This window comes from Desulfoprunum benzoelyticum (assembly GCF_014201505.1).
GTDB classification, from domain to species: domain Bacteria; phylum Desulfobacterota; class Desulfobulbia; order Desulfobulbales; family Desulfocapsaceae; genus Desulfoprunum; species Desulfoprunum benzoelyticum.
Genome location: NZ_JACHEO010000015.1, coordinates 1 through 57,287 on the forward strand (window position 1 = coordinate 1; position 57,287 = coordinate 57,287).

The following is a 57,287-nucleotide window of genomic DNA, read 5'->3' on the forward strand; positions in this document are numbered from 1 at the left end:
GTTGTTCTGAGAGAGTACCTTACCATGGTTGGTAGGACAGATAGAGTCCCATCACGGATAAATCTGTCGAGGCTGAGTTTCAGTGGTAATCAGAATTTTTAATTCCGCTACGCAAACCCTGCTCCACTCCCGTTGCATTTCCTGCTGACCTTCTGCAACAAAGTGAGGAGAGTATTTTTCCACCAGACACTGGAGAGCATATCTTCTTTCATTGTCTTCGAGGAGAATTCTGATTTTCCCGAAGACAATGACGCTGCGAAAATGGGTCGTAAAGGTCTTCTCGATGACTTCATCCTGTGCGATAACGCAAAAACTGGCCTTGTCATTCCTGGCGATGGCATCAATCTTATGCCCCGCCCGGGCAAAATGAAAAAACAGCCGGCCATCCATATAGGCATAACTTAACGGGACCGCATACGGATACTCGTCGTCACCTGTCAGTGCCAGGACTCCCGATGTGCAGGTGTTCAATATTGCGATCGTTGCCGCTTCAGATAACAACTGCCTTTTCCTTCTCAAATCTCTGAACATTCGTATACCTGCTCGTGTGTGCAATTATGTTGACTTGATATTGTGTAATCTTCTTTTTGACACGTATGGCCTTAACGACTTCCACAGGCCTACTAAGCTGATCAACAACCAGAAAAATTCAATCAAAAATGCCGATAAATTGAATTCAAAATACAACGAAACAAGAATCAACAATGCGCCAATCAGGTTGAAAAGACTGAACTGTATCGTATTGCTGTGCAATATACCTGTCTGCAACAGAAGATAGGTGATTAAAATGCAAAAAACCCCTATGTTGCCAACAAGATCATACCAGTGATATTCCATTGTTCTCACTTCCATTCTTCAGGCCAGGAGTTGAACTGCGTCACCAACCGGAGAGGGTCGGCTCGAGCGAGGAGTCAGCCATCACCGCCCGAGCATGCCTCGAACCAGCATGTACATCCCAACGACAAGCATCGCGCTGAAAAACCACAGCCTGAACCTGGTGGGCGAAATGCGATCCCGAGTGCGCTGACCGACGTACATTCCCAGAAGCGCCGGCACAACGGCACCGACGGATGTCAACAACGCAGACGGATGGAAGCTGCCTGCCGTGGCCAGGGCGACACCCAGGGCGACGGTCGATACCGTGAATGACAACCCCAGCGCCTGCACCAGTTCGTCCTTCGAAAATCCGAGCGCACTCAAGTACGGCACTGCCGGCACAACGAAAACCCCGGTGGCTCCGGTGACAACGCCGGTGATTACGCCCATCACGGGCGACAGGCGACGTTCAAACCGCGCCGGAACCGCTAACCGGGGAAGAAAGAGCGCCAGCAGTGCATACGCAGCCAGGACACCGCCGAGTGCCATCGACGGCCACCGCGACGATCCCGAGGTCAACAGGCCAATCCCGAAGGCAGTGCCGATGCAGACGCAGATCATCATGGTCAGCAGGCGGCGGATAATCACCCCCCTGGCCGGACCGGCCAGGAACTGCCAGATGTTTGTCAATAGCGAGGGGATGAGGAGCAGGGCGGCAGCCTGTACCGGAGCCATGACCAAACCCAGAGCCCCCATCGCAACGGTCGGAAGTCCCATGCCGGTTACGCCCTTTACCCAGCCGGCAACGGTAAAGACGACCGCGACGAACGCCAATGATTCAATGGAAAGCAATGGTGGCCCCTGTCATGCCTGACGCGCTGCGCACCGGCCCCGTGCTGTTTGCCGGATCCGAGTGCAGCCAGCGGTTACGCTGCTTGTATTTTTATTGTTTCGATTACGGCATGCAGATCGGACAATACCTTCCCTGCACCATGCATTTCAAGATCTGGATTGCTCTGCGCAGCATCATTTCCAGTGCTTGCCAGCCCATCTTTCTGTTCAGTTACATACGGCGACACAGTACGTCTGTTCAAGAGACTTGGCGACGGACAGATACGATTCCCCTCATTTACGGTCGAAACGGACCAGCACCGCCGAGCGCTTCAATTGTTGATTCAAGGTAAATTCGGCCAGCGTGATCTCGCGGGCCTCGGTGTCCCGGCGATCGTCGACGATGACGTTCTTCCAGTCCAGCCGCAGCGATTGCGGCCGGACGACAAGGGTGTCGGCGGGGAAATCCATGATCCGTTTGAGGTGCAAGAGCGTATCGTCCGGCGTTTCCACCGCTTTCCTCGCCTCGTTGATATCCTCGTCGGTGGCGCCCAGCAGCTCCTTGACCTCGCGCACCTTCTCCGCCTGTGCCAGTTCGGACTGACAGAACAATTCGAACACCCTGGGCTTGCCGCAGAGGATCCGGTACATCGAGCCGAGCTGTTGCCGCCGTTCACGCAGCTCGGTCAGGTTGGCCTTGAGGGCGGCGATCCGCTCCAGCGCCACGCCGGCCAGGACCTCCAGGATGCGCTGTTTGAGCAGGATCATGGTCGCCTGCAGGTTTGTGGCCCGAGCGACGATCCGGTGGTTGGTGAAGGTCACGGCCTGCATCGAGACATTGTTCATCACGACATCCCCCTGCCGGGACGACCCGAAAACGGTCTTCTCGGTCCGATCCATCAGCAGCAGGCCGAATATCTCCTCCTCCGCCCCCGGCGGTTCGTGGTTGCTGGCATTGCGCAGCACGATCTCCATCTCATCGGCCGAGCGAAAGACCGCCTTGACCAGCGGATCGTCAAAATAGCTGTTCGGGTGCAGCCGGACCGGCCCCGGTATCACTCGGACCAGCTCGTCGCAGTAGGCGATCGCCGTTGCCACCGCCGGACCCAGTGTGCGGCGGTAGCGATGGGCGAGCCGGATGAGCGGGTCGGCAATCTCTACCACATCCTCGATCGCCTGGCGCAGATCCCGCCGACGCTGCCGCTTCCGGTGCAGATCGTTGACCGCCCCGCGCAGCCAGGTGATGCCGGCATCAAACATGGTATCGCCCTCCGAAATAGATAGTTCTTCGTCCGCCGTGCCGCTCGAGAGGTCGCCCGGAAACAACGGCGGGAGGCCAGCCCCCATCACCGATGCGGATTGGCCTCCCAGTAAACGCCTGAAAACAAGATGCCTGCTGCCCTCTCAATGGACCGCATCATCCCTCAGGCTGCGGTATCTGGTATAGAGATCGTGAATTCCGGTGCGGAGACGACGGATCTCTTCCGAGTCCTTCTTCGCAACCCAACGCGGTTCGCTGATCGAATACACCATGTTCGCCAGTTCATCGATCGAATTCTCGATCGCCTTGCACCACGCGCCGGTACAGATCGTATCGACTTCCCTTGACTCATCGATATCATGGTGAAGGATGTCCAGCGAGTCCTCGAGATTTCTGATGAAATCCCTATGACCCAGATGGAATGCATCGATCATTTCTTTCTGCATTCTCATATTCAACCTCCTGTCATTGTACATTCCGACGAGATGTTGCCATCGCTTGCACCGGCATGATCGCGGCCCCGTCGACCGGGGCGGCGTTGCTCCGACAATATCGGCATCACCCTCTCCAGCCACCGGTTATCACCGCGGCCATGGTGATGGGAACAAGCGACTCTCAGGAAAAACAATAATCACTCATTGTCGGCCGACAATCGCCGACGCCGGGGGAGATGCATCCCAAGTCCGGGTACACGCGCCGATGCCCGCCGATCGTTGATTTTCGGCGGAGCCTGACATATACTCTGCCACAGCATCCCTCCACAATCGAACCTGCCGGCCGCCTTCCGGCCGGAGAGCAACCCACATCCTCCGAGACCATCATGCACAGCGCCGCCAAACCCTACAGCCCCGAGATGCAGCACCTGAAGAACACCCGGACCCTCGTCCTTGACAGCGGCGACCCGGAGGCCAAGCGCGACGAGATCCGCCGCTATTTCCACGCCACCTGGGAACTCGACGAACGGCTGTTCGACACCCTGGCAAGCGACGCGGCCTTCACGCTGCGGGCCGACCCGCTGCGCCACCCGCTGATCTTCTACTACGGCCACACCGCCGCCTTCTACATCAACAAGCTGATCATCGCCGGCATCATCAGCGAGCGGATCAACCCCCGCTTCGAATCGATGTTCGCGGTCGGGGTCGACGAGATGTCGTGGGACGACCTCGACGAGACCCATTACGACTGGCCGAGCGTCGCCGAGGCCCAGGACTTCCGGCGCCAGGTCCGCAACCTGATCGACGCAGTCATCACCGCCCTCCCCCTGGCGCTGCCGATCACCTGGAGCAGCCCGGCCTGGGCCATCCTGATGGGTATCGAGCACGCCCGCATCCACCTCGAGACCTCGTCGGTGCTGATCCGACAGCTGCCGCTGGAACACCTGCAGACACATCCGCTGTGGCCGATCTGCCGGGAGTGGGGCGAGGCCCCGGCCAACGAGCTGCTCCCGGTGCCGGAAGGACCGGTGCGGCTGGGCAAGGACCGCAACCACCCGCTGTACGGCTGGGACAACGAATTCGGGCGGTTCGAGGAGGAGGTGACCGGGTTTGCCGCCTCGCGCAACCTCGTCTCGAACGGCGAATATCTCGCCTTCGTCGATGATCACGGTTATCAGGAACGGCGGTGGTGGACCGAGGAGGGCTGGAACTGGCGGCAGTACCGCCGAGCCGAGCACCCGATCTTCTGGATCAGGGAGGGCGAGCGCTGGTGGTTGCGGACGATGGTGGAAGAAATCGCCATGCCCTGGAACTGGCCGGTCGAGGTCAACTATCTCGAGGCCAAGGCCTTCTGCAACTGGCTGGGCGAGACGACCGGGAGGCAGCTGCGGCTGCCGACCGAGGCCGAATACGCCCGCCTCCGCCAGCTGGCCGGCCTGCCCGACCAGCCGTACTGGGACAAGGCGCCGGGCAACATCAACCTGGAGTGGTATGCCTCGTCATGCCCGGTCGACCGCTTTCAGAGCGCCGGGTTCGGCGACGTGATCGGCAACGTCTGGCAGTGGACCGAGATGCCGATCGCCGGCTTCCCCGGGTTCGAGGTCCACCCCTATTACGACGATTTTTCGACCCCGACCTTTGACGGCCGCCACAACCTGATCAAGGGCGGGTCGTGGATCTCGACCGGCAACCTGGCGACCCGCGACGCGCGCTACGCCTTCCGCCGCCACTTCTTCCAGCATGCCGGCTTCCGCTATGTCGAATCGGCGGCGGCGGTGGCGATCCCCAGCATAACCTACGAGACCGACGACCAGGTGTCGCAGTACTGCGAATTCCATTACGGCGACGACCACTTCGGGGTGCCGCAGTTCGGCAGGGCCATCGTCGACCGGGTCATGGCTCTGTACGGCGACCGCCCCCGCCGTCGCGCCCTCGACCTCGGCTGCGCCACCGGCCGGGCCACCTTCGAGCTGGCGAAATATTTCGATCAGGTGGTCGGCCTCGACTTTTCGGCCCGCTTCATCCGCATCGGCACCCGCCTCAAGGAAGAGGGCCTGGTCCAGTACACCCGGATCGAGGAGGGGGAGATCGTCAGCTACCACGAGAAGCACCTGGAGCAGTTCGGGCTCGAGGCGACACGGGACAAGGTCGAGTTCTTCCAGGCCGACGCCTGCAACCTGCCGGCCCGTTACACCGGCTATGACCTGGTGCTGGCCGCCAATCTCATCGACCGCCTCTACGATCCGGCCAAGTTCCTGGGCGAGATCCCCGCCCGGATCAATCCGGGTGGTCTGCTGGTGCTGCTCTCACCGTACACCTGGCTGTTGGAGTTCACTGACCGGGAGCGCTGGCTCGGCGGCTTCCGCCGCGACGGCGAACCGTTCTCCACCCTCGACGGCCTGAAGGAACTGCTGGCGCCGCAGTTCACGCTGCTCGCGTCCCCTGCCGACATCCCCTTCGTCATCCGCGAGACCCGGCGCAAGTACCAGCACAGTTTCGCCGAGATGACGATCTGGGAGCGCAGGCGGGCATGAAAAAACCCGGCCGGGTCGCGCTGCGGCCCGCCGGGTCCCGGCTTCTCCAGATTGTTACCTGCCGCCTACATCCGGGTGTACAGCTCCATCGTCCGCTCGCGGGTCATGATATCGGCCCAGTCCGGCCCGAGGCAGTTCTGCCACAGCGGCACCAGCCCGAGGGCGGTGGTCACCATCTTCTCCATCGCCGCCTGGTCGAGGCCCTTGGTCAGATTGCGGGGTAGGGAGATATCGTGCCTGGCCATCATCTGCCGGAATTCGGCCACGCCTTCAGGATAGATCTCGTCGAGATAGTCGAAGGCGATGCAGCAGCCGATGCCATGATGGATGCCGAGGACATAGGACAGGCCGTACGACAGGGCATGACAGGCCCCGACCTGGGAGTAGGCGATACTCATGCCGCCGAAGTAGGAGGCCATCATCAGCTTGTCGTCACGGTCGGGATGGTCCTGAAGGAAGACCTGGCGGCACAGGTCGAGCGACTTCTCGCCGTAGGCGCGGCTGAACTCGTTGATGAAGGTGCCCTGCAGCGATTCGACGTCATGGATGTAACAGTCCATGCCGGTATAGAACCACTGCTCCTTCGGCACCCCGGCGATCAGGTCCGGATCGAGGAGGATCTGGTCGTAGAGGGTGAAGTCGGAGTTGATGCCGAGCTTCTTCTCCGGCCCGGTGAGGATCGCGGTGCGCGAGATCTCGGCGCCGGTACCGGCCAGGGTCGGGACCGCGACGTGGTAGACGGCCGGGAACTTGATCAGGTCCCAGCCCTGGTAGTCGGCCGAGGAGCCGGGATTGTTGAGCATCAGCGAGACCGCCTTGGCGATGTCCATCGTGCTGCCGCCGCCGATCCCGACAACGCCGACCGGTTTTTCGAAGTGATAGGTCCGGATCTGTTTGACCAGGGCGTCGATATAGGTGGTCTTCGGTTCGTCATCGACATTGACCCGCAACAGCAGGTCACGGCCCTTGAGCGGGATCCGGCTCTCCAGCGGCTGACCGGTGAAGGCGTCATCGACCACGAAGACGAAATAGGATTCGCTGCTCGTCCGCTTGTGTTTGATGACATCGTCGAGCTGGTTGAAGGCGCCGCGGCCGAAAATTATATTCGGTACTATCCTGAAATTTCTATACATTTTGACTCCAGAGTATATGAATTGTCAATCCCGGGGGAGGATCGACCAGCCGCTCCCGCCACCCGTCATCAGTCCCCACTCTCCGTACCAGATATCAGGCCAAAACTCAAGGGGAGTTTGTTCCCGCGGAAAGCGATACTGACTGATAACACTCCGGATATGCGTTGTTTTTGAACGGTCGTTGACAACTGAAGCGGCTGTCGGCATCATCGTGTCGCCCCAGCTTCCCCTTGACAAGCTCAATGGAACAGCTAGTGTGTCAAAAGTCCGCTATTTCCGATCCCTCCGCAGCCACCAACCAGGAAGCCTGCATGAGCATTCTCGATCAGGACAGCGTGTTCACGTCGCTGCAGCAAAACGGCCCCCTCGCCACCACCGACTCGGTGCAGCTCGATTCCCCGTTCTCGAAAAAGACCAGGGAATGGCTGCTGCAGCTGCGGCACAACCGCCTCAACGTCACCAAATACCGGGCTCTGCGCAGCCAGATCTTCGAGTTTCTCAACGTCAGGGGATTCGAGCAGATCCCCGCCCTGATCAGCACCCCGCGCCTGCGCCGGGAACGCAGCCATCGGGCCTGCACCCTGCTCGGCAACATGTTCGGGGTCGAAGGGACACCACGCGAGATCGAGGCCAGGATTTACGAGTACGCGAGGACCGCCGATGCCGTCATCAACCTGCTGAAGACCAAGATCATGGCCCCCTACGCCTCGCACATCGCCACGACCAACGAGATCGAGGTCACCAACGACCCGGTCAACCTGCTGCTGATCATGTTCGATGACCGCTACCACAAGAAGGCCCGCTTCGAGGCCCGGCGCAAACTGGTGCTGATGAACCTGGCCGGCAGCATCGACCAGCGCGAACGCGAGACCAAGATCGAGGAGAAATTTTCGCTGTTTCTCGAATTCCTCAACGACTACGTGTGGAGCCACCGGCTGAAAATCGGCGAGCTGGAAATCGTCTATCTCCTCTCCCGCCACGCCCCCGACGACTTCAGCTGCACCGATGTAAAGGTCATCGACAGGGAGCAGGCGAAAAAAATCCTGCCCGAACCGCATGTCAAGCTGACGCTGCTCAAACGCCGCCGCTTCATCGCCGGCGACCGGGATATTCCGATCTACGTCTCGATCCGCAAGAAGTCGCCGGAGGCCAAGGTCCTCAAGCTGCTGCGCAAGAACGAGAAGAACCCGGCGGTGGCGGTCGATGACGAGCTCGGCCTGATGGCGGTGCTCGAAACGATCGCCGATATCAAGATGTTCCAGAACCGGCTGGTCCGCAGCGCCTCGAAGGCCGATTCCTTCCTGGTGCTGGAGGATATCTCCGACACCCTGACGAAGGATTCGGCCTACAAGATCACCTGTACCGGCTCGAGCAGCAAGACGCCGATGTTCAAGTTCTTCGCCCGGCTCGGCGGCATGCGGGTCGAGTTCATCATCCACACCAACCGGTCCTGGTTGAACTACATGTACCAGCAGGACGTCTCCCACGACGAATACGAGGTCCGACGGATCTTCGATTCGGGGGTGGCCGAACTGCTCTTCCCGAGCGATATCTTCCATCTCGATCACAGAGCGATCCGTGACGACATGATCAGGCTGTTCCGGCGGCAGATCGAACGTTAAGGCAGGCGGCGACCCGGGGTAAGGCCGCGATCGGCTCAGGCCGGGGAAAGGTACCAGCGGTAGGCGTCGGCCAGGCCTGCCTGCAGCGACAGCCGCGGCTGCCAGCCGAGGGCGGTGATGCGATCGGTGGACAGGAGCTTGCGCGGCGTGCCGTCCGGCTGTTCGGGGTTGAAGACCGTGTCGCCGCCAAAGCCGACCAGGGCGGCGATCAGATCGGCGGTCTCGCGGATGGTGATGTCGTGGCCGGTGCCGACGTTGAGGAACGACGGCGCCGGGGGGGCGAAGACATCCTGGCCGAGCCCCATGACATGAACGCAGGCGGCGGCCATGTCGTCGACATGGAGGAACTCGCGGCGCGGTGTGCCGCTGCCCCACAGCACGACCTGCGGTCGGTCATGGACCAGGCGGGACGAGTCCGGGGCCAGGCCGATGGCGGCGCGGATATCGGCCGGGATCGCCCCGTAGCGCGCCTCGTCGCGACGGATGGCCTCGACCTCGCCCGCGGCCGCCAGTCTCGCCAGATGGTACTTGCGGAGCATCGCCGGGATGACATGGCTGTTGTCGAGATGATAGTTGTCGCCCGGGCCGTAGAGGTTGGTCGGCATGACGGAGCGGAAGCAGGTGCCGTACTGGCGGTTGTAGGCCTCGCACATCTTGATCCCGGCGATCTTGGCGATGGCGTAGGGCTCGTTGGTCGGCTCGAGGATGCCGGTGAGCAGGTCCTCCTCGCGCATCGGCTGGGGCGCGAACTTGGGGTAGATGCAGGAAGAGCCGAGAAAGAGCAGGCGCCTGACCCCGGCCCGCCAGGCCTCATGGATGACATTGGCCTCGATCATCAGGTTGGTGTGGATGAACTCGGCGGGATAGGTGTTGTTGGCGTGGATTCCCCCGACCCGGGCGGCGGCCAGAACCACGTAGTCGATAGCCTCGGTGCGGAAGAATTCCCGCACATCCGCCTGACAGATGAGATCGAGCTCGGCATGGGTCCGGGTAACGATGTGGGCAAACCCCGATCGCTCCAGCCGGCGGATGATCGCCGCCCCGACCATGCCGCGATGGCCGGCGACATAGATCCGCATGGTCGGCGCCAGCATCGCCGTTTCTTTCACCGATTCTTCAGCCATCCAGACTCCTCCCCTGCCGCTGCCGGCACCTGCAGCGCTGTCGTTCACTCGTTATGGTTGAGGACGGTGAAGCCCTCGCGCCGACAGAGGGCATCGCGGTTGGCGTCGTCGAGATCGGCGCGCATCATCTCGGCCACCAGATCGGCAAAACCGGTTGTCGGCACCCAGCCCAGTTTCTCCCTGGCCTTGCTTGGGTCACCGAGCAGGGTCTCGACCTCGGTCGGCCGGAAATAGCGGGGATCGACCCGGACCACGACGCTGCCCGGACGGAGGTCGGCAGCGGCACAGGTCGGCGGCAGGCTGTCGACCACCCCGATCTCCTCGACTCCCTCGCCCTGCCAGCTGAGGGTCAGGCCGAGCTCGGCGGCGGCGGCGTCCACGAACTCACGGACCGAGTGCTGCTCGCCGGTGGCGATGACATAGTCCTCCGGCTCCTGCTGCTGCAGCATCAGCCACTGCATCTCGACGTAATCGCGGGCATGGCCCCAATCCCGCCGGGCGTCGAGATTGCCGAGATAGAGACAGTCCTGAAAACCAAGGAAAATCCGGGCCAGGGCCCGGGTGATCTTGCGGGTGACGAAGGTCTCGCCGCGCAGCGGTGACTCGTGGTTGAAGAGGATGCCGTTGCAGGCATAGATGCCGTAGGCCTCACGGTAGTTGACGACGATCCAGTAGGCGTACATCTTGGCCACCGCGTAGGGGGAGCGGGGATAGAACGGGGTCGTCTCGTTCTGCGGGACCTCCTGCACCTTGCCGAACAGTTCCGAGGTCGAGGCCTGGTAGAAGCGGGTGGTCTGGGTCAGACCGAGGATGCGTATGGCCTCGAGCAGGCGCAGGGTGCCGAGGGCGTCGGAATTCGCCGTGTACTCCGGTTCTTCAAAGGACACGGCGACATGGGACTGGGCGGCGAGATTGTAGATCTCGTCCGGTTTGATCTTCTCGATGATGTGGATCAGGCTCGACGAGTCGGTCAGGTCGCCATGGTGGAGGATGAAGCGGCGCTCCCCCTCGTGCGGGTCCTGGTAGAGATGGTCGATGCGGGCGGTGTTGAACAGCGACGACCGACGCTTGATGCCGTGAACCTGATAGCCTTTGCCGAGCAGGAATTCGGCGAGGTAGGCCCCGTCCTGGCCGGTGATACCGGTGATCAATGCTTTTTTCATTGTATGGCCCTGCCCGCTATGCCGCCCATGAAACTGCGCTGATGCCTCATACGAGGGTCCGGATAAAGGCCTGCAGGCTGTCCCGCATCTCCGGCCGCTCGAGGGAGAAGGCGAGATTGGCCATCTGGAAGCCGGCCTTGTCGCCGCAATCGAAACGGACCCCCTGAAACTTGTAAGCGAAGATCGGCTGGGTATGCAGCAGCTTCGACATCGCGTCGGTGAGCTGGATCTCGCCGCCGGCCCCTTTGTGATGGCCGCCGAGGATGCTGAAGATCTGCGGCGTCAGGATGTAGCGGCCGATAACGGCGATATTTGACGGGGCCTGATCGGCCGGCGGTTTCTCCACCATCCGCCGCACCCGGATGGTGCCGCTGACCGGTTCCTCGGTTTCGAGGATGCCGTATTTCGAGGTCTCCTCTTTCGGCACCTCGATGACCGCCACCATCGAGGCCCGCAAGCGATCGAATTCCTGGACCATCTGATGCAGGACCGGGACATCGCTCTGGATCAGGTCGTCAGCCAGCAGGACGGCGAAGGGCTCATCGCCGACGATATCCCGGGCGCACCAGATGGCATGGCCGAGACCGAGCGGCTCGCTCTGCCGGGTATAGATGATGGTGCCGGAATTCGGCACGATCGACTCGATAACCTGCAGCAACTCCTTCTTATTGCGCTGTTTCAGCGTCTCCTCGAGTTGGAAGGACCGGTCAAAATGATCCTCGAGGGCGCTCTTGCCGCTGCCGGTAACGAAGATGATCTGCTCGATGCCGGAGGCCAGGGCCTCTTCGACCGCATATTGGATCAGCGGTTTGTCGACAACCGGCAGCATCTCTTTGGGCATGGCCTTGGTTGCCGGCAGAAAGCGGGTGCCGAGACCCGCCACCGGGAAGACGGCTTTACGTATTTTCATAGTGTTCACTGGTATTGGTTATGTTCGGGAGTGATCAATCGATCCGCTTGACGATACGACTCCATTATATTGGAAATCCAGGAAAATGTAAACCGCCTATGCCTTAATGCGCCGTTTATCCCGGCCTGTCCGAGCGGGTTGCGGCTGGGTTCCGCACTCCATGCGGCTATGGTCACATGATGGTTGACAACAGCGGCCGGACCCTTTATCGTAATTTAACGATAGAACAGAGCCGAATACCGACGCCCCATCTCTTCAACCCGGCACTTGCCCATGGACACCGATCTGACCACAGTTGACGCCGCCCGGATGTGCAAGGCCCTGGGCCATCCCGCCCGCATCGGAATTCTCAGGCAGCTGCTGCTCGAGGAACGCTGCATCTGCGGCCGGATCGTCGAGATCCTGCCGCTCGCTCAGTCGACGGTCAGCCAGCACCTGAAGGTACTGAAAGAGGCGGGACTGATCATCGGCGAGGTCGAAGGCCCCAGGACCTGCTACTGTGCCGACCGGCAACGGCTGGCCACCCTTGCGACAGCGCTGTCGGCGCTGCTTTCCCCCTGCCTGGAAGAACAACCATGAACCCCGGACCCCAACACCACATGAACCTGCAGCCCTTTCCCACCCTGCCGATGGCCTCCCCCCTGGCGCCGCCGGCCGATCACGGTGATGCCGCCCCCTGCTGAGGCCCGAAACCCGATCCCCGGTCAGGGGTCCACGAGCGTCCCGGTTACCGGATCGTTCCCTATGTCGCCGACTTCATCGCCACGGCGGTCGGTCCGGTGCCGCTGGTCAGCACCACTCTCACCTGGCGTGACCATCTCGGCACCATCGGCGCCAGGAGCGGCTACTACCGCAGCAATTACAAAGTCATTCCCGGCCTGTACGGTATCGGCAGGCCCGGATTGGATTCACCGGTTCTCGTAACCGCCAATTACAAATTGAGCTTCGACGCCCTGCGGCAAGTACTGCCCGGCATCGATGCCTGGATCCTCGTCGTCGACACCCGCGGCATCAACGTCTGGTGCGCCGCCGGCAAGAAGACCTTCTCGACAGACGAGGTAGCCTACCAGGTGAAATCCACCCGCCTGGCCGAGATCGTCCGCCACCGCGAACTGATCCTGCCGCAGTTGGCCGCCGTCGGGGTGGCCGCCGGCAGGCTGCGCAAGGCCTGCGGTTTCAACGGCATCTTCGGCCCGATCCAGGCGAAGGACATCCCCACCTACCTTCACCGGAACCGTCAGGCCGACGAGGCCATGCGCACCGTGACCTTCAACACCGGCGAACGGGCGGTATTGATCCCGGTTGAAATCTGCCTGCTGTGGAAGCCTTTCCTGGCAGCAACGGCAGTCCTTTTTCTGCTCTCCGGCATCGGCCCGGAGGTCTACTCCCTGAGCGCCGCCGGGACCAGAGGCATCCAGGCGCTTATCGCCTCCCTGCTGGCGGTGCTGGCCGGGGCGGTTCTCACCCCGCTCCTGCTGCCGTGGATACCCAGCCGCCAGTTCTGGCTCAAGGGGGCGCTGGTCGGCGGGTTGACCGCTATGACCGCTATGGCCGCCCTGCTGCCGACCACCTGGACAGCCGACCTGCCCGCCGCAATCGCCCTCGTGCTGTGGGCCGCCAGCGTCGCCTCCTACCTGGCGATGAACTTCACCGGTTCCACCCCGTACACCTCACTGTCAGGGGTCGGCCTGGAAATGCGCCGCGGCCTCGCCTTCCAACTGGGCGGTACGACGCTCGCCCTGGGGTTGTGGATCTGGAGCGCCTTTGCCTGATAAGGAGACGACAATGAAGGATTTTCGCTATATCGATGGCGCCGCCATCCTCCGCCTCGACCGGGAAGCATGCATCGGCTGCGGCAACTGCGTCACCGTCTGCCCGCACCGGATTTTCCGGCTCGAAGACAACAAGGCGGCCGTCATCGACCCCGACGGCTGCATGGAATGCGGCGCCTGCGCCACCAATTGCCCGGTCGCGGCCATCTACGTCAACCCCGATGACGGCTGCGGCTGCGCCGCCCTGATCATCAACCGTTGGTTGTCGAGGATCACCGGCAAAACGGTTTCCGGCTGCAACTGCTGAGTTCTGTCGTCACCTTTTTCCGGACACCTTTATTGTCTTCCTGCCCCAGGTCACCATCAATGAATATCCTGATCGCCATCCTCCTCCTGTTCTGCCTGATCGCCGTCTGGTTCACCCTGTACTACCTTGGCAATCAGCAGGTCGAAAACCCCGACGGCAGCGCCCGGATCACCGGCAACTGCGGCGATACGATGGAAATCGCCCTGCGAATCAAAGACGGCAGGGTCCTGGCCGCCAGTTTCTGGACCGACGGCTGCTCGGTCAGCAAATCCTGTGTCGAAACCGCCGCCCTGCTGGCCCAAGGCAAGGCACTCGAGGAGGTGCGGACAATCAACATGATGACCATCATGGATGAGATCGGCCAGCTCCCCGACACCCATCTCCACTGCGCCCAGCTGGCGGAGACGACGCTGCAGCGAGCGGTCCAGGATTACCTCGCCAGACTCGGCCCGACCAGCTGCGCCCGCTGCTGACGGGCTCGCCGTCATCGCCCGCCGGCGACAAAATGACAGCGGCACCGGTATGTGCTTACCTTTTTGCGCCGGAACCACTACAATGGCTCTATAAGGGGCTGCCTCGACGCCGGCAGTACCCTGTTCCCCATTCGCGGTACTGCAGATTCCCAGCCCAGCGCTGATCGGTTGCCGACGATGAATGCATCCGGTACGACAGAGCAGACCGTCCTTCTGGCAGGACTCCTGCCGCCGGAGACGGCTCTCATCAGAAGACTGATCGCCTCCTTCGAGCTCGAGGCCCTGTCCATCGACATCGCCGATCTTCATCGGGCCGAATCGCCGATTGCGGAGAAGGATATCTGCCTCGCCCTCTTTCATGTCGATGCCGCGGCCAGGCGGCCGGAACGCGACATCCGTCTCCTCGCCGAACTGCTCCCCCGACCGGTCCCTCTGATCGTCCTGGTACCGCCGGTTCTGGCGAAAAGGGTCCAGACCTATATCGCCGCCGGCGCCGATGATTACAGCATCCTGCCCTTGGACGAGGACAGTTTTTCAATCCGTTTCTATATCCTGCTCGAATGGGGCCAGGCCCTGCTGCAGTCGCCACAGCCGACCTATCCCTGGGACGAGCATGGCCAGCAGAGCACCAAGAACCTGTGGCGCCGGCTGGTCGCCCGCCTCCAGGAAGGCCTGTCGTTTTTTTCCCCCGCCTCGCTCGTCATCGACGAGGAAGAAGACCGGATCTTTCACAAGTGGCGCAAGATCCGCCTGCTGGGAAGCGGCGCCTACGGCGACGTCTGGCTGGTGCAGGAAGACGGCCGCAAGGAACTCGCCGCCGCCAAGATCCCGCACACGGCCATGATGAACGTCCGCACCCTGCGTTCCGCCGCCATCCTCAAGCGGTTGATCCACCACCCCAACATCGCCGGCCTGATCGAAGTGGTGAAAGAGGAGGGAATGTACATCCTGATCCAGGAATACGTCGCCGGGGAATCCCTCGACCGGCGGCTCGAAAAGGGCCTGACCGCCACCGCCAGGGAGTCGCTCTTCCTCCAGCTGCTGTCGGTGACAGCCTATTCGCACCAGCACCGGATCATGCACCGCGACATCAAACCGGAGAATATCCTCGTCACCGGTGACGGCCGGCTGAAGCTCCTCGATTTCGGCATCGCCCGGGATCTTTCCTGGGAAAAGGCCGATGCCGCCTCGGGGGGAACCCTCAATTTCATGGCCCCGGAACAGTTCGAGGGCAAAAGCTGCCTGGCCAGCGACGTCTGGGCCATCGGCGTCATCCTCTATGTCCTGGCGACCGGCTGTTATCCCCTGTTCCACCAGGAGAACCCGTTCCCGGCGGCGATCGACATACCCTGCAGGGTCCCCGAACCCCACGAAATAGACGATCGCGTTCCGGCGGCCCTCGAAAGGATCATCATGCGCTGCCTGGACCCGGCGCTGGAGCGCCGTTATGCCGACGCCGTCGCCCTGCGTGAAGACATCCTCAAATCCTTGCCGGGGTTCGGCAAAGGTCTGTACCTGCCGGAACAGACCAGGGTTGAGGAACTGCAGACCTGAACCGGGCGATCAGCTCCCGGTCGCAAGACGTTCGGCAAAAATCTCCGGCAGCCCGGCCTCCCGGATCTTGCGGGAGGCGGCGGCATGATCGTAGGCAACCCGGATGAATTCCACACTCTTCTTGTCGCTGTCGTAGATCAGGTACGAGGCGCGCGGATCGCCGTCCCGTGGCTGGCCGATGCTGCCGCAGTTGAAGATCTGCCGGTTGAGCTCGGCCGCCGGTACGATCGTCCCGTTGCGAGGGTGACGCAGGTAGACGCAGAAAAAATTGCGCCGCGTGATCGCCATGGCCACATGGGTGTGGCCGACAAACAGTATCTTCGCCCTGCTCCGGGCAAAGGACCGGGAGATGTGCGATTTGTCGGCCACATAGTACCATTCCAGCGGCCTGTAGGGGTTGGCGTGGCAGAACAGGGCATCGCCCCAGTTGCGAAAGACATCGAGGGATTGCAGGAAGTACAGACTCTCGGCACTCAACTGCCTTTTCGTCCACTCAATGACCCGGCGGGCGTCCCGACGCATGCTGCAGGGGGCGCCGACGACCGCATGGTCATGGTTGCCGAGGATGAACTCGATATTCGGCAGGGAGCGGAGACGGACGACACAGGCCTCCGGATCGGCACCGTAGCCGACGATGTCGCCGAGGCACATGTAGCGGTCGATCCTCTGGCTCTCGACATCGGCGCAGAATGCCTCCAGCGCCTCCAGGTTGCCATGGATATCTGAAAAAACGGCTAAGCGCATCCCTCTTTTTCCCGGAGACTGGTCCGGCGCCGCAGCAGCGTCCGACCCGAGCTCTCTTCGCCTCCTTATGAGATTATGGTATCCCGAGGAGTACGAAACAGCAAACAGATATCCTGCATCGTTCGTAATGCCGAAAAAGGTCCCGTCGGCTCCGGCTATCGGAGCCACTCTTCCTTTCACTTCAGCCGGCAAATGTGGTATTCTGCGATCTGTCGATTCAACCGTTCAGATCAGGCAGACGCCGCTGAAAAAAACCGCCAACCCCTCCGGCCGTCCAACCGTTGCCGGGGCCATGAGGAAGATTATGCCGACTCCGCAATACTGGGCAGACAGATACGTCGAAAAACTGGCAACCGCCACCGATGCCATCAATATGATACGATCGGGACAGAGGGTCTTTATCGGCTCGGGGTGCGGCGAGCCGCAGGCGCTGGTCAAAACCCTCAGCGACAGCTCCAACCACCTCAGCGGTCTGGAAATCGTCCGTCTGCTCGGCCGGGAAACGACGTCGCTGACCGCCATCGCCAACCGTACCAAAGATACCAGTCTCAACATCCGCTCGATCTATCTCGGCTCGACGCGGGAACCTTCCATCGCCCTCCACAAGCGATTTATCACCCCGATGAACATGTCCGACGTCCCGGCCCTGTTCACCACCAGGAAACTGCCGCTGAACGTCGCCCTGGTCCAGGTCTCGCCGCCGGATGACTTCGGCTGGATGAGTCTCGGCATCTCGGTCGATGTAACCCTCGCCGCCGCCCGTTCCGCCGATTTCGTCATCGCCCAGGTCAATCCGCGCATGCCGAGGGTCATGGGCCAGAGCTTTCTCCATGTCAACGATGTCGATGTGATCGTCGAGTGCGAGGAGGAGCTGGTTTCAATCCCGTCCAATCGCCAGACTTATTCCGACGCCGCCCAGGCCATCGGCAGTCACATCGCCCGTCTGATCGAGGACGGGTCGACGCTGCAGATCGGCCTCGACGCCGCCTCCCAGGCGACCGTGCAGGGACTTGCCAGCAAGAACGACCTCGGCATCCACTCGCAGTTTTTGACCGACGACATCATGCATCTGTATGCCGTCGGCAATATCAACAACCGCAAGAAGGGGATCAACGAGGGCAAGATGGTCGCCTCCATGGCGATCGGCAGCCGCAATCTCTACGAATTCCTCAACGACAATCCGGCGGTGGACTTCCATCCCTCCGACTATGTCAACGACCCGTTCATCATCGCCCAGCATCACCGGATGGTGTCGATGAATGTCGCCCGGACCATGGACCTGACCGGACAGGTGGCGGCGGAGGCCTCGGCCGTCACCCGTTTCGCCGGCGTCTCCGGCATCCCGGATTTTGTCAGGGGCGCCCGCCGCTCGCCGGGCGGCAAATCGATCCTGATGATCTTCTCCACCGAGGAAACGCCGGATGGGATCCGCTCCAACATCCTCCCCACCTTCGATCGCGTCGTGGTGGTGCCGCGCGGCGATGTCCATTATGTTGTCTCGGAATACGGGGCAGTCAACCTTTTCGGTAAGAGTCTGCAGGAGCGGGCGATCGCAATGATCAGCATCGCCCACCCCGATTTCCGTGAAGAACTGTTTGCCGCCGCCAAGGAACAGGGGCTGATCGGCAGCGAGAGGACCCTCGGCGAGGCGGTCAAGGCGGTCTACCCCGTCCGATTGGAGGAAACGATCGAGATCGACGGCCAACAGGTCATCATCCGCCCGGCGAAACCGGTGGACGAACGGCGGATTCAGGAACATTTCTACAGTCTGCCGAAAGAGGACGTTTTCTCCCGCTTCTTCCACCAGAAAACGATCTTCGGCCGGTCCGACGTTCAATCGCGATCAAATGTCGATTATGTCCATGACCTGACCCTGGTCGCGGTGGTGGGCGAATTCGGTTTCGGCAAAATCGTCGGCGTCGCCGAATGCATGATGCTCAAGGACTCGAACATGACCGAAGTGGCCTTTTCGATCAGCCCCGAGTTCCAGGGCAGGGGAATGGGCAAGATCTTCCTCAAGAAGCTGGCTGCTGCGAGCCGGGAGAATGGCATGCGGGGCCTGATCGCCTATACCATCCCCAGCAACACCGGCATGATCCGCCTGTTCAAAACCCTTCCCTACAAGGTCAAGACCCATTATGAGGAAGGCGATCTCGTCCTCAGTTGCCTGTTCGACGTTCTCGCCTGAACCTCCTTCCCGACGCGGCTGAAGACTTGCCTGCCGGTCTTCAGCGCCGCATCAGATGGGCGACGGCCTGATCGAGGCCGTCGAGGGACAGTTCGAACATCGGCAGGATCGCCCGGATCAGTTCGATGGTCCGGGTGAACTGCCAGTCGCGCTTCGGGATCGGATTGAGCCATGCCGCATGGGGGAAGGTGGCCGCCAACAGCCGCAATCGTTCGATGCTGGGCCGGCCGCTGCGTTCAAAGGCATGGATCGAACCATCGGTGGCCATCAATTCGTAGGGGGCCATCGAGGCATCACCGATGATGATCAGGCGGCTCTCCGGATCACGGCGGATCAGGTCGTCGACCGCCACCGGACGCCGCATCCGCGACGCGTCCTCCCACAGCTGGTCATAGATGGTGTTGTGGAAATAGAGGGTCTTCAGTTCCTTGAACTGGGTCCGGGCCGAGTTGAACAGCGCCTGCACGACATCGACGTAGGGTTCCATCGACCAGCCGCCGTTGTCGATGGCGAGGATGATTTTGAGACGGTCGACGGTCGCCCGGTCGAACACCAGTTCGATCTCGCCGCCATTCCTGATGGTCTGATAGATGCTGCTGTCGACGTTGATCCGGTCCCGCACCCCCTGCGGCACCAGATGCCTGAGCCGCTTCAAGCCCTCGGTCAGCGACCGCCGCGTCAGCGGCCCGTCGGTCGAATAATCGCGGTAACGCCGCTCCCCTGCCACCTTCACCGCCGAGCGGTTCATCGATTCGCCGCCGACCCGCATGCCGCCGGGATGATACCCCGAATGACCGACAGGCGAGGTCCCGCCGGTGCCGATCCATTTCGATCCGCCTGCATGCCGCTCCTTCTGGTCCTGCAACCGCTTCTTGAAATAGGCCAGCACCTCTTCCGGCGACATCGACGCCAGCTTCTTCTCATCCAGGCCCAGGGCATGGGCCAGCCGCTTCGGGTTCTTCAGCCACTCGTCGAGCAGACCGGCGGCCACGAGGTCGAATTCGGCCTCGCCGGCCTGGGCCAGATCGGCCCCCTCGAAGGTGTGGGCGAAGACCTGGTCGTAGAGGTCGAAGTATTTTTCGCTCTTGACGAGGATGGCCCGGGCGGCGGTGTAGAAATCGTCGAGCGAGTTGACCAGCCCCTCACCCATCGCCCGCTGCAGCAGCAGGAACGAGGTTGGGCTGACCGGAATCCCTACATCACGGAGGGTATAGAAGAATTGGATGAACACCGGCCTCAGCTTCCGCTCAGCGGAAGAAGCCCCGCTTCATGATGAGGTTGGCCGACTTCAGGTAATCGCCGCTTTTCTTGAACAGGACGCCGAGGTACGGAATCTCCCGATCGAGCGCCTCGCCACGGCGGAAATCCGGATCGGCCTGCAAGGCCCTGATCCAGTTGAGCAGCTCCCTGGTCGCCGGTTTCTTCTCGAGCCCATCGATATTGCGAAGCTCGTAGAAGGTGCGGATCGCACTCTCCGCCAACTTCTCCGGAATATCCGGAAAATGGGTATCGATGATGCGGCGCATCATCTTCGGCTCGGGGAAGGCGATGTGGTGGAAATTGCAGCGGCCGAGGAACGGGTCGGACAGATCCTTCTTGGCATTCGAGGTGATGATGATCACCGGCCGATGCCGGGCTTTGATCATTTCATCGGTCTCGATGATATCGAACTGCATCTGGTCGAGGACATCGAGCATGTCGTCCTGAAACTCGGTTTCGGCCTTGTCGATTTCATCGATGAGGAGGACGGTCCGCTTTTCGGCGGTGAATGCCTGGCCGATCCGGCCCATCCGGATGTACTCGCGGATGTCGCTCACATCCCGGCGTGAGTCGCCGAAACGGCTGTCGTTCAGCCTGGTCAGGGTGTCGTACTGGTACAGGGCCTCAACCAGTTTCATGTTTGATTTGACGTTGAGAATGATCAACGGCATGCCGAGGGTCTCGGCGATCGCGTGAGCCAGCATGGTCTTACCGGTGCCGGGCTCCCCTTTCAGCAGCAGAGGCATCTCCAGGGCCATGGAGATATTGACGATCTTGGCCAGTTCCTCGTCGAGCACATACCGGCTCGACCCTGTGAATCGATTGAGTTCCATTCCGTTCCTTATCAAGATGTATGAAGATTTTTACCGTTCGCATGACACACTACAAAACAACCCCCTCCCGTGTCAACAGGAGAGGGTTGTTTGTTCCCGCAGAGAGCCGGCAATGGGATCAGTTGACAGCGGCGAGAAAATTGTCGTTGACCTTTTCCCAGTTGATGACGTTGAAGAAGGCGGCGATATAGTCAGGCCGGCGGTTCTGGTACAGCAGGTAGTAGGCATGCTCCCAGACATCGAGGCCAAGCACCGGGATCTTGCCGAGCATGATCGGACTGTCCTGGTTCGGGGTGGCGACGATCTCCAGTTTACGGTTGTCGACGGTCAGCCAGGCCCAGCCGCTGCCGAACACCCTGGTGGCCGCCGCAGTGAATTTTTCCCTGAAGTTTTCGAAACTACCGAAATCGGCCGTGATGGCGTCGGCGATCGGCCCGGCGAGGGCGACATCCTTTTTCAGGAGCGGCCAGAAGAAACTGTGGTTGGCATGACCGCCGCCGTGGTTGCGGACGATGGTGCGGATCTCCTCCGGGATCTCATCAAGGTTACGGATCAGCTGGTCGACGCTCATCTGTTGGAGCTCGACCTTGTCCTTGATCGCGGCATTGAGGTTGGTGATGTAGGCCTGATGATGCCTGGTATGGTGGATCTCCATCGTCCGGGCATCGATGTACGGTTCGAGGGCATCGTAAGCATAGGGAAGTTCGGGTAATATATGACTCATGGGATACCTCCTTGATCTGTACTGACGGCAATCCTGAAAAATTCCCAGGCTTCAGCCGGTTATGGTTGGATACAACGAAATGAGCTCCCGGAACAACCGCGGAAGATCATTCAGAACGGTGCCTGCCGTGGGACCGGACTTCACGGTTTCTGAACATCCTCGCGTTCCGGTCTCATGTCTTTTAGGGTAAACTAACTACCGAACTGAATAGAGTCAATCTGCGAAGGCCGAAAAATCCAAGGCTCCCGGGATCGGGACCGACACATCAGAGGGCAGCCAGGCCGAGGTGGAGAGAGAAGTGGGGAGAAGAGAGGGGGGCGCCCGGTCTGGACACCGGCCCCGGTCGAGATGGTGGCTATCCGGGCCAGCAGATACCGGCCGATCGTCGATTGGCCAGGCTACAGGGACACAGCGGTCACCGGGGTTATTCCTGTTCCTTCCAGACACGGGCGCCAAGACCGGTGAGTTTTTCCACCAGGTTCTCGTAGCCTCGTTCGAGGTGATAGATCCGGGAAATCTCGGTCCGTCCCGAGGCTGCAAGCCCGGCAATCACCAGCGAGGAACTGGCCCGGAGGTCGGTCGCCATGACCTGGGCCCCGCTCAGTCCCTGCAGGCCATGGCCATTGATGACGCAGCTGTGGCCGTCGATCCGGATATCGGCCCCCATCCGCTGCAATTCCGCCACGTGCATGAAACGGTTCTCGAAAATGGTCTCGGTGATGACGCAGACATCGGTACTGAGCGCCATCAGGGCCATGAACTGGGCCTGCAGGTCGGTCGGATACCCCGGATAGGGCATGGTCTTGATGTCCACGCTCTTGAGCGATCGCGGTTTCGTCTTCGGCCAGCGTATTGAAACGGTCGAGTCGCCTTCGTCGACGATAAGGCCGGTCAGCCGCAGCTTTTCAAGCAGCGACGGCAGATGGGCGGGATTGCAATGGGTGATGGTCCCTTCGCCACCGGTTGCGGCGATGGCAATGAGGTAGGTGCCGGCCTCAATGCGATCGGGAATGATATCGCAATCGGCCGGCCGCAGCTCGTCAACGCCATGGATCGTCAAGCGGTCGGTGTTCCGTCCTTCGATACGCGCCCCCATGCCGGTCAGCATGTCGATGAGGTTGGCAATCTCCGGTTCCCGGGCGGCATTCTTCAAAATGGTGGTACCCTCAGCCAGGACGGCGGCCATCAGAAGATTTTCGGTGCCGGTGACGGTCGGGATGTCGAAATAGACGGTGTCGCCCTGCAGCCTGCCGTCGATCTCGGCATCGACATAGCCACGTTCGAGGCGACAGGTCGCCCCCAGTTTTTCGAGACCGGTGATATGAAAATTGATCGGCCTGGCACCGATGGCACAGCCACCCGGCATCGATACCTTGGCCTTGCCCATCCGGGTCAGCAGCGGCCCGAGAACGAGCACCGAGGCCCGCATCGTCTTGACCAGATCGTAGGGCGCCTCGGCACTGCGCAGATCGGTGCTGTCGATGGTGAGCACATCCCCCAGCCGTTCATGCCGGACCCCGAGGTTTTCCATGAGTTTCAGAAAGGTCCGGGTGTCCCGCAGATTCGGGACATTGCCGAGCCTGTGCCGACCCGGCGCCAGCAGTGTCGCCGCGATGAGCGGCAGGGCCGCATTCTTTGCCCCGCTTATCCGTACCGTACCCTGCAGGGCAACACCGCCCTCGACTATCAGTTTTTCCATGTTCTCTCTACCTTCCGTACCCGCTCAATAGAAGATGCAGGACACGGTCGCGTCCCGCATAATCTTTCAGTATCTCAACCGTTTTGACCAGTTCGGCAGCCCCGGCCGAGGGCGCAAACATCCGCAACAACGCCGGACCCTGCTCTGCCCCGATCTCGATGAAGACCTCGCCGCCGGGGCGCATGATCACAGGCAGCATTTCCTTGATCCTGGCAATGATGTCAAGCCCATCTTCGCCGCCGTCGAGGGCCAGCAAGGGTTCATAGCCGGCAACCTCAGGGTCCAGCCCCTGGCGGAGCTGGCGGCGGCTGACATAGGGCGGATTCGACACCAGCAGGGAAAATCGCCGCTCGGCGGCAAAGGCCGTTAACAGATCCGCCTTCACCAGGGCGACCCGATCGTCGACCTTGTGCCGGCGGCAATTCTGTTGCGCCACCGCCAGGGCATCGCAGGAAATATCGACGGCGACGATATCCCGTTGCAGTTCGAGGGCGAGAACGACGGCAATCGCCCCGCTGCCGCAGCAGAGATCGAGTATCCATCCGTCATGCAATCCCCTTCTTGGGCGGCAGGCCGCCAGGACCTGCTCGACCAGGAACTCTGTCTCCGGCCGCGGGATCAGGACCGAGGGATTGACGATGAAGGGCAGCGACCAGAATTCCCGTTCGCCAAGGATATAGGCGATCGGTTCCCGTCGCTTCCGCCGCTCGAGATAGCGAAGGAAGACGCGCCGCGCTTCTTCCGGCACCTCCATGTCCGCCGCCAGAAACAGCTCGGTCCGACTCTTGTTCAGACAGGCCCCGAGCAGCAGCTGGCCGTCGAGATCACCGCCGTCGACGCCGGCCTCGGCCAGCTCCCGGGTGGCGGTGTGGAGGAGATCGATCACTTGCATGGTGTCATGACATCATGGCCTGCCCGATCAGCGGGAACAGGCGGAACTGCTACTGGATGGCCTTCAGCCGCTCAGCCTGGTCATGGGCGATCAGGGGAAAGATGACATCCTCGAGTTTGCCGTTGAGGATGGCGTCGAGCTTGTACAGCGTCAGATTGATCCGGTGGTCGGTCATCCTCCCCTGCGGAAAGTTGTAAGTGCGAATCCGCTCGCTGCGATCACCGGAGCCGACCTGGCTTTTCCGGTCCTGGGAAATCCTGTCGTGGTGTTCCTGCTGCATCCGGTCGAGCAGCCGCGCCCGGAGGACGACCAGGGCCTTAGCCTTGTTCTTGTGCTGCGACTTCTCGTCCTGGCAGGTCACGACCAGACCGGTCGGCAGATGGGTGACCCGGACGGCCGAATCGGTGGTATTGACGCTCTGGCCACCCGGTCCCGAGGAACGGTAGACATCGAACTTGAGTTCGTTCGGATCGATGTTGAGTTCGACCTCGTCGGCCTCGGGCAGGATGGCCACGGTCACCGCCGAGGTGTGAATCCGCCCCTGGGTCTCGGTCTCCGGCACCCGCTGCACCCGGTGGACCCCGCTTTCGTACTTGAGCTTGGAGTAGACCTGATCGCCGCTGATCATCGCGATGATCTCCTTGAACCCGCCAATCCCCAGCGGGCTCGAACTCATGATCTCGACCCGCCAGCCCATCGATTCGGCAAAGCGCGAATACATCCGGAAGAGATCGGCCACAAACAGAGCCGCCTCATCGCCACCGGTGCCGGCACGGATCTCGAGGAAAATATTGCGATCATCGTTGGGATCTTTGGGCAGCAGCACCAGTTTGATTTCACGATCGATGGCCCTCTCTTTGTCTTCCAGTTCCTCGATATCGGCCCGGGCAAGGTCCTTCAATTCCTGATCTTCGTCATCGTCCTGAAGAATTACCCGGTTGTTGGCGATATCCCGCTGAACCTGTTGCAGATCGGTGTGCAGGGAATGCAGTCTCACCAGATGGGCATGCTCCCGCACAACCTTCTGGAATTCCTGCTGATTGCCCACCAGGTCCGGATCAGAGAGCCGACCTTCCAGGTGTTGCAGCTTTTCTTCTATGTTATCAAATACATCGATCATAAATACAGGATATTGCTGATATGAGGTGCAAAAAGAAAAGCCCACAGTCATGGCAACGCATCACTGTGGGCTTTATCGGCTGTAATCCGCAGGTGTAGTAAAGTCGTGAGCAGCAGCCTCCGGCGAACAGGATTTTATTTGCCTTTCTTTTCGAAATGTTTGGCGTAACGCTGTTTGAATTTCTCGATGCGGCCGGCGGTGTCGACGAGTTTCTGCTTACCGGTAAAAAAAGGATGGCAGGCGGAGCATATCTCCACTCTGATCTCGTGCAGGGTCGACCCCAGCTCGACTTCGTTCCCACAGGCACACACGGCTTTTATTGTATTAAATTCAGGATGTATACCATCTTTCATGACGTTTTCTTCCTCCGATTCACTTCTCTATGATCACGTTGTACGTCGATTATTCTTCAGGAAAAGCGCAAGCTTTCTTTGACACAAACAAAATATTATACCTTGTCTTCACAAGAGTTCAAGACAAAACACTAATTGAAAAGGCATCAACCATTCATTGAATCGAGAAAATCCTTGTTGGTTTTCTGCGTTCTCAATTTATCCAGCAGGAAATCCATACAGTCGGAAGGGTTCATCGAGTTGAGCAGCTTGCGCAGGATCCAGATGCGGTTGAGCACATCCGGCTTGAGAAGCAGGTCCTCCTTTCTCGTCCCGGACCGCTTGATATCGATGGCCGGGAAGATCCGCTTGTCGGCCATTTTGCGATCGAGGATCAGTTCCATGTTGCCGGTTCCCTTAAACTCCTCGAAGATGACCTCGTCCATGCGGCTGCCGGTCTCGATCAGTGCCGTGGCGAGGATGGTCAGGCTGCCCCCTTCCTCGATATTCCGCGCGGCGCCGAAAAACCGTTTCGGCCGGTGCAGAGCGTTGGCTTCGACACCACCGGAGAGGATCTTGCCGCTGGCCGGGGTGACCGTGTTGTAGGCGCGGGCAAGACGGGTGATGCTGTCGAGGAGGATAACCACATCCTTCTTGTGCTCGACCAGTCTCTTGGCCTTCTCGATGACCATCTCGGCCACCTGGATGTGTCGCTGCGGCGGCTCATCGAAGGTCGAACTGACGACCTCGGCGGTCTTGACCGACCTGGTCATCTCGGTCACCTCCTCCGGCCGTTCGTCGATCAGCAGGACGATAAGATACACTTCCTTGTGATTGCGGACGATCGAGTTGGCGATCTTCTGCATCAGCACCGTCTTGCCGGTTCGCGGCGGGGCGACGATAAGCCCCCTCTGCCCCTTGCCGATCGGGGCGAACATATCGAGCACCCGCATCGAAAAGTTATCGGGCTGCCACTCCAGATTGAGTTTCTCGTTTGGATGAAGGGGGGTGAGATTGCCGAACAACGTCTTCTGTTTCGAGGCCTCGGGCGGATCGAAATTGATCGTTTCGACCTTCAGCAGCGCCAGGTACCGTTCCCCCTCCTTGGGCGAGCGGACCAGGCCGTCGATGACATCACCGGTTCTCAGATTGAGGCGGCGGATCTGCGAGGGAGAGACATAGATATCATCAGGACCGGGGAGGTAGTTGTAGTCCGGGGCGCGGAGAAAACCAAAGCCGTCGGGGAGTATTTCAAGAACCCCGCTGCCCCGCAGCTTGCCATCCTTGTCAGCCTGATCCTGGAGCAGGGCGAAGATCAGCTCCTGCTTGCGCATGGAACTGTAGCCCTCGACCTTCGCATTCCGGGCGAGTTTGACCAACTCGCCGATTTTCATCATCTTCAATTCCGCCAAATTCATTAAAAACCTTCTCCTATAAGACGCGTGGCAGGATGGATGAACGGCAAACGAAGAACAGCGGGTCCGGAGAAAATATGAGTCAGGATCGCCATACGTCGCAAATGCCGCATGTTATAAATGATAGTATTTCCCAGCAAGGATCCGTACCGTGATCATTCACCACCGCGTAGGGGCATCAAGGCATTGGAATTCAGAGACTTCGTGTTTCAGATAGAGGTCTATAAGATCAAAAGTGAATGGAATGAAGGCGTATCACGGAAACAGTGATTTCACAGCGACAACGGGATTCAACCCAAACCTACCCCAGACAGGGATATGACCAGCAAGAGTGTAGTACTGAAGTTATACGGATCCACCAGAGAAAAGGCAGGAAGTGCACTTCGTTTCGCTCTCTCCCTTATACGTATTCAGTTCTGCGGTGTCAAGCCTTGTCTTGCCGTATCGACAGGTTTTGCCTTAACCATAAATTTTTTCTCCAGCAACCGCGCAAGGCTGGAAACCTGCTGAACGGTCTGGACCCACAGGCCGGCATTGTTGACGACGTGCGTGGCCATTTTGGCCTTTTCCTCCGGGGACATCTGGGCGTCGAGTATTCTCCGTGCCGCCTCTTCGTCGATGCCGTCCCTGGCAACAATCCGTTTGATGCAGACCGTCTCCGGAGCGTAGACGACAACTGTCGCATCAAACTCGTCCTGCCATCCGACCTCGAACAGCAGGGGAATTTCGACGACACATCTGCCCCCCGCCCCTTCGACCGCCTCCATCTTTTGCCTCAATTCGCGGCGGATGAGCGGATGAAGGATCGCCTCGAGACGCCTGCGCATCGCCTCATCCCGGAAAACGGCGTCACGCATGAGGCCCCTGTCGATGGTCCGGTCGGACTTGAGAAAACGCTCCCCCCATGCCGCAAAGATTCCCAGCCAGCCCGCGGCATCCGGCTGCATCAGGTCGTGGCAGACCAGGTCGGCACTGAACAGATCCGCCTGTACGGCGTCGGCCAGCAGCGCCGCAACGCTGCTCTTGCCGGATCCTATCCCTCCGGTTACCGCGATCTTCATACCAGCCCCTGTATTTTCATCGGAATTTCTCCAAAAAGCTGCTCCACCGCGGCGACGAAATCAGGCCATAACGGTGCAACGATATCGAGCGGGTTCTTCGTTATGGGATGAACGAAACGCAGACGAGCGGCGTGCAGCATCTGGCGGGGAAATCTGGGATCGCGGGGCCTGCCGCCATAGACCGCATCGCCTGCCACGGGATGACCGATATGACTGGCATGGACCCGAATCTGGTGGGTGCGCCCGGTCTCGATCGTCAGGGAGAGAAGACTGAATCGCTCCTCAGCCTCCGCTACAACCCGCCAGTTCGTCGCCGCATGGCGACCCGCACCTTCGAGGACCGCCATTTTCTGACGATTGACCGGATGACGGCCGATCGCCGCTACGATCCGGCCGCTTTTTTCCGGCAGAATCCCATGCACGAGAGCCAGGTACTCCTTGTCGACCCGCCGTTCCTTGAAATCGGCGGCGAGCAACCGCAACACCCGCTCGTCCTTGGCAACCAGCATTACCCCCGAGGTATCCTTGTCGAGACGATGGACAATCCCGGGTCTGGCGTTGTCGCCGACCGAGGCAATGGCATTGCAGTAGTGTACCAGGCCATTGACCAGGGTGCCGCTACGATTGCCGCTGCCGGGATGAACCACCAGTCCAGGAGGTTTCGATAGAGCCAACAGGCTTTGATCCTCAAACAGGATCTGCAGCGGAATTTTTTCGGGCTCGACATGGAGGCCCGCATCCTCCGTCCTGATCAGCCCATGGACCCGATCTCCCTCTTTGAGCCTGTAGCTGCTCTTCCGCTCATGGCCGTTGACCTTGAGCGCACCGCAACGGATAGAGGAAACCAGGATTGAACGGGAAAAATCGGGGATGGTTTGAACGAGAAAATGATCGAATCTGATGCCGACCATTCGACCGTCAACAGTCATCGATATGGGCTCAGTCTCCTCTTGGCTGCGAGGCGACTGAACAGCGCTGGGACTCATTCTTTTTCAGGAAACAAGGTGGTTTCCATTCAGGTGAACAGGAACATGGGAGGCAGGCGGCCTGCCGGTTTATCAGGAAAAGATGGTTTCGATCTTTTGACTGATCTTGGCCTCGTCGACATCCTGGGCCAGTGACAGTTCCTTGACCAACAGGTTCTTGGCGGTATCAAGCATTTTTCTTTCACCGTATGACAGATCCTTGTCGATGCTGAGCAGAAAGAGGTCGCGCAGAACCGTTGCGACTTCGTGGACAGAACCGGTCTTGATTTTATCCATATAATCACGATAGCGCCGGTTCCAGGTCTGGGTCCCGATCTCGCTGGTTCTATCCTCGAGGATGGCGATAACCTCCTGCACCTGGCTTTTGTTGACGATCGCTCTTAATCCCACGCTCTTGCTGCTCGCGGTAGGAATCATGATTTTCATGTGATTTTCCAGAATCTCCAAAACATAGAACGTATGGTCTACTCCACCGACGGTCTGCGTCTGAATCGATCTGATCACGCCAACGCCATGAGCTGGATATACAGCCATATCTCCTTCAGTAAACACTCTTATCTCTCCCCTTGAAGAACATCATGCTACTCGAGACTGTATGCGGACACTACCAAGCGGTACTACCCAACATTGTGATAGAAGACTCCGGGACATCTCCAGCAGATGTAGAGACGACAGGTACTTCGCAACGATCCAGGAGTTCTGCAATCATTGTGAATGCGCGGGATTAATTCTCCGATGTGGAATACTAACCTACCATATTTTGTTGAAAATTGCCTTGTTTTTCCACAGGCGGAGTCCCGAACGATCCAGAGGCAAGATTATTTATGATGTTATTTCGATTATTTGACGCTATTAACCAGATTCATCGCCGAGGCAGAACCCTTATCGAAATAGAGACGCATACCCTCTTCGATGACATCCATCCTTTCCTCGAGGAGACGCCGTTCGTCATCGGTCATCAGAGACAACACGAATCGCTCGACGGCGATATCGGCATGGATCCCCCCCTTTCCAGGACGACCGATACCGATCTTCAGGCGCGGGAAATCACTGGATGAAAGAAACTGGATCAACGATCGAACACCGTTATGGCCGCCCGCACCGCCCCCGTTGACCAGTTTGAGTCGGCCCGGGGCCATATCGAGATCATCGTGGATGACCAGGATATTCGCGACGGGGATTTTGTAGTAATCCGCGTAACGGACGACAACCTTGCCGCTGAGGTTCATATACGTCGTCGGCTTCAGGAGGTGAACACGCCTGCCATCGAGAGAGGTGCGCAGGAAAAACGCCTGCCATTTCCCAGTAGAAAAATCGCCCCCCCACCTGCGGGCCAGTTCGTCAACGACGATAAACCCGACATTGTGGCGGGTATTCAGATAGTCCGCCCCCGGATTTCCCAGGCCAACGATGAGATGATCGCTCTCAACCATGCGTTCCAATGAAAGAAAAAACAGATCCGGAAAGACATGATCTTTCCGGATCTGTTTTTGATTCGATGCCGTGGTGCCATGCGGCACCGCCAGCTATTTAGACATTGATCTTCTTGTCCACCTTGACGCAGACCGTATCCGCCCTGGAAATGAGTTTCAGGCTCGGCGGCAGGGAGATATCGCCGAAAGTCATGTGGTCGCCGATCTTCAAATCGGTAACCGCAAGGGAAAACTGATCGGGGATTTCGAGCGGCAAGCCTTCGAGGGTGACGCTGTCGTGCTCGACGAACATCTCTCCACCCAGGTCGACACCCTTGGCAATTCCGGTATAGACGATCGGCACGTCAAAACGCCGCACCTTCTGCAGGTCGATCTCACAGAAGTCGGCATGGATCAGTGTGTCACGGACCGGATCGGTCTGTACTTCCCCGACGAGGACGTAGCGATCCTTGTCTCCATCGATCTTGAGCGTCACCACTGCATTCTGGCGATAGATCTCGAGCAACTGCTGCATCAGCGTCTTCGTATCCATCTCCAGGGACAGCGCCGCAGCGCCGCCACCATAGACAACTGCCGGAGTCTTACCTTTCATCCGCAGCTGCCGCATTGCACCTTTGCCTGCTGAAGTCCTCATCGAAGCCGACAATTCCACCTGAAGCATACTTCCTCCTTCACCCAATGGCCGGCGCAGGAAAGAGTTCCAGTACAGCCGGGCGGTTTTTGTAATAATACGTTATTTTATATCGCAATGTTCACAGATCAATCACACAAACAGCGAACTGACCGAGTCTTCATTATGTATACGACGAATGGCCTCGGCCAGAAGCGAGGACACCGAAAGAACCTTGATCTTGCCGCACCGTTCCGCCTCTTCCCGCAAGGGGATGGAGTTGGTCACAACCAGTGTTTTAATCTCGGAGTTGGTGATGCGTTCGACCGCCGGACCGGAGAGCACCGGGTGCGAACAACAGGCATGCACCTCTTTCGCTCCATTTTTCAGCAGCGTGGCGGCCGCGCTGCACAAGGTACCGGCCGTATCAACCATATCGTCAAGCAAAATCGCCGTCTTGCCCTTGACATCACCGATCACGTGCAAGGCCTCGCACTCGTTGGGGCGATCACGCCGTTTGTCGATGATCGCCAGCCCGGTGTTCAGCCGCTTGGCAAAGGCCCGGGTCCGCTCGACCCCACCCGCATCGGGGGAGACCATGATCGGGTTTTCGTACAGGCTATCGATATGTTTCAACAACACCGGCGCGGCATAGAGATGATCGACCGGAATATTGAAGAACCCCTGGATCTGTCCGGCGTGGAGGTCCATGCAGAGTACCCGCCGCACCCCCACCACCATCAGCATCTCGGCGACGACCTTGGCCGTTATCGGTACCCGGGGGGCATTTTTGCGATCCTGCCGGGCATAGCCGTAATAGGGAATCACGGCGGTGATTCTCCTGGCCGAGGCCCGGCGCAGCGCGTCCACCATGATCACCAGTTCCATCAGGTGATCGTTGACTGGCGTACAGGTGGGCTGGACGACGAAGACATCCGTTCCCCGGACATTCTCCCCGATCTCGACAAAGATTTCGCCGTCGCTGAATTTCTTCACCTCCGCCTTGGACAAGGGCAGATCGAGGTGAGTGGCGATATCAAGGGCTAAATCTTTGTGGGCATTTCCAGAGAAAATTTTGATTATATTGGCCATCGTCCTGTACTTCTCATAGAATGATCAAACGCATGATTGGCTGGGGCGGAAGGATTCGAACCTACGAATGCCGGGATCAAAACCCGGTGCCTTTACCGCTTGGCGACGCCCCACTCTTCGCCCGTGCAACAAATACCATCTTCCCGAATTTGCGCTTCATCCTGACCGCGATTGTCTGCATCTCCGCGGTGCTGATCGATACATCGGGAAACAGGCCGTACACCGTTGGTCCGCTCCCCGACATCAGCGCAACTTCAGCTCCCGCTTCCAGAAGATTTTCTTTGATACTTGCCAGTTCCGGATATTGAGCAAGGGTGACGCGTTCCAGGTCATTCGAGAGAGTACCCAGTGACGGTGTATCGGGCGCATCTTTTCGAAAACTCGCTAATTTAGATTCTTTCAATGTACTTGTCAATCCTAAATTCTCATACACCCAACGGGTGGAAACAGAAAATCCAGGATTTACAAGGAGAACGCTGTAGCCTTTCAGGCTTGGTACCGGGTACATCACCTCCCCGACCCCTTCGGCCAGAACAGCGTCATCCTCGACGACAAAAAACGGGACATCGGCCCCGAGGCGCAGGGCCATGGCGCACAGTTCCGAGCGGGAAAATTCGCTGTCGAACAGACTGTTCAATCCCCGCAGAACCGTTCCGGCATCGCTGCTGCCGCCGCCAAGCCCGGCTGCCACGGGAATCCTCTTCCCTATCCGGATATCGACTCCACACCCCTTCCCCCGTCGGCTGGCGAAGAAAAACGCATCGGCCGCCTTCCAGGCAAGATTCGACCGGTCCGCTGGCAACGATGGATCGCTGCAATCGAGACGTACAAGACCATCCTTGCGGAGGCACAGTTCGATCGTGTCGCCGAAATCGAGCTTTTGCATCCAGGTCTCAAGATCGTGATACCCATCCGCCCGCTTGCGGCGAACATGCAGAAAGAGGTTGATCTTGGCCGGGGCGAGGAGCACCACGGCCCGATGGTGATTGAAATCCGTCATAGGAAGTCGGAGGCATCTCTCGATACCCCCACACATCCGCCGTCGATCGACGGGCTATCTTTTCACGGCCGTGACAAACCGCAGCTTCACATCATAGATGATGTTCTTCAGCAGTTCCTCTTCATCCTTGTCAAGATTGCCTCTGGTCTTCTGTTCCAGCAGGACCAGGGTGTCGATAGCGTGCCGCGCCAGATCGAAGTCCGGTTCTCTCCTGCCGGTGGCGGGATCGCCGATCTCCCCGAGATGGTAGAGGACGGAGGTGTTCAAAGACATGATAAAGGCCGGGAAAGTAACTTCCGGCATGACACATTTTCCATGCCGATCCGGGACCTTTCCTTCTTCACAATGGCAATCTTCCGTCTGCCCGTTCTTTGCCGTCGTCTGTTCCACCATACTTTCGTCCTCCCCTTCCACAGTGCCAGAATTGTCTTTAGAAGCGGTTCAACTCAAGAACCACCGCATCGTCGATATGTTCCAACTCCCGCACCTTGGCGAGCAGTTCCCGGGAAATCAATTCGTCGGTACTGAGGAAAATGATATTCTGGTTGCTTTCCTCTTCCCGCCCGACGGTCATCCGGGAGATATTGACCCCGGCCGTGCCGAGGGTGGTACCGAGGGCGCCGATCACGCCCGGGACATCTTTATTGTAAACCAGCAGCATCGGGCCTGACGGCAACGCCTCCAGGCGGAACGAATTGAGACGGACCAGTCGTGGCTCGTTTTTGCCGAAAACGGTGCCGACAAGGATATTCTCCCCCTCGGTGGTGACAACTTTTGCCGACAGAACATTATTGAAATCATGGGCTTTTTCCGATTTCGACTCGACGACCCTGATGCCACGGTCCTTGGCGATAACCGGGGCATTGACATAGTTCACCGCATCCTGGAGGATCGGGGTGAACAGGCCTTTGAGAAAGGCCACCGTCACCGGGGCGGTGTTGAGATCCGCCAGCTGGCCGCTGTATTCGATATTGATGGTCTGCACCCCTCCCTTCGCCATCTGCATGTGCAGGGAGCCCAGCATCTCGCCGAGGGTGATGTAGGGTCCGACCTGGGCCAGGACGTCGGCGCTGACCGAGGGGACGTTGACCGCGTTGGTAACCGAGCCGCGGAGAAGATAGTCGGCCACCTGCTCGGCGATGATCAGGGCGACGTTTTCCTGGGCCTCACTGGTCGAGGCGCCAAGGTGCGGCGTACAGATGAAATTCTTCAGGCCGAGCAACGGACAGCCTTCAAGCGTGGTCGGTTCGCTGGAAAAGACATCGAGCGCCGCCCCGGCGATCTCGCCGTCGACCAGCGCCTCGTACAGCGCCTGCTCGTCGCAGACCCCGCCCCGGGCACAGTCGATAAACATCGCATCCTTCTTCATCGCCTTGAAGAAATCGGTGGACAGCAGATTCCTGGTCTCCTTGGTCAGCGGGACATGAACGGTGATGTAATCGGCCCGGTTCGCCAGCTCCAGCAGATCGACCAGCTCGACCCCGATCTTTTCCGCCATTTCCTTCGGCATATGGGGGTCGTAGGCGATGGTCTTCATCTTCAGCCCCTGCGCCCGGCTGGCGGCGATACCGCCGATCCTGCCGATACCGACGACGCCAAGGGTCTTGCCTGTCAGTTCCCTGCCCATGAAACTCTTCTTTTCCCACTTGCCCGCCTTCATCGAAGCCGTCGCCTGCGGGATGTTGCGGGACAGAGACATCATCATCGCGATCGCATGCTCTGCCGCGGTGGTAGCGTTGCCGCTCGGGGCATTCATCACCACGATGCCCTTCTGGCTGGCAGCCGGGATATCGACGTTGTCCAAGCCGATACCGGCACGGCCGACGACCTTGAGCCTGTGGGCCGCCTCGAGCAGGTCGGCCGTGACCTTCGTGGCGCTGCGGATGACCAGCCCCTCGTAATTGCCGATGATCTTCTTCAGCTCCTCGGGTTTCAGGCCTGGGATACTATCCACCTCGAGCCCGGCTGCCTCCAGTATCTTGACACCCGCAGGCGACAGATTGTCACTGATCAGTACCTTCATCTCCGCTCCTTCTCCTTCGCTGTGTACGCCTGCCCGACATCGGAACAGGCTGCTTTCATCTGCAAGTGGGCAAATTTCACCGAATGTCGCCCTCGTCGGTCCCGGCAACGGAGGCGATTCTCCTGAGATTATTTGCCCGATAAAATCGGTAATTATAATGATATCCTTGGAAGAGGACAATAAAAATACGAGGCAGCGGAGTTTCGCCGGTCGGTATTGGACAAGAACAGGATTGTCTCCGACTGCCCGGGGTGTATTCCATCAATGATTATGTTGAACAAATCCAGTGAAGACGATATAAAGCATTCGCCTCGGGGGCTGTCACCCGCGTGTTCCTGCCGTCGCGGGCAGTGCCCGAATCGGCTGAAAATGTTATCCATGGATTGCGAATCCACTTGAAAATACCAATAGTTGTTTTCAACCGACCAACCATCCCGGCATCCGATCCTTGCCTTGATATCCGGTCCGGCGAAGTTCGCCCGACACTTTCGAACAGGAGTTGTTGATGACTGAAACACGACTGCGTTTTCCACCGAGCCCCACCGGTTATCTCCATATCGGCGGGGCCCGCACGGCGCTCTACAACTGGCTGTATGCAAAAAAAACCGGCGGCAAGCTGATCCTCCGGATCGAGGACACCGATGCCGAGCGCTCAACCGAAGAATCGATCCGCGGCATTATCGAGGGCCTGGAGTGGCTGGGCATCACCTACGACGAAGGCCCCTATTTTCAGACTGATTTCACCGCCGATCATGTCGCCGCCGCCGGGAAACTCCTGCAGGCCGGCCACGCCTACCGCTGCTTCTGTACCAAGGAGGAACTCGATGCCAAGCGGGAAAAGGCGCTCGCCGCCAAACAGGCGCTCGGCTACGACCGGACCTGCCGCGACCTGACCCCGGAACAGGTGGCGGAGAAACAGGCGGCCGGGCTCCCCTCGGTGATCCGCTTCAAGGTCCCCGACCGCCAAGGTCTGCTCGGCTACGACGACAAGGTTCTAGGCCGGATCGAATGCGATTACCGGGAGGTGGACGACTTCGTCATCCTCCGCTCCAACGGCAAGCCATTGTACCTTCTCTCCAACGTCGTCGACGACATCCGCGATCGCATCACCCACATCATCCGCGGCCAGGACCACATGACCAACACCATCAGGCAGGTTCTGCTCTACGAGGCCCTGGATGCGCCGCTCCCGGTCTTCGCCCATATCCCGCTGACACTCGACACCAAGAAGGCGAAGATCTCCAAGCGCAGCCACGGCGAGATCGTCGCCGTTCATTTCTACCGTGATCATGGTTTCATCCCCTGGGCCTTCAACAACTTCCTCGTCCTCCTCGGCTGGTCGCCCGGCGACGACCGGGAGATCTTCTCCCGCGAGGAACTGATACAGGCCTTCACCCTCGAGCGGATCAACAAATCGAGTGCCGTCTTCAACTTCCGCCGTGACGATCCGAAGTTCTTCACCGACCCGAAGGCCATCGCCATCAACGAGCACTACCTGCGGACCATGCCGATCGCCGAACTGGCGCCGATGGTGAGAAAGGAACTGGAAGCGGAGGGACTGTGGGATGACGCCTGGGCCGGCGACCGACAGGCATGGTTTTTCCACACCATCGATCTTATCCGTGACCGCTTCCATACCCTGAAGGACTTCACCAGCCTCGGCCGGGCCTACTTTGCCGACGATTTCACCGTCGAGGACAAGCCGCTGCAGAAAAATGTCCTGAAGTTTCCCGATCTGACGACCTGGCTGCCGGCGCTGGCCGATCGTTATGCGCAGGCGGTGATCTTCGACGCTGTCGAGACCGAGCGGATCGCCCGCGAGATGGCCGAGGAACTCGAGATCAAGCCGGGCGTCCTGATCAACGCGATGCGAACCGTCGTCACCGGCCAGTTGGCCGGACCGTCGATGTTCGAAATCCTGCCGGTCATCGGCAGGGACCGGGTCGTCAGACGAATGCGAGAAATCTCACGCTTTTTCCCGGCCCCTTGACCTCCACCCTCAGCAAACACCCATCGACATGGAAACCCCAGAGAAAACAGCCAGCAGACCCATCGATTTCATCAGGCAGATCATTGCCGACGATCTCCGGACCGGCAAGCACCGGACCACGGTGACCCGCTTTCCCCCGGAGCCGAACGGCTTTCTCCACATCGGTCACGCCAAGTCGATCTGTCTCAATTTCGGCATCGCCCTGGAAAACAACGGGGTCTGCCATCTGCGTTTCGACGACACCAACCCGAGCAAGGAAGAGGTCGCCTACGTCGAATCGATCATGCGCGATGTCAGGTGGCTCGGGTTCGACTGGCACGACAAGCTGTTCTATGCCTCCGACTATTTTCCCGCCCTCCACGACTATGCCCTGCAGCTGATCCGGCTCGGCAAGGCCTACGTCTGCGAGCTCTCGGCCGAGGCCATCAGGGAGTACCGCGGCACCCTGACCGAACCGGGGCGGGAGAGCCCCTGGCGTAACCGCAGCGTCGAGGAAAACCTTCATCTCTTCGAGCGGATGAAAACCGGCGAGTTCGAGGAGGGCAGCCATGTCCTGCGGGCCAAAATCGACATGGCCTCCCCCAACCTCAACCTGCGCGACCCGGTCATCTACCGGATTCTCAAGGTGCCGCACCACCGCACCGGCGACACCTGGTGCATCTACCCGATGTACGACTACACCCACTGCCTGTCCGATGCCATCGAAGGGATCACCCACTCGCTGTGCACCCTCGAGTTCGAGGACCACCGGCCGCTCTACGACTGGGTTCTCGACACCCTGCAGACCCCCTGCCATCCGCAGCAGATCGAATTCGCCCGCCTCAACCTGACCTTCACCGTCATGAGCAAACGCAAACTGCTGCAGTTGGTGAAGGAAGGCTATGTCGACGGCTGGGACGACCCGCGGATGCTGACCATTTCCGGGCTCAGGCGCCGGGGCTACACCCCGGCCGCGATCCGCAATTTCTGCCACGAGATCGGCCTCGGCAAACGGGAGAGCTGGATCGACATGACCGTGCTCGAGAACGCGGTCCGCGACGATCTCAACGCCACCGCCCCGCGGGTGATGTGCGTCCTCGACCCGGTCAAGGTCGTCATCGACAATTACCCCGAGGAACAGGTGGAGGAAATGGAGGCGGTCAACCACCCCCAGGATCCGGCCATGGGCAGTCGCATGCTGCCGTTCTCACGCGAACTCCACATCGAACGGGCGGACTTCATGGAGAACCCGCCGGCGAAATTCCACCGCCTCGGCCCCGGCCGCGAGGTCCGGCTGCGTTACGGCTATCTCATCACCTGCACCTCCGTCGTCAAGGACGAGGACGGGACCATCCGGGAGATCCACTGCACCTACGACCCTGCCACCCGGGGCGGATCGACGCCGGACGGCCGCAAGGTCAAGGGGACCATCCACTGGGTCTCCGCCCGTCACGCCCTGCCCTGCCAGGTCCGGCTCTACGACCGGCTGTTTGTCGCCGAAAATCCGGAGGCGGACAAGGACATCAATTTCAAACAGCACCTCAATCCCCACTCGCGCATCTGCATCGAGGCGGCGATGGCCGAACCGTCCCTGACCGACCTTGCCGCCGGCACCCAGGTGCAGTTCGAGCGCCAGGGGTACTTCTGTGCCGATACCGTCGATTCGCAGCCCGGCAAACCGGTCTTCAACCGGATTGTCACCCTGCGCGACACCTGGGCCAAAACTCAGCAGAAGATAAACTGATTCGTTCTCCCCAGCCGGGATTGATGCGGTTCGATCCACCTGCCTCGATCCCGGTCGCGCCTCCGCCAGGCCGCTGTCAAGGCCTGTCCCACCGACGACCGACAGCCGAAATATTAGTCCCCCCTGATATTCTTCCGCCTCCTTGAAATATCAGTTGACTGTGCCTAATGTTTGTTGTACCTAATATTATCTTTTCAAGATGGAGAACAACATGGGCCTGAAAGACTTACACAGCGGCTGCCACTGTTTCGCCAACCGGATGCGGAAGTGCTGGGGCAAAGAGAAATGTCCTGGAACCATCGGCCCTCTGTCGCAGAAAGGCAAGGCCGGTCGGATCCGCATCTGCAAGGTTACAGGCGACAGGCGACTGTGTGCGAGGATGGCCTCGATGGGCGTCTATCCCGGAATCGAGGCGGAGGTCATCTGTCCGAAGAACGGCAGCCAATGCATCCTCAAGATCGAGGGTGGAACCATCAGTCTCGACAACAGCGTCAGCGACAACATCCTCGTCACTGCCCTGTAACGACAACTGTGCAGAGCCCGTGGCTGCGGGCTCTTTTTTTTCGCCAACCCAATTAGGCTTCCCTAACTGACGGCAACGACGGAGGGGATATATGTGGCAGGACATCATTATCTGGCTGATCATCGCGACAGCCGTATTCTTCATTGGACGCAGACTATACAAGCAGTGGCGTGCCGCTTTCAGTCCAGGGGCGAGCATCACCTGCGGTTGCGGATGCGCAGGTTGCGACTCGATCTGTGATAGCAGGAAACAGCCCGAAACGAGGAACTGACATGCAGACACTACTCCTCAGGCAGATGCAGAAAGGACAAACGGGAACCATCCGCGCCATCAAGATTGGCGGCGAACTCGGCCGTCGTATCCGGGAGATGGGTCTTATTCCGGGAGCACAGATCACCATCCACGGGCGAGCCCCCCTGAACGATCCGGTGGCGATCAGGGTCATGAACGGCACCCTGACGCTACGCAACAGTGAAGCCGACTATATCCAGGTCGAGGTCCAATAAGCGCTCCCCCCGTACTTTTACCCCATTTCCCCTCTTCCTTCCGACGCATCTCCAGGAATTCATGACCAGACAAGTAATCATGGCCCTTGCGGGCAACCCCAACGCCGGCAAAACCACTTTGTTCAACCAACTCACCGGCGCCCGGCAGCACGTCGGCAACTACCCCGGCATTACCGTCGACCACAAGGAAGGACTGCTCGAGCACCAGGGAACGAGAATTACCATCACCGATCTCCCCGGCACCTACTCGATGACCGCCTACTCGGCCGAGGAACTGGTCGCCCGCGATTACCTGATCAGCAACCGCCCGGAGGTCGTCATCAACATCGTCGATGCCTCCAACCTCGAGCGCAATCTCTACCTGACCTGCCAGTTTCTCGAACTCGGCGTGCCGCTCGTCATCGCCCTGAACATGGTGGATGTGGCACGCGATCGCGGCATTGAGATCAAGGCCGACAAACTCGCTGACCTCCTGGGAGTTCCCGTCGTGCCGATCATCGCCCGTTCCGGGTTCGGCAAGGATAAATTGATCGACGAAGCCCTTGCCGTTGCCGCCAGAAAACAGTCGTGGCAGCCACGCGACATCTCCTACGGCGACGACCTCGATGCCGCAATCGCCGCGCTGGTGCCGAAGATCGAGGCGACGCATTTCGTCGACGGACTGTACCCGCCGCGATACATCGCTCTCAAATACCTTGAGAACGATGAACAGATCCTGGCGAAGGGAAAAGACACCGACCCGGCAACCGCCGCCGAGCTTGAGGCCATTGTCAACTCGGTCTGCGAACACACGACCAAAACGCTCGACGTCTACCCGGAAGCAATCATCGCCGACCACCGTTATGGGTTCATCAAGTCGATCATCCGCCAGGGAGTCGTGACTCACAAGTTCGACACCGATCGCCTCTACACCTCCGACCGGATCGACCAGGTGCTCACCAACCGCCTGATCGGACCGGTGATCATGCTGGCGATCCTGTTCGGGGTCTACCAGTTCACCTTCTCCTGGAGCGAACTGCCGGTGGCCCTGCTCGAGGATTTTTTCGGCTGGCTCTCCGCTGCAACCGAGACGATCCTCCCCGACGGCCGCCTCAAATCCCTCGTGATCTCCGGAATCATCGGCGGCGTCGGCGGCGTTCTCGGTTTTGTGCCGCTGATCATGTTCATGTTTTTCGCCATCGCCATCCTCGAAGACTCGGGCTACCTCGCCCGGGTCGCCTACATGATGGACCGGGTCTTCAGGATCTTCGGCCTGCACGGCTCTTCGGTGATGCCGTTCATCGTTTCCGGCGGCATTGCCGGCGGCTGCGCCGTCCCCGGGGTCATGGCCACCCGCACCCTGCGGTCGCCAAAGGAGCGGATGGCCACCCTGCTGACCGTCCCGTTCATGAATTGCGGCGCCAAGATGCCGGTACTGGCCCTGCTGATCGGCGCCTTCTTCAGCGACAACAAGGCCCAGTACATGTTCCTCTTCACCATGCTGGCCTGGATCGTCGCCCTGCTGGCCGCCAGACTGCTGCGCTCGACGGTGCTGCGCGGGGCGCCGACGCCGTTTGTCATGGAACTGCCGCCCTACCGTTTCCCCACCATGCGCGGGCTGCTCATTCACACCTGGGAGCGGACCTGGCAGTACATCAAAAAGGCGGGGACAGTCATTCTCGGGATCTCGATCCTGCTGTGGGCGATGATGACTTTCCCGCAACTCCCGGCCGAACGGTTGGCCGGCTACGAGGCGATGCGGCAGAATATTGCCTCCGGGTACGACGAGACTATCGTTGCCGAACAGGCCCAGGAACGCACCGTGCTCTCCGCGGCAGCGACGGATCTTGCCGGACAGCTGCAGGAAATCAACAAAAGGGAGGCCGAGGAGGCGTTACGCCATTCACTCGCCGGCAGGATCGGCATCGCCGTCGAAACGGTATCACACCTCGCCGGTTTCGACTGGCGCACCAATATCGCCCTGATCGGCGGGTTTGCCGCCAAGGAGGTCATCATCTCGACCCTCGGTACCGCCTACTCGATGGGGGAGGTAAATACGGACCAAACGGAATCGCTCGGCGAGCGTCTTAAAAAGGATTCGAACTGGAACCGGGTCGTAGCGGTCGCCGCCCTGGTCTTCATCATGTTCTATGCCCCCTGTTTCGTCACTGTGATCTGCATCGCCCGGGAGGCATCATGGCGATGGGCCCTGTTCTCGATCGGCTTCAATACCGTTTTCGCCTTCATCCTTGCCGTGCTCGTGTTCCAGATCGGCAGTTTCTTCCATCTCGGCTAGGACCCGGCGATCGGGGCCCATCACCGTCCAGCGACGACAACGGGCTCCGGTTACCGCGGTTATTCGATACGAATTGAGCCGATTCCGGAGAGTGTTTCCCGGTCCTCCTCCGGTTCGACAATGGTCTTGACGACCGGCCGGGCGGCGGGAACGATTCTCTCCCGAATGACCGGCTGAGGTTGCAGCGACGGTTGCCTCACCACTCGCCCTTCCTCCACGTCCTCCACTACATCCTCTTCATCCTCTACATCCACTTCCGGTTTGATCGGAATCTGACCCAATGGCTGTTTGAACACGGCGATAATGCCGTCGCGGGTCTCAATCATCGAAATCAGCTCCCACCCCGTCGCTCCGAACTCGTTGAGCGACAGTTCGATCTCCGACTCATCCAGAAAGACGTTGCCGAGCAGCCCTTCCTTTTTCAATTCAAACAGAACTGTTTTATAGCTCCAGCGCATCCTCAATCAACCCTCATCCTTACTCATGACTTTTTTGATCCGATAAATCTGTTGTTGTCGAACAAACCTTCGTACACCTTGCCTGTTTTCATCTCCAGACGCCCCTGCCCATTGCGCTTGCCACGCCGGAACCCGCCCTCGTAGCGGCTGCCGTCCTTGCCGACCAGCACCCCTTCTCCATCCGGCAGGTCATCCTTGAAATCGCCCTTGTATACCGATCCATCCGGATAGCGCAGTTTTCCCCTGCCGTTGAACTCGCCGCCGGCAAATTCGCCGCTGTAATGACTGCCGTCGGCAAAACTGTATTCCCCTTTGCCTGAAAACAGATCGGCCTTGAACTGGCCGACATATGTAGTTCCGTCGGAATAGGAGAAAGTTCCCTTCCCCTCCTTCAGACCGGCGCGGAAATTGCCATCATACTCGCGGCCATCGACATAACGGTAGACTCCTTTGCCCTCGAACTTCCCGCGCGAGAAAACCCCCTTGTAGGTATCGCCGCCTGGCAGCAGCAGCGAGCCTTTGCCGTCCATGTACCCATCCTTGGTCATTCCCTCGTAGACCCGACCATCCGGGAAGACAACCTGAACCCTGCCGTTTGCCGCCCCGCCGCTGGCGGCGATGAGAATCCGGCCGCCCTCGAAGCGATAGTCGTCGGGCTGGCCGGTGCCGCCGGGCGTTGATCGAACCGGTTCGGAGGGTTCGTCCTCGACCTCCGATTCCGGCTTCAGCAGCCAGTCGGGGACTTCGTCGTCCTGGCCGGTCATGATCGCCGGCGCCGACGCCGGTGCGGATGCAGAGGCCGGTTTGCCGTCGACGAAAGCCCCCCGGTATCTGCGGCCGTCGACATAACGGATCGAACCCCGGCCATGCATGACGTCACCCGCGAAATCGCCCTTGTAGACACTGCCGTCGGCGAGGGTCAATGTGCCCTTTCCGTGCCGCCTGCCGTGGGAGAAATCGCCTTCATAGCGGCTACCGTCGACATATTCGCGAATGCCCCGGCCCTCCTCGCGATCCTCGGCAAACAGACCTTCATACCAGGATCCATCGGCGTAGTCCATCCTTCCTTTGCCGTGCCGCAATCCATCCTTGAACGCCCCCTTGTAGGTCCCCCCGCCGGGATAGCGTTTGATGCCCTCGCCATGCGGCTTGTCGTCGCTGAAGCTTCCCTCGAATTCCTCGCCGTTGGCGGCGGTGTATACCCCGAATCCATGGCGGGCCGAGCCGCGAAAATCGCCGGTGTAAGATCCGCCGTTTATATATTTGCGGGTGCCTCGCCCCTCGGGCCTGCCGTTGCGGAACTCCCCCTCGTACCAGGTGCCGTCGGGGTAGGTGAGCTTGCCATGGCCGTCGACGGTGTTGTTCAGAAACCGCCCCTTGTACTCCCTTCCGTCGGGGTAGAACAGGATGCCTTCCCCATGATACCGGCCGCTGTCAAACTCACCCATATACTGCAGGCCATCACTGCGAACCAGTGTCCCCTTGCCATGAAAGAGGTTGTCACGGAACCCCCCCTCGTAGCTCACTCCTTTCGGGCCGGTCATCCGACCGGGACCGTAGAGCCGACCGTTGCGGAACTGTCCGCTGTACTGAACCCCATTGGGCAGGACCAGGGAACCGGCGCCGCTGATGAGGCCATTTTTGAATTCCCCCTGATAACGCCGGCCGTCCTTGTGGACCAACACTCCACTGCCATTGCGGCAGTCCCCTTGAAGGCATTCGGCGGCCGGCAGAGACGGCGCCGACAGGATCGCGAGAAGGGCAAGACAGATATGCACTGCGGGATGTTTCATGGATCGACAGACCTCCAAAAGTAGACGACGAGATGACTATTGACCCGAATCTGCATAGGCCTTTCGAGCCTCGCGGCCGATGATGGCAATGCCGTTGGCCACATCTTCATCGTTCTGAGAATAGGTGACTCGAACACATTCCTGCCGATGTCGCCACTCCTCCTTCAAGCCCGGAAAGAAATAATGCCCGGAGACGACCAGAGCGCCCCGGCGCTTCAGCCGGCGGTAGAAATCGAGGCTCGACAGCGGCAGCCCCTCGAACCACAGCCACAGGAACATCGCCCCCTCCGGCTTGTGGATCCGGTAGGGCAGGCCGGCGCATTCCCGGCGAACGGCCGCCACCGCCTTTTCCATCTTGCGGCGGTAGAAAGGGCCGATGAGATTACGGCTGAGATCGACGACCTCGCCGGAGGCAAACAGTTTTCCCGTCACCATGGCGCCGAAACTGCCCGGCGACAACGACATGATGGCATTCATGCTGGCGAGGGCGCGGACGATCTCCGGCCGGGCGACGATGATGCCGGTCCGGACCGCCGGCAGCCCGAGTTTGGAAAGCGACAGGCAGACGACGGTGTTGTCGTTCCAGAACGGGGCGGCCTCGGCATAGACCATCCCCGGGAAGGGAAGGCCGTAGGCATTGTCGATGATCAGCGGGACGCCATGCGTCCGGGCCAGGCGGTCGAGGGCCTGGACTTCACTGTCGGTAATGACGTTGCCGGTCGGATTGGTCGGGCGCGAAACGCATATTGCCCCGATATCAGGGGTGATCTCAAGGGCGTCGAAATCAATGTGGTACTTGAACAGATCATCGCCGATCCGCTCGATTTTCGGCCTGGTGGCAACAAAGAAATCGTCGCACAGGCCAAGATCGGCATAGCCGATATATTCAGGGGCCAGCGGCAGGCAGATCTTCCTGCGGCTGCCGTCGGGATAGACGCCGGCCAGGAGGTTGAAGAGCATGAAGAAGGCGGTCTGGCTGCCGTTGGTGAGGCAGATGTTTTCCGGTCCGACCGGCCAGCCGCACTGCCGGGACAGCAGCTCGGCGAGGGCATCGATGAATGCCGCATCGCCCTGGGGCGGGCTGTAGGCCCCGACCAGTTCCCGGAAGGCCGCCAGATCGCCGCAGATTTCCTGGAGATTGCGGCGCAGCAGGTCCTGGAATTCTGGGACATGGCCGGGATTGCCTCCCCCCATCATCATCATTTCCCCAGCGTATTCGCTGCGGGCCGACCCCAGGTCATCCATCAGCGAGAGGATGCCGGCGTCGCAGGTCAGTCGTTGCCCAAATTTAGAAAAGCGCATAGCAATGTGAGACAGCAGCCTGTACCGCCATTCAGGCCGTTCCTGTCGGGATCCTTGTCTTTCGTTGTTCAATGAAGCGAGCCAGGCGGACAATAGCGAACACTATACCAAGAGAAAAAAGAATCCTCCCCCAAAATATGCCGCCGAGCCTGCCGCCAAGGGCCATCATCAGCAGGGTGTCTTCGACCAGGGAGTGGCAGATCCCCATCAGGGCCATCGAATAGAAGATCTCCCGGCGATCGAGCTTGCCCGAGCAGGCCTCGCGGATGATCAGGGCGCCGCCGTAACTGAGCCCCATGACCATGCCGACGACGGTCAGCGGCGCCGCCTGCCGGCTCATGCCGAAAACCGGCAGGACCGGGCCGAGCAGCCGCTCGAACAACGTCAGGACCCCGATCGCCCGAAGAATCCGCATGCAGATCATGATGCCGAAGATCACCAGGATGATCATGCCGACGTTGATGATCTGGTCGGCGGCCCAGGCGCCGAGACCACGCTCGACCTCGCCGGTGCGGAACAGCAGCCGGGCCGGTTCCTGCCACAGGTGGAGCAACCGGCACAACCGGTCGAGCAGGACGGCATAGACGATCGCTCCGCCGACCCGCAGGATCGCAATCGGCAGCACCGCCGCCCCGGCCCTTCTGCTGATGCTCAGCTCCAGCGGCAGGGAGTGGGCGATCAACATGATCGAACACAGGATCGTGACCTGCGCCCCTGTCAGCGACAGGCCGGGCGCCAGGGCGGCAAAGACCGCCATGCCGCCGTAGATGCTGGTCAGCATCGCCGTCGCCCAGACCAGGCCGAGGGAGCCGGGCAATCCGACCAGACTCATCACCGGTTCGAGCAGGTAGCTGAGCCAGGTGATCATCCCCAGTTCCTCGAGGATCTTGGTCAGGATCACTACCGGCACGGTGATCTTGATCAGTTCCCAACTGGTGAGCGCTGTTTCATGCAACAGGGAGAGAATCCATGTCCGGAGCGCGGCTCCGCGGCCGGACATGACGTTGTTTTTCGTTTCAAGCACCGGTGTCCTCCCTGTTCGTTGGCTCTTTGCATTCCATGGTCCTCGCCACCTCCAGTCGCAGGATGATCGCGGCAAGGACGGCGGCAGTCGTCATCGCCAGTCCGGCGAAGACAAAACCGGCACCGAGATTGAAGCGATCGCCGATGCCGCCGATCAGGGTCGGCATCACTCCGCCGCCGATCAGAAACGCCATCGGGATGCAGAGGGAGACCGCCGCCGCCCCCAGCTTCCTCCCCCCCAGCGTGCTGAGGACGGCGAAGGCCGAGGGGAAGAAACAGACGGCGACCATCGGCTGGAGAAAGACCGCGGCAAGCAGCGGAACGCCGGACAGGAGGCCGATCGGAATCGTCAGCAGGCCGGCGAGCAGCAGGGCGGCCACCATCATCTGCCGGTTGCCGTACCGATCGCCGAGCCACCCGGCCGGAAGCGGCATGATGATGGTGCAGAACCGCGACAGCGACAGGAGACGGTTGGCACTGTCGGCATCGATTCCCTGGCCGGTGACCAGCAGCAACGGCAGCATCGCGTAGACCCCCATGGTCGAACAGATGGCCAGGGAAAACAGCAGGATCATCAGCCAGAACTGCGGCATGGCAAGAAAGACGCGAAAGACGGCGGGATCGAGGGGAACCCCCCGATCCTTACCACCCCGTCCCTTCAGACCGTACAGCACCGCCATCACGATCAGGCAGAAACCGATGACCTCGAGCCCATGGCGCCAGGTCGACCACTCCACCATCACCCCGCAGATCAGCGGTGCAATGATGAAACCGATATTCGGCGCCAGTTCGTGAACGGCAATGCCACGCCCCCAGAAAGACGGGGCCACCATCCGGGTGATAGTCGACAGGGCCGCCGGCAGGTAGAGACCGGAGGCGAGGCCGAGGCCGAACAGGGCGGCTCGGATGCCGTTCATGGTCTCGCAATGGGAAAGAATGACGAGGGCAGAGCCGGCGGCCAGGGTCGACAGAACAATCGTGCGTTTGAAGGTGATGCGTGCCGAGACGAATCCGGAGAACAGGACCGAGGGGAAATACCCGGCGGAAATCCACAGAAAAAAGGACCCCGAAACCGTATGACCGAACCCGAGTTCCCGCTCAATCTGCGGCAGCAGCGGTGAAAAAATTATCCGGGAGAGGAAATTGAGGAGAAAGAGCGAAGACAGGAAGAGTATCTGCGGCAATACCCGTCGGAACGGCAGGTAGCCGCCGTTCTCCGTCGCCTGCGTGCCGATTGTCATTATTTGCGGCCGGGATGTTTTTTGGGGTAGTCGAAGAACAGCAGACGACCGGAGCCTTCCCTGAGGTCCGACCATGACGGACAGTCAAATTCAATGGCAGCGATTCCGCATGTCGGGATATTGCCGATACTCCGCCCGGTCAGCCACTCGGCGAGGTCGGTGATGCCATAGTTGTGGCCGACGAGGGCCAGATCCTCGAGGCTGTCCGGCACCCCGGCGATGGTCTGAAGCAGGGCCGGGATCTCGGCCATGTACAGGGCCGCATCAAGGACAATGGATTTTTCCGCGACATGAACCGCCTCGGCGATGAACCGGGCCGTTTTCCTCGCCCTTTTCGCCGGACTGGCGACAATGAGGTCGAGGCGTATTCCATAGCCGGCCAGTCTCTGCCCCATGAAAGGGGCATCGGCCTTGCCGCGGTGGTTCAGCGGCCGGTCAAAATCACCGAGCCCCGGTTCCGCCCAGCTCGATTTGGCATGGCGGATCAGATACAGCTTCTTCACACCGGCTCACCCCTCTGCAAGACTTCCTGCCACAGCTTTTCGTACTGTCGGGCGGCCGGCGACTGCCGTGCCGTGGCCCCGACCGGCTGGCGGAGGATGCCCATTTTTTCGATCTCTGCCAGATAGGGGATAAAGGTCTTTAAAAACAACGGGTACTTGCTGTACTTATCCATCGTCGCCAGGTGCATCGATTTCCGCCGTTCGACCATCGAAAAAAAGGCGATGATCTTGTTCCTGTCGGCGTTGAGCTTTTTGAACAGTTTGAGCAGCTGTTCCAGGGCAATCAGCGACAGAGTGGTGGGGACGACCGGACAAACGAGGATATCGGCCGCCTCGATGATGTTCTCCGACAACAGGGTCAGATTCGGGGGGCAGTCCAGGAAAAGGATATCATACTCCTCGGCAAACGGGGCGAACAGCTTTGCCAGGGCCTGCCGCCGTTTTTTCTTGCTTAATTCATTGAGGGCGAGATCAAGGTTACGGAAAGAGAAATGTGCCGGCAGAAGGTCCAGGCCAGAAAAATCCGTCCCTCGGATATTCCTGGCGATATCGCCATCGAGGAGTTTGTCGCTGTTGAATTTTTTCTTCGCCTTGATTCGAAAATAATACGAGGCGGCCCCCTGTGAATCCATGTCACAGAGCAGGGTTCGCTGCCCGGACACAGAAGCGGCGTAGGCGAGATTGACGGCGGTGGCGGTTTTGCCCACCCCGCCCTTGCTGCTGTAGATCGCCACCGTTTTCATTGCCGCCCGCCTTCTCCTGCGGAGAAGTGGTCATCCTCTGCGGGTCTGGTGATCCTCTGCACCAGTTCTCTGCTCTCGTCGCCGGAGAAGTCGGCGAAGGTGGAGTCGAACTCGCCGCGCACCTGCCGCTGCCGGTCGGCCAGTCGGACCACCAGACCGCCAAGGGCGGCGGCAATGACCAGGACCTGCTTCGGGTCCTCGACCCGGACAGGACTGCGAAAGGTCCCGAGCATCTCCTGTTGCACGGACAGATCGTTGTAGTCTCCAAGGTTGTTCTGCAGTTTCTTCAAGTGCTTGACCAGCAGGATGACATCCTCCGCGGGGAACAGGGAATGGAAGAACTCGAGGAGATAGCGCAGTTTTTTCGCCTCAATCCGCAGGGCGTGAAGCATGGTGTCGGGGCTGTCGGGGCCCAGTTTTTCACCCTCCGCCAGAATCTTCCTGAATCGCTTCCTGACTGCCTTGGCGGCAAAATTCCGGCAGAGAAGATCACGCCCCGCCACTTCGGCCGGCTGAGGCAGATTTTCCAGAAAGTGCTGCCAGTCCTTCAGCAGCCGCGCCAGCCGCGGCGAAGTGAGCTGTTTCTTCATAGCCCGGAATTCCCTGCTTCGGTAGGCCCGCATCCCCCGGACGAAACCGTCGAGCCCCGAGTGGAGACTGGCAGGCAGCATGCTGCGGTACTCACCCTCCTTCAACAGATAGACATCGCTGTCACGGACCTTCCCGGTCGTCTGGGTGATCCACCGGAACTCGGACCGGTAATGATTGCAATGGATCTCCGGGAAGACCTTGCAAAACAGAGTCAGCAGCGAGCGGGTGCGGCGCAGGGAAATCCTGAGATCATGGAGGAACTCGGTATCGATATCCTCGATCGTCCCCGGCAGATTTCTCCGGATATCGCCAAGCACGGCCAGCCCCACCTGACGCAGGCCGTCCCCCATGGAGATATCCCGCTCGAGGATCACAACCGTCTTCGAACCGACGGACTCTACGGTGATACCCGCCCCCGCGAAGACCGGGTCCAGGAAGTGCATCCCGTCAACCAGCTGGCCCAGACCCTCTGCTTGAAGCAGGCGCCGGACGGCCTGATATTCGTGTTCATAGCCGCGGATCGCGGCCAGACGCAGCTGCGTCTGCTCAACCGGCCCCTGATTGTCGCCGCCGACAACAACGTGATCGAGCCATAAACGGAGAACAGTTTTCTCGTCTACGTTGAGAAGATGAAAAGACCGGCGAACCCTGGACATCCGCAGTTTCGGGCAGAGGGCCCGGATATCGGCCCCGGCGGTGATCCCGTCGCGTATCGGACCGTCGGGAAAATCCCACCAGAACGGCCTTTTTCTGCGCGGTCCCTTCCCTTCCCCCAGCACCACCCCATCTGCCGAAAACAGTCGATACCGCCGCCCCCTGCGGGCAAGCGCCAGACCCGACCAGTACAGTCCCCACTCGAACGTGTCGAGGAATTCCTCCTCGCCCCTGTCGACCTCCTCCTCGCTGACGGCGTAGTCGCCATCGAGGCGGAGAGCGATGGCGGCAACATCGAAATCGGCATCGACAAAGAAGATGGAGGAAGGAATCTGTTCAATCATCGGGTAGTGGTTGTCAAGTCCGGTAGTTGGCGTTTATCTTCACATAATCGATTGAAAAATCGCAGGTATGGATCTCTTCGCAGCCCGCCCCGTCCTTGAGGTCGATGCACACGGCGAAATTTTTCTCCTTGAGCACCCGGGTGGCGGCGGTCTCGGCCTCTTTGCCGAGGCCCTGGCCGTTCTTGACAAGCAGTACGTTGTTGAAGGCGATATCGACCTTGTCCGGATTGAAGCGCACACCCGATCGTCCCATGGCGGCGATGATCCGGCCCCAGTTGGCATCTTCGCCGAAGAAGGCGGTCTTCACCAGGTTGGAATTGGCAACGGTCCTGGCCAGACGCTCGGCCTCCTCATTCTCTTTCGCCCCGCAGACCCGGATGGTGACGGTCTTGGTCGCCCCCTCGCCATCGGCGACGATCATCAGGGCCAGTTCCCTCAGCACCTCTTCGAGGGCATCGCGAAAGAGCTGCCGATCCTGCGGCGGGGCATCCTCGTCGATCCACGGATTGTCGGCACAACCGTTGGCCATCACCAGGGCCATGTCGTTGGTGCTGGTGTCGCCATCGACAGTGATGCGGTTAAAGGTGCGGGAGACACCACTGACCAGTGCGGCGTGCAATTCCGGAAAGCTGATCTGGACATCGGTCAGAACGAAGGCGAGCATGGTCGCCATATTCGGCATGATCATCCCCGAACCCTTCGCCATCCCGGCAAGATTGACATCCTTGCCGCCAATACTGATCGTGCGGTAGACCGTTTTCGGGACGGTATCGGTCGTCATGATCGCTTGCGCCACCTGTTCGAAATTTTCCGGCGACAGCGCGGCGACAAGCTGGTTGATTGAGTTCTCGAAGGCCGCGACGTTCAGTTGTTCGCCGATCACCCCGGTCGAGGCGAGCTGGACCAGGACATCCTGGATGTTCAAAGCTTGCGAGACAAGCATGCTGGCATGGCGGGCATTGTCCATGCCCTGCTCGCCGGTGCAGGCATTGGCGCAACCGCTGTTGACGAGGATCGCCTGCGCCCGTCCCTGTTTCAGGCGTTCGACATCGATCAGTACCGGCGCCGCCTTGACCTGATTGGTGGTGAATACCCCGGCAGTGACTGCCGGAGTGTCGCTGAAAATAAGCCCGAGATCAAGCCTGTCCGCGTACCTGATACCGGCCGCGACCGCGGAGGTGGAAAAACCTTTGACGCCCATGCACCCTTCCATTCAGAAAAAACCCCTCTTCCGGCATGTACGGTCCCCCTGGCCGCACGACGGCCACTCCGGACCGGCCTCCCCCCGACACTCCGAAAGAAGCGTCTGCCTCTCCGTTCGGAAAAATAATATTCACAATAATCTACCATCTCTATCCCCGCCTATGCTAGTATAAAATGGGTTGGCGGCGCCCGCCATTCCGGAATCCACTGAGCGCTGTGTTCCGGAAAAACGACACTATCCCTGCCCCTCGATTCCAATGCGGCATCATAGCCCGGCATCGGATAACCATACTCGACACGGTATTTTTCCCTTATGGCCCCCGATCCGGTACACTGGAGCTATCACCTCTTCTCGACGGTCTTTCTCCTCGCCGACCTGACAATCCGGGTCGGACTGTCGATCAGGGTCATCATGCGCCGTCGCCCATATCCGATCACCCTCGCCTGGCTGGTCGTCATCCTTCTTCTCCCCTTCGCCGGAGGCTTCATCTATCTGCTGCTCGGCGAGAACCGCCTGTCCGACAAGCGGACGGCGCGGATCATGAATTCCATTGCCCACTACCAGCACTGGCTGCAGACTCTCCGCGGCCGGCCGCCGGTGCAATGGCCGCACCTCAACCCGGAATGCGGCCCCCTGCAGCAACAGGCCGAAGCCCTGGCCGGGATACCGGCCCTTGCCGGCAACGCCCTGGAACTGATCGACCGGCCGGAAGACATTATCAGGGCCATCATCGACGATATCGACAAGGCCCGGTCGACCTGCCATCTTCAATTCTATATCTGGGAACCGGGGGGAATGGTGGACGAGGTCATGGCCGGCATCGTCCGGGCGACGAAGCGTGGGGTACGCTGCCGCCTGCTGCTCGACGCCATCGGCAGCCGCGATTTCCTCCGCAGCCGGGAGGCGGCGGCAATGCGGAAGGCAGGGGTCAGGATCCAGGAATCGCTGCCGGCCGGTATCTTCTCCGCCCTGTTCGCCAGAATCGATATCCGCAACCACCGAAAAATTGTCGTCATCGACGGCCGGATCGCCTATACCGGCAGCCAGAACATGGTCGACCCCCGGGTGTTCAAGCAGGATGCCGGGGTCGGCAGGTGGATCGACCTGATGGTGCGAATCCGCGGGCCGGTGGTCGAGACCCTGGCCGGGACCTTTGTCAACGACTGGATCCTCGATGCCGACATCCGTCATTTCCGGCCGAAATCGGTGCGAGAAGATATCGACACGGTCCGACGAATCGCCGATCTCCACCCGTCGCCACCGACCGGAGATATTGCCGTCCAACTCGTTCCTTCCGGCCCCGGCATGACCCAGGATGCCATCCACAGCCTGCTGCTGACCACAATCTACGCCTCGCGCAGGGAACTGGTGCTCACCACTCCTTACTTCATCCCCGACGAACCTCTGCTCGTCGCCCTGAAGGCCGCCGCCCAGCGCGGCGTCAAGGTACGGATCATCGTCCCGGCGAAAAACGACTCGCTGCTGGTTCAATACGCCAGCCGGGCCCGGTTCGAGGAACTGGTCGATGCCGGAATCACCATCCTCCAGTTCACCGACGGCCTCCTCCATGCCAAGACCATCACCGTCGACCGCGACTTCGCCCTGGTCGGCTCGGTCAACCTCGACATGCGCAGTTTCTGGATCAACTTCGAGTCGACCCTCTTCATCTACAATACGGCGTTCACCCGCCGGCTGCGCACCCTGCAGCAGCAATACGAAGACCAGTCGGTGCCGCTTGACCGATCGACATTGACGAACCGATCACGGATCGAACGGTTCAAGGAGAACCTCGCCCTCCTGATCGGACCGCTGTTATAGGATGGCACCCGCGGCCTGGCGTTCAGGCTCCGCCGTCGTCGAGCATCCCGTCCAGCAGCGTGACATGGCGACGCTCCTCGGCGATGATCGCAGTCAGCTGCTCTTTGACCGCCGCATCTTCGATGAGATCGCCGAGAAATTGATAGAAGAGGATCGTATCCTCCTCAAAGGTCAGCGATTGCCGCAGGACCGCGGCGACATCGACCGCGGCGGCGAGATCGTCCAGGTCGAGGGAGAATGTCTGCTCCTTCACCATCTCCTGCAGCAGATCCCGGCCCATCCGTTGGGCCGCCTCCGCCCCGGCAACGGGAAGCTCCACCCCCTTGATCCCGGCAAAGTATCGGCCATGCCGTTGTTCTTCCTCGGCCATCCATCTGAACAGCTCTGCCAACCGCGGATCATCGACCCGATCCGCCGCTTTCCGGTATGCCGTCTCGCCGTTGTGTTCAATCTGGACGGCTATGGCGCGGATGTCGTCAAAGGTGAACATGACGCCTTACTCTCCTGCAGGATACAGGCTGGCCATAACCGTGATGAGGCGGTCGTTGGCCTTCTCGACCGCCGGATCATCCATGAACCGGGCGATGCGGATGAACGACAGGCCGAACCTCTCTCCCAGGGCGTCGGCCTTCTTCTCGAGTTCGGCATAGCGCGGCGGGACGGTCTGCTCATTCTGCAGTTCCGGATATTTTCTGTTCAGCTCACGCAATTTCGGCGCCATTTCCTCCGCGTGATCGACGAGGGTGTTGATTGCCCTGGCACAGGCCGGCGCGCTTTCAGCCTTTTCGACAGCGTCGAGATAGGTCTCGAGGGCCGGGACATACTCCTCAAACAGCTGCCGGGCCTCCTCATACTTGTCGCCGGCCAGACAAACCACGGCAGACAGCAGCATGACGGCACCAACGCCAGCGGACAGAAATTTTCTCAACATTGAGCTCTCCTTTCTCCTGAAATTGATGGTTGCCGATCGGTCGCTACAATTCCGCAACAACGTAGCATGAAATGGACGAATGCAAAACCTCAAGGTGCTTTACATTGGCAGAGACAGCAAAATATCGGAGTTTCCAATTGCCCTGAAAGATCGTAGCTGATAATCTGGCAGATGGCGTCAGTGGTCTGTGCCTGACGGACGATCTGCCGTCATGTGCATTTGATCCCTTCCCTTGCATTTTCCCGCGACGATCACGGCCATATGCTCAACATCCTGCTGCTGTCAGATATCCATGGCAATTTCCCGGCCCTGGCAGCGATCGAAAAATTCTTCGCCGGCGAACATTTCGACCTGATCCTCAACTGCGGCGATTCCGTCGTCTACGCCCCCTTTCCCTCCGAGACCCTGCGCTGGCTCAAGCAGCACCAGGCGATCTCGATCCTCGGCAATACCGACAAAAAGGTTAACCGCCTGCTGCTGGGGAAATCGATCAACAAGCCCCGGAACATCGACAAGCGGATCATGTACACCTCGACCGTCAGCCAGCTTGACGAGCCCGGCCGTCGCGACCTGCTCGCCATGCCGATTTTTCTCGACTTGCATTTGGCCGTAGGGGATGACGCCGCGATCGTCCGAACAGCAGGTCTCCACCACGGCAGCCCGGCCGAACCGCACGAGTTCCTGTTCGCCGACACCCCGAACGAGCGTTTTGTTGAGCTCGCCGCCGTCAGCCGTACCGAAATCATCATCACCGGTCATTCCCATACACCCTACCACAAGCAGATCGCCGGCATCCATTTCATCAACCCCGGCTCGGCAGGCCGGATGTTCGACGGCGATCCGCGGGTCAGTTGCGCCATTCTCCGCCTCTCCGCCGATTCGATAGAGGTCGAGCACTTCCGTATCGCCTACGACATCGAGGCGGTGGTCAGGGCGCTGTCCGACTGTCGGCTTCCCGGAATATATGCCCGAATGTACCGGGAGGGAAGAAAACTCAATTGAAAATTTGTACTTTACGTCGGAAGTCTGCTACCGTAGCAACGATACCGCGCCCTACCCGACCAGGTCGGCACGCAACCCCGATCGACTTAAGCACAACCTGAACCGGAGGATACCAGGCACCATGGCCAAGAAAGCAAAGAAACAGGAAAAAACCGAGGATGAAAACATCAGACTCGCCGAAGGAACCGCCTACAAAAATAGCGACGGCAAGAAGGGCGAAGACAAGATCGCGGTATGGGTCAGCAAGAGTCAGATCAAATATGAGAAGGAACTGAAGAAACTGCAGATCGAGCTGATGAAGCTGCAGATGACGATGAAGGAGAACGGGGAAAAGGTGCTCGCCATCTTCGAGGGGCGGGACGCCGCCGGCAAGGGCGGGACGATCAAGCGATTCACCGAGCACCTCAACCCCCGGAACACCCGGGTGGTGGCCCTCGCCAAACCGAACGAGACCGAAATGACGCAGTGGTATTTCCAGCGCTATATCGCCCACCTGCCATCGGCCGGAGAGATCGTCCTGTTCGACCGCAGCTGGTACAACCGGGCGATGGTCGAGCCGGTCATGGGTTTCTGCACCGACGAACAGAACAAACGCTTTCTCAAGGATGTGCCGATGTTCGAGGAGATGCTGGTCAAAAACGGCATCAAGCTGTTCAAGTTCTATTTCTCGGTTTCGAAGGAAGTGCAGAAGGAACGATTCGAGAGCCGCAAGACCGATCTTCTGAAACAGTACAAGCTGTCGCCGATCGATAATCTCGCCCAGAAATACTGGGACCAGTATTCGATCCGCAAATTCCAGATGCTGTCGGAGACCAACCGCACCATCGCCCCCTGGACCATCGTCCGTTCCGACAACAAGAAACAGGCCCGGCTCAACTGTATGAAATTCGTCCTCAGCAACATGGAATACCGGGACAAGCTGACGGATGAGGAACTGCGCCCGTCCCCGGAGATCATCGTCTCGGGCATCGACGAGCTGAAACACATGGAAGAGAACCTGATGCAACCCCACGAACTTCGGGGTTGATCTCCTCCTGCAAAGAACGATGGCCGATAACCCACCGGGTATCGGCCATCGTTCTTTGTCCAATCTTCGCCACGATTCAGGGGCCGTTACGGAATGACCATTACAGATTCACCCATTTCGTTCCAGCCCCTTATGCCGATATCGATGCTCTATCGTTACCGTATTTTTATACGACGGCTTACTTGAACCGACCGCAGCATTTTTTGTATTTCTTGCCCGATCCGCAGGGGCAATCGGCGTTCCTGCCGATCTTGTCCCCTTCCCGCCGCACCGGCTGCTTGCCCCCCTCG

General features: G+C 59.8%; 56 protein-coding genes and 1 tRNA gene (1 of these 57 running past the window's edge). 17 read left to right on the forward strand and 40 right to left on the reverse strand.

Annotated features, from left to right (window positions below; all coding sequences use genetic code 11):
* Positions 1-51 precede the first annotated feature (51 nt).
* The 5 genes from HNQ81_RS12110 to HNQ81_RS12125 all read right to left on the reverse strand — a co-directional run bounded on the left by HNQ81_RS12110 (position 52) and on the right by HNQ81_RS12125 (position 3,360).
* Entirely contained in the window at positions 52-531 is a 480-nt protein-coding gene (locus tag HNQ81_RS12110; protein ID WP_183351567.1) for a pyridoxamine 5'-phosphate oxidase family protein, read from the reverse strand.
* 24 nt (positions 532-555) lie between these two features.
* Positions 556-852, reverse strand: coding sequence for a CBU_0592 family membrane protein (locus tag HNQ81_RS18280; RefSeq protein WP_420842281.1), 297 nt, complete (start codon positions 850-852; stop codon positions 556-558).
* Positions 853-918: 66 nt separating this feature from the next.
* Positions 919-1,668, reverse strand: a complete 750-nt coding sequence (locus HNQ81_RS12115) for a sulfite exporter TauE/SafE family protein (protein ID WP_183351568.1) — start codon at positions 1,666-1,668, stop codon at positions 919-921.
* Between the two features lie 273 nt (positions 1,669-1,941).
* Positions 1,942-2,907: a hypothetical protein gene (locus HNQ81_RS12120; protein ID WP_183351569.1), complete on the reverse strand. Its 966-nt coding sequence runs from the start codon at positions 2,905-2,907 to the stop codon at positions 1,942-1,944.
* A gap of 144 nt (positions 2,908-3,051) precedes the next feature.
* Positions 3,052-3,360, reverse strand: a complete 309-nt coding sequence (locus HNQ81_RS12125) for a hypothetical protein (RefSeq protein ID WP_183351570.1) — start codon at positions 3,358-3,360, stop codon at positions 3,052-3,054.
* Between the two features lie 368 nt (positions 3,361-3,728).
* Between HNQ81_RS12125 and ovoA the strand changes: the two genes are divergently transcribed.
* Positions 3,729-5,876 carry a 5-histidylcysteine sulfoxide synthase gene (gene ovoA, locus HNQ81_RS12130; RefSeq protein WP_183351571.1) on the forward strand — a complete coding sequence of 716 codons (2,148 nt, stop codon included), beginning with the start codon at positions 3,729-3,731 and terminating at the stop codon, positions 5,874-5,876.
* Between the two features lie 65 nt (positions 5,877-5,941).
* On the opposite strand, the gene HNQ81_RS12135 is transcribed toward ovoA, so the two are convergent.
* Positions 5,942-7,009: an iron-containing alcohol dehydrogenase family protein gene (locus HNQ81_RS12135; RefSeq protein WP_183351572.1), complete on the reverse strand. Its 1,068-nt coding sequence runs from the start codon at positions 7,007-7,009 to the stop codon at positions 5,942-5,944.
* A gap of 311 nt (positions 7,010-7,320) precedes the next feature.
* Here HNQ81_RS12135 and HNQ81_RS12140 point away from each other — a divergent pair, with 311 nt between their 5' ends.
* Positions 7,321-8,631: a hypothetical protein gene (locus HNQ81_RS12140; protein WP_183351573.1), complete on the forward strand. Its 1,311-nt coding sequence runs from the start codon at positions 7,321-7,323 to the stop codon at positions 8,629-8,631.
* A 35-nt stretch (positions 8,632-8,666) separates the two neighbouring features.
* On the opposite strand, the gene HNQ81_RS12145 is transcribed toward HNQ81_RS12140, so the two are convergent.
* From HNQ81_RS12145 to galU, 3 genes are read right to left on the reverse strand one after another with little or no spacing between them, the layout of a single operon-like run.
* Positions 8,667-9,755, reverse strand: a complete 1,089-nt coding sequence (locus tag HNQ81_RS12145) for a GDP-L-fucose synthase family protein (RefSeq protein ID WP_275888816.1) — start codon at positions 9,753-9,755, stop codon at positions 8,667-8,669.
* Between the two features lie 44 nt (positions 9,756-9,799).
* Positions 9,800-10,918 carry a GDP-mannose 4,6-dehydratase gene (gmd, locus tag HNQ81_RS12150; RefSeq protein WP_183351574.1) on the reverse strand — a complete coding sequence of 373 codons (1,119 nt, stop codon included), beginning with the start codon at positions 10,916-10,918 and terminating at the stop codon, positions 9,800-9,802.
* A gap of 46 nt (positions 10,919-10,964) precedes the next feature.
* Complete coding sequence (gene galU, locus HNQ81_RS12155) at positions 10,965-11,828, reverse strand: UTP--glucose-1-phosphate uridylyltransferase GalU (protein WP_183351575.1); 864 nt, start codon at positions 11,826-11,828, stop codon at positions 10,965-10,967.
* Between the two features lie 273 nt (positions 11,829-12,101).
* On the opposite strand from galU, the gene HNQ81_RS12160 reads away from it, so the two are divergent.
* The 5 genes from HNQ81_RS12160 (at position 12,102) to HNQ81_RS12180 (ending at position 15,934) form a co-directional block, all read left to right on the forward strand.
* Positions 12,102-12,407 carry an ArsR/SmtB family transcription factor gene (locus HNQ81_RS12160; RefSeq protein ID WP_183351576.1) on the forward strand — a complete coding sequence of 102 codons (306 nt, stop codon included), beginning with the start codon at positions 12,102-12,104 and terminating at the stop codon, positions 12,405-12,407.
* Entirely contained in the window at positions 12,404-13,600 is a 1,197-nt protein-coding gene (gene hgcA / locus HNQ81_RS12165) for a mercury methylation corrinoid protein HgcA (protein ID WP_250697409.1), read from the forward strand. The genes HNQ81_RS12160 and hgcA overlap by 4 nt, the downstream gene beginning before the upstream one ends.
* Positions 13,601-13,613: 13 nt before the next feature.
* Entirely contained in the window at positions 13,614-13,907 is a 294-nt protein-coding gene (gene hgcB, locus HNQ81_RS12170) for a mercury methylation ferredoxin HgcB (RefSeq protein ID WP_183351577.1), read from the forward strand.
* A gap of 59 nt (positions 13,908-13,966) precedes the next feature.
* Positions 13,967-14,380 (forward strand): iron-sulfur cluster assembly scaffold protein, encoded by a 414-nt coding sequence (locus tag HNQ81_RS12175; RefSeq protein WP_183351578.1) that lies wholly within the window; start codon positions 13,967-13,969, stop codon positions 14,378-14,380.
* 177 nt (positions 14,381-14,557) lie between these two features.
* Entirely contained in the window at positions 14,558-15,934 is a 1,377-nt protein-coding gene (locus HNQ81_RS12180) for a serine/threonine-protein kinase (RefSeq protein WP_183351579.1), read from the forward strand.
* 9 nt (positions 15,935-15,943) lie between these two features.
* On the opposite strand, the gene HNQ81_RS12185 is transcribed toward HNQ81_RS12180, so the two are convergent.
* The gene (locus tag HNQ81_RS12185; RefSeq protein ID WP_183351580.1) at positions 15,944-16,678 is read right to left on the reverse strand and encodes a metallophosphoesterase family protein; all 735 of its coding nucleotides are present in this window, start codon (positions 16,676-16,678) and stop codon (positions 15,944-15,946) included.
* A 304-nt stretch (positions 16,679-16,982) separates the two neighbouring features.
* On the opposite strand from HNQ81_RS12185, the gene HNQ81_RS12190 reads away from it, so the two are divergent.
* Positions 16,983-18,866, forward strand: a complete 1,884-nt coding sequence (locus HNQ81_RS12190; RefSeq protein WP_183351581.1) for a bifunctional acetyl-CoA hydrolase/transferase family protein/GNAT family N-acetyltransferase — start codon at positions 16,983-16,985, stop codon at positions 18,864-18,866.
* Between the two features lie 40 nt (positions 18,867-18,906).
* Here HNQ81_RS12190 and HNQ81_RS12195 read toward each other — a convergent pair whose 3' ends face one another.
* The 18 genes from HNQ81_RS12195 to serA form a co-directional block, all read right to left on the reverse strand.
* Positions 18,907-20,097 carry a vWA domain-containing protein gene (locus tag HNQ81_RS12195; protein ID WP_183351582.1) on the reverse strand — a complete coding sequence of 397 codons (1,191 nt, stop codon included), beginning with the start codon at positions 20,095-20,097 and terminating at the stop codon, positions 18,907-18,909.
* A 16-nt stretch (positions 20,098-20,113) separates the two neighbouring features.
* Complete coding sequence (locus tag HNQ81_RS12200) at positions 20,114-20,959, reverse strand: AAA family ATPase (RefSeq protein ID WP_183351583.1); 846 nt, start codon at positions 20,957-20,959, stop codon at positions 20,114-20,116.
* A gap of 118 nt (positions 20,960-21,077) precedes the next feature.
* The gene (locus tag HNQ81_RS12205; protein ID WP_183351584.1) at positions 21,078-21,683 is read right to left on the reverse strand and encodes a superoxide dismutase; all 606 of its coding nucleotides are present in this window, start codon (positions 21,681-21,683) and stop codon (positions 21,078-21,080) included.
* Positions 21,684-22,107: 424 nt separating this feature from the next.
* Complete coding sequence (gene murA / locus HNQ81_RS12210) at positions 22,108-23,382, reverse strand: UDP-N-acetylglucosamine 1-carboxyvinyltransferase (RefSeq protein ID WP_183351585.1); 1,275 nt, start codon at positions 23,380-23,382, stop codon at positions 22,108-22,110.
* A 7-nt stretch (positions 23,383-23,389) separates the two neighbouring features.
* Entirely contained in the window at positions 23,390-24,274 is an 885-nt protein-coding gene (gene prmC / locus HNQ81_RS12215; RefSeq protein WP_183351586.1) for a peptide chain release factor N(5)-glutamine methyltransferase, read from the reverse strand.
* A 49-nt stretch (positions 24,275-24,323) separates the two neighbouring features.
* Complete coding sequence (gene prfA / locus HNQ81_RS12220; protein ID WP_183351587.1) at positions 24,324-25,394, reverse strand: peptide chain release factor 1; 1,071 nt, start codon at positions 25,392-25,394, stop codon at positions 24,324-24,326.
* A gap of 134 nt (positions 25,395-25,528) precedes the next feature.
* Positions 25,529-25,747 carry a 50S ribosomal protein L31 gene (rpmE, locus tag HNQ81_RS12225; RefSeq protein WP_183351588.1) on the reverse strand — a complete coding sequence of 73 codons (219 nt, stop codon included), beginning with the start codon at positions 25,745-25,747 and terminating at the stop codon, positions 25,529-25,531.
* Positions 25,748-25,893: 146 nt separating this feature from the next.
* Entirely contained in the window at positions 25,894-27,144 is a 1,251-nt protein-coding gene (gene rho, locus HNQ81_RS12230; protein ID WP_183351589.1) for a transcription termination factor Rho, read from the reverse strand.
* A gap of 407 nt (positions 27,145-27,551) precedes the next feature.
* Positions 27,552-28,202, reverse strand: a complete 651-nt coding sequence (gene coaE / locus HNQ81_RS12235) for a dephospho-CoA kinase (RefSeq protein WP_183351590.1) — start codon at positions 28,200-28,202, stop codon at positions 27,552-27,554.
* Positions 28,199-29,131, reverse strand: a complete 933-nt coding sequence (locus HNQ81_RS12240) for an RluA family pseudouridine synthase (protein WP_240191674.1) — start codon at positions 29,129-29,131, stop codon at positions 28,199-28,201. Before HNQ81_RS12240 ends, coaE begins: the two co-directional genes overlap by 4 nt.
* A gap of 129 nt (positions 29,132-29,260) precedes the next feature.
* Complete coding sequence (locus tag HNQ81_RS12245; protein ID WP_183351591.1) at positions 29,261-29,740, reverse strand: CarD family transcriptional regulator; 480 nt, start codon at positions 29,738-29,740, stop codon at positions 29,261-29,263.
* Between the two features lie 287 nt (positions 29,741-30,027).
* A complete protein-coding gene (gene pth, locus HNQ81_RS12250; protein WP_183351592.1) occupies positions 30,028-30,621 on the reverse strand; it encodes an aminoacyl-tRNA hydrolase in 594 nt (197 codons plus the stop codon).
* Between the two features lie 97 nt (positions 30,622-30,718).
* On the reverse strand, positions 30,719-31,255 hold the full coding sequence (locus tag HNQ81_RS12255) for a 50S ribosomal protein L25 (protein WP_244960480.1): 537 nt from the start codon (positions 31,253-31,255) through the stop codon (positions 30,719-30,721).
* A gap of 129 nt (positions 31,256-31,384) precedes the next feature.
* Positions 31,385-32,323 carry a ribose-phosphate pyrophosphokinase gene (locus HNQ81_RS12260; protein WP_183351594.1) on the reverse strand — a complete coding sequence of 313 codons (939 nt, stop codon included), beginning with the start codon at positions 32,321-32,323 and terminating at the stop codon, positions 31,385-31,387.
* A gap of 37 nt (positions 32,324-32,360) precedes the next feature.
* A tRNA-Gln gene (locus HNQ81_RS12265) sits at positions 32,361-32,436 on the reverse strand.
* On the reverse strand, positions 32,400-33,323 hold the full coding sequence (gene ispE / locus HNQ81_RS12270) for a 4-(cytidine 5'-diphospho)-2-C-methyl-D-erythritol kinase (RefSeq protein ID WP_183351595.1): 924 nt from the start codon (positions 33,321-33,323) through the stop codon (positions 32,400-32,402). Before ispE ends, HNQ81_RS12265 begins: the two co-directional genes overlap by 37 nt.
* Positions 33,324-33,377: 54 nt before the next feature.
* Entirely contained in the window at positions 33,378-33,626 is a 249-nt protein-coding gene (locus HNQ81_RS12275; protein WP_240191676.1) for a DUF1844 domain-containing protein, read from the reverse strand.
* Between the two features lie 127 nt (positions 33,627-33,753).
* Positions 33,754-35,346, reverse strand: coding sequence for a phosphoglycerate dehydrogenase (gene serA / locus HNQ81_RS12280; RefSeq protein ID WP_183351597.1), 1,593 nt, complete (start codon positions 35,344-35,346; stop codon positions 33,754-33,756).
* 505 nt (positions 35,347-35,851) lie between these two features.
* Here serA and gltX point away from each other — a divergent pair.
* From gltX to feoB, 6 genes are all read left to right on the forward strand, one after another.
* Positions 35,852-37,336, forward strand: a complete 1,485-nt coding sequence (gene gltX, locus HNQ81_RS12285) for a glutamate--tRNA ligase (RefSeq protein WP_183351598.1) — start codon at positions 35,852-35,854, stop codon at positions 37,334-37,336.
* Positions 37,337-37,364: 28 nt separating this feature from the next.
* The gene (locus tag HNQ81_RS12290; protein ID WP_183351599.1) at positions 37,365-39,059 is read left to right on the forward strand and encodes a glutamine--tRNA ligase/YqeY domain fusion protein; all 1,695 of its coding nucleotides are present in this window, start codon (positions 37,365-37,367) and stop codon (positions 39,057-39,059) included.
* A 211-nt stretch (positions 39,060-39,270) separates the two neighbouring features.
* On the forward strand, positions 39,271-39,582 hold the full coding sequence (locus tag HNQ81_RS12295; RefSeq protein ID WP_183351600.1) for a FeoA family protein: 312 nt from the start codon (positions 39,271-39,273) through the stop codon (positions 39,580-39,582).
* Positions 39,583-39,673: 91 nt separating this feature from the next.
* A complete protein-coding gene (locus HNQ81_RS18170; protein WP_183351601.1) occupies positions 39,674-39,853 on the forward strand; it encodes a FeoB-associated Cys-rich membrane protein in 180 nt (59 codons plus the stop codon).
* A 1-nt stretch (position 39,854) separates the two neighbouring features.
* Positions 39,855-40,088 carry a FeoA family protein gene (locus HNQ81_RS12305; RefSeq protein WP_183351602.1) on the forward strand — a complete coding sequence of 78 codons (234 nt, stop codon included), beginning with the start codon at positions 39,855-39,857 and terminating at the stop codon, positions 40,086-40,088.
* 61 nt (positions 40,089-40,149) lie between these two features.
* Positions 40,150-42,363, forward strand: a complete 2,214-nt coding sequence (gene feoB, locus HNQ81_RS12310) for a ferrous iron transport protein B (protein WP_183351603.1) — start codon at positions 40,150-40,152, stop codon at positions 42,361-42,363.
* A 59-nt stretch (positions 42,364-42,422) separates the two neighbouring features.
* Here the strand turns inward: feoB and HNQ81_RS12315 are convergent, their stop codons facing one another.
* From HNQ81_RS12315 to argJ, 9 genes are read right to left on the reverse strand one after another with little or no spacing between them, the layout of a single operon-like run.
* Complete coding sequence (locus HNQ81_RS12315) at positions 42,423-42,821, reverse strand: DUF4177 domain-containing protein (protein ID WP_183351604.1); 399 nt, start codon at positions 42,819-42,821, stop codon at positions 42,423-42,425.
* 23 nt (positions 42,822-42,844) lie between these two features.
* A complete protein-coding gene (locus tag HNQ81_RS12320) occupies positions 42,845-44,614 on the reverse strand; it encodes an MORN repeat-containing protein (RefSeq protein WP_183351605.1) in 1,770 nt (589 codons plus the stop codon).
* A 36-nt stretch (positions 44,615-44,650) separates the two neighbouring features.
* On the reverse strand, positions 44,651-45,916 hold the full coding sequence (locus tag HNQ81_RS12325; RefSeq protein WP_183351606.1) for a valine--pyruvate transaminase: 1,266 nt from the start codon (positions 45,914-45,916) through the stop codon (positions 44,651-44,653).
* Positions 45,917-45,947: 31 nt separating this feature from the next.
* Positions 45,948-46,940 (reverse strand): hypothetical protein, encoded by a 993-nt coding sequence (locus HNQ81_RS12330; RefSeq protein WP_183351607.1) that lies wholly within the window; start codon positions 46,938-46,940, stop codon positions 45,948-45,950.
* Complete coding sequence (locus tag HNQ81_RS12335; protein WP_183351608.1) at positions 46,933-48,180, reverse strand: MFS transporter; 1,248 nt, start codon at positions 48,178-48,180, stop codon at positions 46,933-46,935. Before HNQ81_RS12335 ends, HNQ81_RS12330 begins: the two co-directional genes overlap by 8 nt.
* Complete coding sequence (locus HNQ81_RS12340; RefSeq protein WP_183351609.1) at positions 48,180-48,683, reverse strand: histidine phosphatase family protein; 504 nt, start codon at positions 48,681-48,683, stop codon at positions 48,180-48,182. The genes HNQ81_RS12335 and HNQ81_RS12340 overlap by 1 nt, the downstream gene beginning before the upstream one ends.
* Positions 48,680-49,426, reverse strand: a complete 747-nt coding sequence (locus HNQ81_RS12345) for a ParA family protein (protein ID WP_183351610.1) — start codon at positions 49,424-49,426, stop codon at positions 48,680-48,682. The genes HNQ81_RS12340 and HNQ81_RS12345 overlap by 4 nt, the downstream gene beginning before the upstream one ends.
* Positions 49,423-51,015, reverse strand: a complete 1,593-nt coding sequence (locus tag HNQ81_RS12350; RefSeq protein ID WP_183351611.1) for a CHAD domain-containing protein — start codon at positions 51,013-51,015, stop codon at positions 49,423-49,425. Before HNQ81_RS12350 ends, HNQ81_RS12345 begins: the two co-directional genes overlap by 4 nt.
* A gap of 13 nt (positions 51,016-51,028) precedes the next feature.
* Complete coding sequence (gene argJ, locus HNQ81_RS12355; protein ID WP_183351612.1) at positions 51,029-52,216, reverse strand: bifunctional glutamate N-acetyltransferase/amino-acid acetyltransferase ArgJ; 1,188 nt, start codon at positions 52,214-52,216, stop codon at positions 51,029-51,031.
* Positions 52,217-52,531: 315 nt separating this feature from the next.
* On the opposite strand from argJ, the gene cls reads away from it, so the two are divergent.
* Complete coding sequence (gene cls / locus HNQ81_RS12360; RefSeq protein WP_183351613.1) at positions 52,532-54,037, forward strand: cardiolipin synthase; 1,506 nt, start codon at positions 52,532-52,534, stop codon at positions 54,035-54,037.
* Positions 54,038-54,059: 22 nt separating this feature from the next.
* On the opposite strand, the gene HNQ81_RS12365 is transcribed toward cls, so the two are convergent.
* Entirely contained in the window at positions 54,060-54,527 is a 468-nt protein-coding gene (locus HNQ81_RS12365; RefSeq protein WP_183351614.1) for a ferritin family protein, read from the reverse strand.
* A gap of 6 nt (positions 54,528-54,533) precedes the next feature.
* Positions 54,534-54,968, reverse strand: coding sequence for a hypothetical protein (locus tag HNQ81_RS12370; RefSeq protein ID WP_183351615.1), 435 nt, complete (start codon positions 54,966-54,968; stop codon positions 54,534-54,536).
* A gap of 213 nt (positions 54,969-55,181) precedes the next feature.
* On the opposite strand from HNQ81_RS12370, the gene HNQ81_RS12375 reads away from it, so the two are divergent.
* Together HNQ81_RS12375 and ppk2 are read left to right on the forward strand one after the other, a co-directional pair.
* Positions 55,182-55,970 carry a metallophosphoesterase family protein gene (locus HNQ81_RS12375; protein ID WP_337833451.1) on the forward strand — a complete coding sequence of 263 codons (789 nt, stop codon included), beginning with the start codon at positions 55,182-55,184 and terminating at the stop codon, positions 55,968-55,970.
* 121 nt (positions 55,971-56,091) lie between these two features.
* Positions 56,092-56,997 carry a polyphosphate kinase 2 gene (gene ppk2 / locus HNQ81_RS12380; RefSeq protein ID WP_183351616.1) on the forward strand — a complete coding sequence of 302 codons (906 nt, stop codon included), beginning with the start codon at positions 56,092-56,094 and terminating at the stop codon, positions 56,995-56,997.
* A gap of 178 nt (positions 56,998-57,175) precedes the next feature.
* Here the strand turns inward: ppk2 and secA are convergent, their stop codons facing one another.
* Positions 57,176-57,287: the 3' portion of a preprotein translocase subunit SecA gene (gene secA / locus HNQ81_RS12385; protein WP_183351617.1), read on the reverse strand. The gene runs 2,444 nt beyond the window's last position; the window shows 112 of its 2,556 coding nt (coding positions 2,445-2,556); its start codon lies beyond the right edge, outside the window — the gene reads right to left on this strand; it ends in the stop codon at positions 57,176-57,178.

Bases quoted from the DNA above. Each gene is read 5' to 3' on its own strand.
- HNQ81_RS12110 (WP_183351567.1), bottom strand. From the start codon at position 531: ATGTTCAGAGATTTGAGAAGGAAAAGGCAGTTGTTATCTGAAGCGGCA.
- HNQ81_RS18280 (WP_420842281.1), bottom strand. From the start codon at position 852: ATGGAAGTGAGAACAATGGAATATCACTGGTATGATCTTGTTGGCAAC.
- HNQ81_RS12120 (WP_183351569.1), bottom strand. From the start codon at position 2,907: ATGTTTGATGCCGGCATCACCTGGCTGCGCGGGGCGGTCAACGATCTG.
- HNQ81_RS12125 (WP_183351570.1), bottom strand. From the start codon at position 3,360: ATGAGAATGCAGAAAGAAATGATCGATGCATTCCATCTGGGTCATAGG.
- ovoA (WP_183351571.1), top strand. From the start codon at position 3,729: ATGCACAGCGCCGCCAAACCCTACAGCCCCGAGATGCAGCACCTGAAG.
- HNQ81_RS12135 (WP_183351572.1), bottom strand. From the start codon at position 7,009: ATGTATAGAAATTTCAGGATAGTACCGAATATAATTTTCGGCCGCGGC.
- HNQ81_RS12140 (WP_183351573.1), top strand. From the start codon at position 7,321: ATGAGCATTCTCGATCAGGACAGCGTGTTCACGTCGCTGCAGCAAAAC.
- HNQ81_RS12145 (WP_275888816.1), bottom strand. From the start codon at position 9,755: ATGGCTGAAGAATCGGTGAAAGAAACGGCGATGCTGGCGCCGACCATG.
- gmd (WP_183351574.1), bottom strand. From the start codon at position 10,918: ATGAAAAAAGCATTGATCACCGGTATCACCGGCCAGGACGGGGCCTAC.
- galU (WP_183351575.1), bottom strand. From the start codon at position 11,828: ATGAAAATACGTAAAGCCGTCTTCCCGGTGGCGGGTCTCGGCACCCGC.
- HNQ81_RS12160 (WP_183351576.1), top strand. From the start codon at position 12,102: ATGGACACCGATCTGACCACAGTTGACGCCGCCCGGATGTGCAAGGCC.
- hgcB (WP_183351577.1), top strand. From the start codon at position 13,614: ATGAAGGATTTTCGCTATATCGATGGCGCCGCCATCCTCCGCCTCGAC.
- HNQ81_RS12175 (WP_183351578.1), top strand. From the start codon at position 13,967: ATGAATATCCTGATCGCCATCCTCCTCCTGTTCTGCCTGATCGCCGTC.
- HNQ81_RS12180 (WP_183351579.1), top strand. From the start codon at position 14,558: ATGAATGCATCCGGTACGACAGAGCAGACCGTCCTTCTGGCAGGACTC.
- HNQ81_RS12185 (WP_183351580.1), bottom strand. From the start codon at position 16,678: ATGCGCTTAGCCGTTTTTTCAGATATCCATGGCAACCTGGAGGCGCTG.
- HNQ81_RS12190 (WP_183351581.1), top strand. From the start codon at position 16,983: ATGCCGACTCCGCAATACTGGGCAGACAGATACGTCGAAAAACTGGCA.
- HNQ81_RS12200 (WP_183351583.1), bottom strand. From the start codon at position 20,959: ATGGAACTCAATCGATTCACAGGGTCGAGCCGGTATGTGCTCGACGAG.
- HNQ81_RS12205 (WP_183351584.1), bottom strand. From the start codon at position 21,683: ATGAGTCATATATTACCCGAACTTCCCTATGCTTACGATGCCCTCGAA.
- murA (WP_183351585.1), bottom strand. From the start codon at position 23,382: ATGGAAAAACTGATAGTCGAGGGCGGTGTTGCCCTGCAGGGTACGGTA.
- prmC (WP_183351586.1), bottom strand. From the start codon at position 24,274: ATGCAAGTGATCGATCTCCTCCACACCGCCACCCGGGAGCTGGCCGAG.
- prfA (WP_183351587.1), bottom strand. From the start codon at position 25,394: ATGATCGATGTATTTGATAACATAGAAGAAAAGCTGCAACACCTGGAA.
- rpmE (WP_183351588.1), bottom strand. From the start codon at position 25,747: ATGAAAGATGGTATACATCCTGAATTTAATACAATAAAAGCCGTGTGT.
- rho (WP_183351589.1), bottom strand. From the start codon at position 27,144: ATGAATTTGGCGGAATTGAAGATGATGAAAATCGGCGAGTTGGTCAAA.
- coaE (WP_183351590.1), bottom strand. From the start codon at position 28,202: ATGAAGATCGCGGTAACCGGAGGGATAGGATCCGGCAAGAGCAGCGTT.
- HNQ81_RS12240 (WP_240191674.1), bottom strand. From the start codon at position 29,131: ATGACTGTTGACGGTCGAATGGTCGGCATCAGATTCGATCATTTTCTC.
- pth (WP_183351592.1), bottom strand. From the start codon at position 30,621: ATGGTTGAGAGCGATCATCTCATCGTTGGCCTGGGAAATCCGGGGGCG.
- HNQ81_RS12255 (WP_244960480.1), bottom strand. From the start codon at position 31,255: ATGAGGACTTCAGCAGGCAAAGGTGCAATGCGGCAGCTGCGGATGAAA.
- HNQ81_RS12260 (WP_183351594.1), bottom strand. From the start codon at position 32,323: ATGGCCAATATAATCAAAATTTTCTCTGGAAATGCCCACAAAGATTTA.
- ispE (WP_183351595.1), bottom strand. From the start codon at position 33,323: ATGACGGATTTCAATCACCATCGGGCCGTGGTGCTCCTCGCCCCGGCC.
- HNQ81_RS12275 (WP_240191676.1), bottom strand. From the start codon at position 33,626: ATGCCGGAAGTTACTTTCCCGGCCTTTATCATGTCTTTGAACACCTCC.
- serA (WP_183351597.1), bottom strand. From the start codon at position 35,346: ATGAAGGTACTGATCAGTGACAATCTGTCGCCTGCGGGTGTCAAGATA.
- gltX (WP_183351598.1), top strand. From the start codon at position 35,852: ATGACTGAAACACGACTGCGTTTTCCACCGAGCCCCACCGGTTATCTC.
- HNQ81_RS12290 (WP_183351599.1), top strand. From the start codon at position 37,365: ATGGAAACCCCAGAGAAAACAGCCAGCAGACCCATCGATTTCATCAGG.
- HNQ81_RS12295 (WP_183351600.1), top strand. From the start codon at position 39,271: ATGGGCCTGAAAGACTTACACAGCGGCTGCCACTGTTTCGCCAACCGG.
- HNQ81_RS18170 (WP_183351601.1), top strand. From the start codon at position 39,674: ATGTGGCAGGACATCATTATCTGGCTGATCATCGCGACAGCCGTATTC.
- HNQ81_RS12305 (WP_183351602.1), top strand. From the start codon at position 39,855: ATGCAGACACTACTCCTCAGGCAGATGCAGAAAGGACAAACGGGAACC.
- feoB (WP_183351603.1), top strand. From the start codon at position 40,150: ATGACCAGACAAGTAATCATGGCCCTTGCGGGCAACCCCAACGCCGGC.
- HNQ81_RS12315 (WP_183351604.1), bottom strand. From the start codon at position 42,821: ATGCGCTGGAGCTATAAAACAGTTCTGTTTGAATTGAAAAAGGAAGGG.
- HNQ81_RS12320 (WP_183351605.1), bottom strand. From the start codon at position 44,614: ATGAAACATCCCGCAGTGCATATCTGTCTTGCCCTTCTCGCGATCCTG.
- HNQ81_RS12325 (WP_183351606.1), bottom strand. From the start codon at position 45,916: ATGCGCTTTTCTAAATTTGGGCAACGACTGACCTGCGACGCCGGCATC.
- HNQ81_RS12335 (WP_183351608.1), bottom strand. From the start codon at position 48,180: ATGACAATCGGCACGCAGGCGACGGAGAACGGCGGCTACCTGCCGTTC.
- HNQ81_RS12345 (WP_183351610.1), bottom strand. From the start codon at position 49,426: ATGAAAACGGTGGCGATCTACAGCAGCAAGGGCGGGGTGGGCAAAACC.
- HNQ81_RS12350 (WP_183351611.1), bottom strand. From the start codon at position 51,015: ATGATTGAACAGATTCCTTCCTCCATCTTCTTTGTCGATGCCGATTTC.
- argJ (WP_183351612.1), bottom strand. From the start codon at position 52,216: ATGGGCGTCAAAGGTTTTTCCACCTCCGCGGTCGCGGCCGGTATCAGG.
- cls (WP_183351613.1), top strand. From the start codon at position 52,532: ATGGCCCCCGATCCGGTACACTGGAGCTATCACCTCTTCTCGACGGTC.
- HNQ81_RS12365 (WP_183351614.1), bottom strand. From the start codon at position 54,527: ATGTTCACCTTTGACGACATCCGCGCCATAGCCGTCCAGATTGAACAC.
- HNQ81_RS12370 (WP_183351615.1), bottom strand. From the start codon at position 54,968: ATGTTGAGAAAATTTCTGTCCGCTGGCGTTGGTGCCGTCATGCTGCTG.
- ppk2 (WP_183351616.1), top strand. From the start codon at position 56,092: ATGGCCAAGAAAGCAAAGAAACAGGAAAAAACCGAGGATGAAAACATC.